The sequence below is a fragment of the Pelomonas caseinilytica genome (genome assembly GCF_021353235.1).
GTDB lineage: Bacteria > Pseudomonadota > Gammaproteobacteria > Burkholderiales > Burkholderiaceae_C > Pelomonas > Pelomonas caseinilytica.
In genome coordinates this window covers 1-57,671 of sequence record NZ_JAJTWT010000002.1, presented here as the reverse complement: position 1 = coordinate 57,671, position 57,671 = coordinate 1, and the positions used below count along the sequence as shown (strand labels likewise).

At 69.5% G+C, this 57,671-nt stretch carries 32 protein-coding genes and 4 pseudogenes (1 of these 36 running past the window's edge); 12 read left to right on the top strand and 24 right to left on the bottom strand.

Annotation, left to right across the window (positions count from 1 at the left end; translation table 11 throughout):
- From LXT12_RS04125 to LXT12_RS04085, 9 genes are all read left to right on the top strand, one after another.
- Window positions 1–2,706, top strand: the 3' portion of a protein-coding gene (locus LXT12_RS04125) for a ligand-binding sensor domain-containing diguanylate cyclase (protein ID WP_233389769.1). 285 nt of this gene lie to the left of the window's left edge; the window shows 2,706 of its 2,991 coding nt (coding positions 286–2,991); its start codon lies off the left edge, out of view; its stop codon occupies window positions 2,704–2,706.
- Between the two features lie 171 nt (window positions 2,707–2,877).
- Window positions 2,878–4,632 carry an ATP-binding cassette domain-containing protein gene (locus LXT12_RS04120; RefSeq protein WP_233389767.1) on the top strand — a complete coding sequence of 585 codons (1,755 nt, stop codon included), beginning with the start codon at window positions 2,878–2,880 and terminating at the stop codon, window positions 4,630–4,632.
- Window positions 4,632–6,077 (top strand): TolC family protein, encoded by a 1,446-nt coding sequence (locus tag LXT12_RS04115; protein WP_233389765.1) that lies wholly within the window; start codon window positions 4,632–4,634, stop codon window positions 6,075–6,077. Before LXT12_RS04120 ends, LXT12_RS04115 begins: the two co-directional genes overlap by 1 nt.
- Before the next feature lie 10 nt (window positions 6,078–6,087).
- Window positions 6,088–6,738 (top strand): OmpA family protein, encoded by a 651-nt coding sequence (locus LXT12_RS04110; protein WP_233389763.1) that lies wholly within the window; start codon window positions 6,088–6,090, stop codon window positions 6,736–6,738.
- A complete protein-coding gene (locus tag LXT12_RS04105) occupies window positions 6,735–8,114 on the top strand; it encodes an HlyD family type I secretion periplasmic adaptor subunit (protein WP_233389762.1) in 1,380 nt (459 codons plus the stop codon). Before LXT12_RS04110 ends, LXT12_RS04105 begins: the two co-directional genes overlap by 4 nt.
- A gap of 16 nt (window positions 8,115–8,130) precedes the next feature.
- Window positions 8,131–9,483, top strand: a complete 1,353-nt coding sequence (locus LXT12_RS04100; protein ID WP_233389760.1) for a hypothetical protein — start codon at window positions 8,131–8,133, stop codon at window positions 9,481–9,483.
- Entirely contained in the window at window positions 9,480–10,319 is an 840-nt protein-coding gene (locus LXT12_RS04095) for an HDOD domain-containing protein (RefSeq protein ID WP_233389759.1), read from the top strand. The genes LXT12_RS04100 and LXT12_RS04095 overlap by 4 nt, the downstream gene beginning before the upstream one ends.
- Complete coding sequence (locus LXT12_RS04090; protein WP_233389757.1) at window positions 10,316–11,917, top strand: diguanylate cyclase domain-containing protein; 1,602 nt, start codon at window positions 10,316–10,318, stop codon at window positions 11,915–11,917. The genes LXT12_RS04095 and LXT12_RS04090 overlap by 4 nt, the downstream gene beginning before the upstream one ends.
- Before the next feature lie 18 nt (window positions 11,918–11,935).
- Entirely contained in the window at window positions 11,936–26,854 is a 14,919-nt protein-coding gene (locus LXT12_RS04085; RefSeq protein ID WP_233389755.1) for a PA14 domain-containing protein, read from the top strand.
- Between the two features lie 131 nt (window positions 26,855–26,985).
- Here the strand turns inward: LXT12_RS04085 and LXT12_RS04080 are convergent.
- Window positions 26,986–27,371: pseudogene (locus tag LXT12_RS04080) on the bottom strand (chemotaxis protein CheB); the annotation flags it as partial.
- 143 nt (window positions 27,372–27,514) lie between these two features.
- Here LXT12_RS04080 and LXT12_RS04075 point away from each other — a divergent pair.
- Together LXT12_RS04075 and LXT12_RS04070 are read left to right on the top strand one after the other, a co-directional pair.
- Window positions 27,515–27,796: pseudogene (locus tag LXT12_RS04075) on the top strand (IS5/IS1182 family transposase); the annotation flags it as partial.
- Window positions 27,797–28,455: 659 nt separating this feature from the next.
- Window positions 28,456–29,802, top strand: coding sequence for a patatin-like phospholipase family protein (locus tag LXT12_RS04070; protein WP_233389752.1), 1,347 nt, complete (start codon window positions 28,456–28,458; stop codon window positions 29,800–29,802).
- Window positions 29,803–30,514: 712 nt separating this feature from the next.
- Here the strand turns inward: LXT12_RS04070 and LXT12_RS04065 are convergent.
- The 9 genes from LXT12_RS04065 to LXT12_RS04025 form a co-directional block, all read right to left on the bottom strand.
- Window positions 30,515–31,867 (bottom strand): aspartate aminotransferase family protein, encoded by a 1,353-nt coding sequence (locus tag LXT12_RS04065; protein ID WP_233389749.1) that lies wholly within the window; start codon window positions 31,865–31,867, stop codon window positions 30,515–30,517.
- Between the two features lie 275 nt (window positions 31,868–32,142).
- Entirely contained in the window at window positions 32,143–32,706 is a 564-nt protein-coding gene (locus tag LXT12_RS04060; RefSeq protein ID WP_255763471.1) for a cytochrome b, read from the bottom strand.
- 31 nt (window positions 32,707–32,737) lie between these two features.
- Window positions 32,738–33,853, bottom strand: a complete 1,116-nt coding sequence (locus LXT12_RS04055; RefSeq protein WP_233389746.1) for an alanine racemase — start codon at window positions 33,851–33,853, stop codon at window positions 32,738–32,740.
- A gap of 12 nt (window positions 33,854–33,865) precedes the next feature.
- A complete protein-coding gene (locus tag LXT12_RS04050) occupies window positions 33,866–34,849 on the bottom strand; it encodes a WD40/YVTN/BNR-like repeat-containing protein (RefSeq protein WP_233389744.1) in 984 nt (327 codons plus the stop codon).
- Window positions 34,850–34,853: 4 nt separating this feature from the next.
- A complete protein-coding gene (locus LXT12_RS04045; RefSeq protein WP_233389742.1) occupies window positions 34,854–37,238 on the bottom strand; it encodes an efflux RND transporter permease subunit in 2,385 nt (794 codons plus the stop codon).
- A gap of 88 nt (window positions 37,239–37,326) precedes the next feature.
- Entirely contained in the window at window positions 37,327–38,976 is a 1,650-nt protein-coding gene (locus LXT12_RS04040; protein WP_233389740.1) for a DUF1302 domain-containing protein, read from the bottom strand.
- A gap of 21 nt (window positions 38,977–38,997) precedes the next feature.
- Window positions 38,998–40,398, bottom strand: coding sequence for a DUF1329 domain-containing protein (locus tag LXT12_RS04035; RefSeq protein WP_233389738.1), 1,401 nt, complete (start codon window positions 40,396–40,398; stop codon window positions 38,998–39,000).
- Between the two features lie 52 nt (window positions 40,399–40,450).
- Complete coding sequence (locus tag LXT12_RS04030; protein ID WP_233389736.1) at window positions 40,451–41,068, bottom strand: nitroreductase family protein; 618 nt, start codon at window positions 41,066–41,068, stop codon at window positions 40,451–40,453.
- 14 nt (window positions 41,069–41,082) lie between these two features.
- A complete protein-coding gene (locus tag LXT12_RS04025; protein WP_233389735.1) occupies window positions 41,083–42,534 on the bottom strand; it encodes an aldehyde dehydrogenase family protein in 1,452 nt (483 codons plus the stop codon).
- A gap of 231 nt (window positions 42,535–42,765) precedes the next feature.
- Here LXT12_RS04025 and LXT12_RS04020 point away from each other — a divergent pair, with 231 nt between their 5' ends.
- Window positions 42,766–43,740, top strand: coding sequence for a helix-turn-helix domain-containing protein (locus LXT12_RS04020; RefSeq protein ID WP_233389733.1), 975 nt, complete (start codon window positions 42,766–42,768; stop codon window positions 43,738–43,740).
- 117 nt (window positions 43,741–43,857) lie between these two features.
- Here LXT12_RS04020 and LXT12_RS04015 read toward each other — a convergent pair whose 3' ends face one another.
- The 14 genes and pseudogenes from LXT12_RS04015 to LXT12_RS03950 form a co-directional block, all read right to left on the bottom strand.
- Window positions 43,858–45,306 (bottom strand): NAD-dependent succinate-semialdehyde dehydrogenase, encoded by a 1,449-nt coding sequence (locus LXT12_RS04015; RefSeq protein WP_349255007.1) that lies wholly within the window; start codon window positions 45,304–45,306, stop codon window positions 43,858–43,860.
- Window positions 45,307–45,315: 9 nt separating this feature from the next.
- Window positions 45,316–46,761, bottom strand: coding sequence for an NAD-dependent succinate-semialdehyde dehydrogenase (locus tag LXT12_RS04010; protein WP_233389732.1), 1,446 nt, complete (start codon window positions 46,759–46,761; stop codon window positions 45,316–45,318).
- Window positions 46,758–47,078: an NIPSNAP family protein gene (locus tag LXT12_RS04005; protein ID WP_233389730.1), complete on the bottom strand. Its 321-nt coding sequence runs from the start codon at window positions 47,076–47,078 to the stop codon at window positions 46,758–46,760. The genes LXT12_RS04010 and LXT12_RS04005 overlap by 4 nt, the downstream gene beginning before the upstream one ends.
- Window positions 47,079–47,085: 7 nt before the next feature.
- On the bottom strand, window positions 47,086–48,708 hold the full coding sequence (locus tag LXT12_RS04000) for a bifunctional 3-(3-hydroxy-phenyl)propionate/3-hydroxycinnamic acid hydroxylase (protein WP_233389728.1): 1,623 nt from the start codon (window positions 48,706–48,708) through the stop codon (window positions 47,086–47,088).
- Window positions 48,705–49,586, bottom strand: coding sequence for an alpha/beta fold hydrolase (locus tag LXT12_RS03995; protein WP_414708812.1), 882 nt, complete (start codon window positions 49,584–49,586; stop codon window positions 48,705–48,707). Before LXT12_RS03995 ends, LXT12_RS04000 begins: the two co-directional genes overlap by 4 nt.
- Before the next feature lie 18 nt (window positions 49,587–49,604).
- A complete protein-coding gene (locus LXT12_RS03990) occupies window positions 49,605–50,210 on the bottom strand; it encodes an amino acid synthesis family protein (RefSeq protein ID WP_233389723.1) in 606 nt (201 codons plus the stop codon).
- 21 nt (window positions 50,211–50,231) lie between these two features.
- Entirely contained in the window at window positions 50,232–50,735 is a 504-nt protein-coding gene (locus tag LXT12_RS03985; RefSeq protein WP_233389721.1) for a VOC family protein, read from the bottom strand.
- 14 nt (window positions 50,736–50,749) lie between these two features.
- Entirely contained in the window at window positions 50,750–51,787 is a 1,038-nt protein-coding gene (locus LXT12_RS03980; RefSeq protein ID WP_233389719.1) for a WD40/YVTN/BNR-like repeat-containing protein, read from the bottom strand.
- 19 nt (window positions 51,788–51,806) lie between these two features.
- Complete coding sequence (locus LXT12_RS03975) at window positions 51,807–52,616, bottom strand: SDR family NAD(P)-dependent oxidoreductase (protein ID WP_233389718.1); 810 nt, start codon at window positions 52,614–52,616, stop codon at window positions 51,807–51,809.
- A gap of 23 nt (window positions 52,617–52,639) precedes the next feature.
- Window positions 52,640–54,211, bottom strand: coding sequence for an acetolactate synthase large subunit (locus LXT12_RS03970; RefSeq protein ID WP_233389716.1), 1,572 nt, complete (start codon window positions 54,209–54,211; stop codon window positions 52,640–52,642).
- A gap of 341 nt (window positions 54,212–54,552) precedes the next feature.
- Complete coding sequence (locus LXT12_RS03965) at window positions 54,553–55,461, bottom strand: IclR family transcriptional regulator (RefSeq protein WP_233389714.1); 909 nt, start codon at window positions 55,459–55,461, stop codon at window positions 54,553–54,555.
- 92 nt (window positions 55,462–55,553) lie between these two features.
- Window positions 55,554–56,993 (bottom strand): APC family permease, encoded by a 1,440-nt coding sequence (locus LXT12_RS03960; protein WP_233389711.1) that lies wholly within the window; start codon window positions 56,991–56,993, stop codon window positions 55,554–55,556.
- 274 nt (window positions 56,994–57,267) lie between these two features.
- Window positions 57,268–57,482, bottom strand: a pseudogene (locus LXT12_RS03955) (transposase); the annotation flags it as partial.
- Window positions 57,483–57,548: 66 nt separating this feature from the next.
- Window positions 57,549–57,671, bottom strand: a pseudogene (locus tag LXT12_RS03950) (IS630 family transposase); the annotation flags it as partial.

The following is a 57,671-nucleotide window of genomic DNA, read 5'->3' as shown; positions in this document are numbered from 1 at the left end:
GGCCGTGGCCAGGGCCTGGTCGAGCCGCGCATCTCCGCACTGCACCTCGACCAGTCGGGCCGGCTGTGGGTAGCCAGCGACACGCGGCTCTTCGTCCGCGAGGAGGACGAATTCGTCGAGGTGCGCGATGGCGGCGAACCCATCAGTGCGCAGCCGGGGCAGGCCCTGTCGTCGACGCGTGGCCGCCTCGTGGTGAACTCGCGGCGCGGCCTGTACTGGGTGCGCCGCGAGGCCGCGGGCTGGCGGGCCGAGCTGCTGTTCGACGCCGAGACGCGCCGGCAGCACCCCGAAGTGAGAGACGTGTCCAGCGTCGTCGCCGACCCCGGCGGCGACGTCTGGTTCGGCTGCGCGCGCAGCCTGTGCCGCTTCGGCACCGCCGGCCTGCACCGCTACGACCCTGCCGGGGAGGCGCTGTCCGAGCCGTTGACGAGCCTGCTGCTCACCTCGGACGGGCGGCTGTGGCTGCGCGCGAGGACGCGGCTGTGGCGGCTCGATCCGGGGGGCGAGGCGCTGCAGCCGATGGCCCTGCCCCCGGCTGCCGACGTTCCGGCGCCGTGGTCGCCGGCCTTGGTTGCCGACCGCCAGCAGCGCATCCTGATGCAATGGGGCAGCGGCCTGGCCCGCTGGGATGGCCGGCACTGGGAGCAGATCGCGGCGAGGCAGGGCCTGCAGACGGGTGGGGGCGTGACCGCGCTGCTGCAGGTGCGCGACGGTGGCGTCTGGCTCGGCACGGCCGGCGCGGGCCTGGCCCACTGGCTGGGCTACGAGCACTTGCGTCATTGGGGCCTGGCCGAAGGCCTGCCCAGCGACGACGTCTGGTCTTTCCTGCGCTCACGGGCCGGCGAGCTCTACATCGGCACGGCCGGCGGCCTGGCGACCGAACACGGCCCGCTGCGAGGCCTGCAGGCTCCGGCGCCGCTGCGCCGGGAGGTCGCCTCCAGCCTGGCCGAAGACGCTCGCGGGCGTCTGTGGGTCGGCTCCTTCAACGGCGCGCTGAGCCGTTACGACCCCATCACCGGCACGCTGACCCAACTGGCCAAGCTGCCGCGCATCACCCGGCTGGTGACCGACAGGCAGGGCCGGCTCTGGATCGTCACGCACGACGGCATCTACCTCATCGACGACCCCGCCCGCGACACGCCGTTGCACCGCATCGACCAGGGCCTGTATCCGCCGAAGACACAGGTGCCGAACGCCCATGACGCCTGCCTCGCGGACGACGGCCGGATCTGGATCAGCACCACGACGGGCTTGCTGCGGGGCGAGGACGGGCGCCTGGAGCGCCTGGAGGTTGTGGACACCACGGGACAGCCGCTGGGCGAGGAATGGCTGCGCGTCATCGCCTGCGGGCAGGGCCGGCTGTGGATGGGCGGAGACCACGGGCTGCTGGAGCTGCGCATCGACGGCGACTCGCGCACCTTGCGCGCGCAAAGCCTGGACGTGCCGCTGCTGCACGACAGGTCGGTCCTGTCGCTGCATCTGGACCGGCGGGGCTGGCTGTGGACAGGCACCGACTACGGCGTGGCGATCTGGAACATGAGCCGCTGGCGCTTCATCCGCCAGGATGCCGGCCTGCCCTGGAACGATTGCAACCAGGGCGCCGTGTACGAGGATCGCGATGGCTCGATGTGGCTGGGGACGAGCCGGGGCGCCGCGCGCTTCGACGATCTGGACACGCTCTTCGCCCCGCCGGAACTCAGCGTCCATGTTGGAGTGCAGGGGCGCAGGCTGGTCAGGCCGGACGTTCGCCGTGGCGGTGCCGACCTGACGCTGCCGTGGCAGATGCGCGCCCTGGTGCTGGACGCCGCCAGTCCGGCCTTCGAGCATCGCTCCGCGCTGCGGTTCGAGTACCGCATGCAGGGGCAGGACGAGGACTGGCGCAGCGGCATGGCCGGCGAGCTGGTCTACCCGTCGCTGCAGCCGGGCAGGTACCGGTTCGAGGTCCGCGTCCGCAACGCCGACCTGCAGGCCGAGTCGCCTCTGCAGTCCCTCGACATCGAGGTGCTGCCGCCCTGGTGGCGCACCGACTGGTTCTATGCCCTGTGCGCCACGGCGGCAGCGGCGCTGGCCTGGGCGGCCTACCGTTGGCGGCTGCACCGCGTCCTCGCGCGCCAGCGCGAACTCAGGCGGCTGGTGGCCGAGCGCACCCGCCAGATCGAGGCCTCGCATGCGCAGATGCGCGAGCTGGCCCTCAAGGACGGCCTGACCGGCGTGCTCAACCGGCGCGCCCTGGGCGACGCGCTGGCCGCCGAAATCGCGCGCGCCGGCCGCAGCGGCAAGCCCCTGGCCCTCGTCATCGTCGACGCCGACCGCTTCAAGCAGGTCAACGACCGCCATGGCCATCTGGCCGGCGACGCCGTCCTCATCGCGATCTCGCAGCGGCTGCAGGCCCCGACGCGGCCCTACGACGTGGTGGGCCGCTACGGCGGCGAGGAGTTCGTACTGCTGCTGCCCGACCTGGACGTGGACCAGCCCGAGGGCCGTGCCCGCATCGACAGCTTCCACCGCTCGATCAGCGCCAGCGCGGTGAAGCTGGACTCGGGCGAGGAACTGCGGGTGACCTGCAGCTTCGGGGTGGCCAGCCTGCAGCCCGACCGGCCCGAGAGTCCCAACGAACTGATTGCGCGTGCCGACGCGGCGCTCTATCGCGCCAAGGAGAACGGCCGCAACCGCGTCGAGTACGCGCCCGCGACGCCTGCCCCATGAACACGAGCCCATGGAAGGCCCAGGCGGCGCGGCCCGCCCGGCCGCGTTGCGGCGAGGGGACAAGACAGTCTTATTACAGGGACACGCTTCTTTCGGTCAGTAACATCGTTCGCAGTGTGCTCCACCGAAGGAGCGGTGCCGGCTGCGACGCGGGCCGGAAACCCGATCGCCATGCGTGAACCCATCCTGCTTTTCCTGCGAGCCAATCGGCGCCACCTGGCCGACCTGGCCTTGGCGAGCCTGGGGGTCAACGCCTTGGCCCTTTCGCTGCCGCTGTTCTCGATGCTGGTCTACGACAAGGCGGTCGGCAACGAGCTCCACGAGACCCTGTGGGCGCTGGCGCTGGGGATGGTGCTGCTGTTCGCGCTGGAGCTGACGCTGCGGCTGTCGCGCGTGCTCCTCATCGAGCATGCGGGCGCCCGCTGGGACATGCACCTGGACGAGCGCCTCATGCGAGGCGTGCTCGCGGCGCCGGCCTCCCAGCCCTTGGCGGTCGGCACGCTGCTGTCCCGCCACCGCGAACTCTCGTCCACGCGCGACGTGCTGTCGGCCCAGTTCCTGGTGCCGCTCGCGGACCTGCCTTTCTCGCTGCTCTTCGCCCTCGCGCTGGCCGTCGTGGCCGGGCCGCTGGTGCTGATTCCCCTCGGCGTGGGCGCCTTGCTGCTGCTGGCGGGCCAGGCCTTGCAAGTGGCGGCGGCGCGGCGCTCGCGGGTCGCCTCCCAGGCCACGGCCCGAAAGCTCGGCTGGCTGGTCGACGTGGTGCTCGCCCGGGAGAGCGTGATGTCCAGCGCCGCCGCGCGGGTGGCCGAACGGGGCATGCGCGAGCCCTCCGCCGTGGCCGCGCGGGCGGCGGCGCGGGCGCGGGTCTGGCAGCAGTTCAGCCAGCAGCTGCTGCCCGTGGGCCTGTCGGCCTGCACCGTGCTCACGCTGGTGGCCGGCGTCTATCGCATCGAGGCCCAGGCGCTTAGCGTCGGAGGGCTCATCTCCACCACCATGCTGGGCGGGCGCCTGGTCGGCTCCATCTGCATGTTCGCGCCGGTCATGCTGCGCTGGCGGGAGTTCCTGAGGGCGCTGCGCGAGATGGGCCAGTCCGTCGCCCTGGACGCGGTGGTGCTGTCGGCCGACGATGCGGCCACCGGCCCGCTCGGCGCCGCGCGCGAGGAGGGCGTTCGCCTGTCCGGCGTCGGCTTCGCCTACCCCGACCGTCCTGCGGTGCTGGACGCGCTGACGCTGCGCCTCGTCCCCGGCGAGCTGGTCGCCGTCGTCGGCAGCTCGGGCGCCGGCAAGTCGACGCTGCTGCGCCTCCTCGCGGGTCATCTCGCGCCCACCGAGGGGCAGCTCGCCGTCGGCGGCCGGATCATCTCGGACGACCTTGCCCGGCGCTGGCTGGCCGGCGCGGTCGCCTACAAGCCGCAGGAACCGGGCTTCCTCGCCGGGCCGCTGCACGAGGTCGTGGCGCCGGGCGAGGCCGGCCAGCGCGAAGCCGAGCTGCTGCGCACCCTGCGGGTGGCGGGCCTGGGCCCGCAGCTCGACCGGGGCGAACTGGGCCTGAACACGGCGCTGGGGCCCAACGGCGCGGGGCTGTCCGGCGGCCAGCGGCAGATGCTGGCCCTGGCCCGGGTGCTGCACCAGCGCAGCGACCTGCTGTTGCTGGACGAGCCCACGCTGGGCCTGGACCGGCAGGCCCAGGAGGGGCTGCTGGCGGCCCTGCCGGCGTGGAAGGAGGGGCGCTGCGCCGTGGTGGCCACGCACAGCGCCGAGCTGATCAACCTGTGCGACCGCGTCCTCGTCCTCGAGCGCGGCCGGCTGGTGGCCGATGCGCCCCCGCAACGCCTGCTCGCGCCGGGCGCCGTGTCGACCCGGCCCGGCGCCGCCCGCCGCCCGGGCCCGGGCGAGCCGGCGCCGAGCCTGAAGGAAGGATCGTGATGGTTTCCATGTCTCCCGCGCGGGGCGGCCTGCGCGCCGCGGCCCTCGGATGGGCGCTGTTGATGCCGGCCTGGGCGCCGGCCCAGGCGGGGCCCGGCCCGGCGGCCGAGGTGCCGGGCACGCCCGCATCCGCCGCGTCGGCCCCGGCGGCCCCTGCCACCGATCCGGCGAAGCCGCGGCTGGCCGCGCTGCATGGCCTGCTGGGCATCCCGCCCGTGCTGCCGCTCAACGGCAACGGGCCGCCGCTGTCGCTGGGCGAGGCGCTCCAGGCGGCCTGGCAGAACAGCCCCGACGTCGCCGCGGCGCAGTACCGCACCTTGAGCTTCGACTACACCCGCAAGGCCGCCCGCGGTGCGCTGCTGCCGCGGCTGGACGGCCGGCTGTCGGTGGGCCGGGGTCATCTCGTGACGCCCGACCGCGTGGCCAACCTCGGCCGCGGCGACCACTCCGCGGTGCTCAGCCAGGCCCTGGTCGACGAGGCGGCGCGCCATGAATGGACGCGCCAGGAGCTGCTGACCGCCTCGGCGGACGCCCAGCAGGCGGGCGTCGAGTCCCAGACCCTGCTGGACACCGGCAGCGCCTGGTTCGGCGTCATGCAGCAGCGCGTCTCGGTCGAGCTGGGGCTGGAGTACGAGAAGGCGCTCAACGAGCTACTGCGCTACATCGGCGACCGCGTCGCCGCCGGCGGGGCCAGCCCCGCGGAGCGCGAACGCATCGGTGCGCGGGTGGCTAACGTGCGCTCCAGCCTGGCCGACTCGCGCGCCGCGCTGGCGGCGGCGCTGCGCAATTTCCAGCGGCTCTCGGCGGTGATGCCTTTCGGCCTGGCCCTGGATGCGCCGCTGGACCTGGACATCCCCGACGACGCCGAGCGTGCCTGGACCGTGGCCCTGCTCGGCAATGCCGACATGCTGTCGGCGCAACTGGAGTCCGAGGCGGCCGAGGCCGAGCGCCGCAGCCACCGCGCCGCCTTCCTGCCGCGGCTGGCGATGGAGGTGACCTATTCGCAGACGCGCAACATCGCCGGCACCGAGGCCTCGCAGCGCGACAACAAGGCCATGCTGGTGATGACCGTGCCGCTGGTCAACGGCGGTTCGGACTACGCCAGGATGCGGGCCTCGGAGGCCCGCCGCAGCGAGCTGGACGCGCGCGCCGAGGGCGTGCGCCGGCGCGTGCAGCAGGACCTGGAGACCGCCTACGCCAACCTGGCCGCGGCGACCGAGCGCTTCGCCGCCGTGCGCGACGAGCTGGAAGCCAACCGCAAGGTCGTGGAGGCCTTCCGCGCCCAGCTGCAGGGGGGCAACCGGCCGCTGCTGGACGTCCTGGACGCCTACCAGCGGTTGCACCAGAGCCGGCTCGACCTCGTGCAGGTCGTCGTGGGCGCGGCGCAGAACGAATGGCGCATCGCCCACCTCACCGGCGCGCTGCGCGCCGTGGTGGCGCGCTGAAGGGGGCGGCATGGCAGGCGGAGGCGGCAAGAACGGCGACTATTGGCCCGGGTTCGTGGACGCGTTGACCAACGTGGTCATCGCGATGGTGTTCGTCATCGTGGTGCTGGCCATCGCGCTGAGCTTCTCGGCGCAGATGCTGGCCAAGCGGATGGCGGCGCGCATCGCCGAGCAGCAGGCGGAGCTCGGGCGCGCCCGGGCGGCGGCCAAGGGGCCGCCGGCCGAGGTCGAGAAGATGCCCTCAGGGCCCCTGGTGGAGGCCCGGGCGCCGGTGCGCACGCGCATCCCCGTGGCCGGCAACGAAGCCACCCTGGCCGCCAGCGCCGTGGCCAAGGTCAAGCCGGCGGAGCGCTTCCTGCAGCTGGACTTCGCGGCCGGTGCGCTCACGGTCGACGCGGCTGCGGCCAAGGCGCTGGCCGCGGCCCTGGCGCCGCTCAAGCAGCAGCTGGCCGAGTCGCCCGCGCTGCGCCTGGAGGTCGTGGCCGTCGGGCCGGAGATCCACCTCAGCGAGAACCAGCGGGCCGCCTACATCCGCGCGATGGCGGTGCGCAACGAGCTGCTGGGCCAGGGTATCCCGGGGGAGCGCATCGTCACCCGCATCGACATGAAGGCGCAGCCGCCCGGGCCCGCCGTGGGCGTGCGCATCGGGGAGGGGCGATGAACCCTGCCGCGGAGCCAGGCGTGGACGCGTCGCCGCAGGCCCAGCCCGCCGTGGCGGCCACCGCCGCGATGCCGGTGGACCTGCTGCTCGCCCATTTCGACAACACGCTGGGCCAGGGCCGCCGGCTGCGCCGGCCGCGGGCCCTGGTCTACACCGTCTGCGGACTGCTGCTGGCCCTGCTGCTGTGGGCCGCCGTGGCGCCGGTGGACCTGGTGGTCCACACGCAGGGCCGCATCGTGCCCTCGGGCAAGCAGCAGCTCGTGCAGCACCTGGAGGGCGGCATCCTGTCGAAGCTGTTCGTCCGCGAGGGCGATGCCGTGGCGGCCGGCCAGCCGCTGGTGGCGGTGTCCGACCTGCAGGCCAACTCCTCGCGCGGCGAGAAGGCGGCCCGGCTCACCGGCCTGGCGGCGCGCGTCGCGCGGCTGGATGCCGAGGCCAGCGGCGCGGCGCGCTTCACGCCGCCGCCCGGGCTGGACCCGAACGACGCCGCCGTGCGGGCCGAGTCCGAGGCGTTCGCCGCGCGGGCCGCCAAGCTGACGCAGACCACGCGCGTGCTCGAAGAGCAGGCCGCGCAGCGCCGCCAGGAGGCCGCCGAGGCCAGCGCCCGCGCCAAGGGCCTGAAGGCCGAACTGGAGGTGGCCCGCGCCCAGCTCGCGCTGGTGCAGAACATGGTGGCCCGCAATGCCGGCTCGCAAAGCGAGCTGCTCGACGCGCGCGGCCGGGTCGAGCGCCTGGGCACGCAGATCGCCGAGACCGAGGCCTCGCTGCCGCGGCTGGCCGCCGCCGCCGCGGAGCTGGCCGCGCGGCTGGCCGAGGCGACGGCACAGTTCCGCAGCGATGCCCGCACCGCGCTGTCCGACGCCCGCGTGGAACTGCGCCGTCTCGAGGAGGAGCTCAAGACCGAGGACGACCGTGTCCGCCGCACCGTGCTGACCGCGCCGGTGGCCGGCGTCGTCAACAAGCTCTCCAGCAACACCCTCGGCGGCGTCGTCAAGCCGGGCGAGACGCTGGTGGAAATCACCCCGCGCGACGAGGCCATCGTCGTCGAGACGCGCGCCTCGCCCGCCGAGCGCGGCACCTTGCGCGTCGGGCTGCCGACGCGGGTCAAGGTGGCGGCCTTCGACTACACCGTCTACGGCACGCTGCAGGCCCGCGTCACCGAGATCAGCGCCGACAGCCTGGCCGACGAGCGCGGGGAGCGCTACTTCCGCGTCGTCGCGGCGGTGGACCCCGACAGCGTGCGCCGCTTCGGCGAGCCCCTGGGCCCGGGCATGACCGTCAATGCCGACGTGGTGACCGGGCGCCGCACCGTCCTGCAATACCTGATGTCGCCGATCCGCGGCCTGGCCGACGCCGCCCTGCGCGATCGCAAATGAACCCGAGGACCCTTCCATGACCGAAATCGCCTCCACCGCAGCCTCGCCCGAGGTCCCGGCGCGCCGTGCCCCGCCGGCGCACGAGCACGGCGTGGGCCCACGGCACGTGTTCTTCGTCGCCCTGCCGCTGCTGGCCATGCTGGCGGGAGCGGCGTCGATGTGGCACTTCGTGTCCTTCGCCATCCTGTCCAACCCCATCCTGAACGGCATCATCATCACGGTACTGTGCTGGGGCATGTGGACCATGGCGGGCCACCTGGTCGCCCTGTTCGCCGAGGAGCGCGTCTTCCGGGCCGGCATGCACTGGCTGCGGGACGGCGACGCCAGCGGCGAGCAGAACCCGCGCCTGGGCCCGCCGGCCTTCGTGACCGGCATGCTCGAGCGGCTGCAGAAGCTCGGCCTGGGACACCAGGTCTACATCCACAGCTCCGCGATGGAGCCCGAGATCGAGGCGCTGGAGCAGTACCTGAACAAGCGCCAGGAGCTCAGCCAGTTCCTCGTCGGGCTGATGGTGGGCCTCGGCCTGCTCGGCACCTTCGTCGGCCTGCTGGAGACCCTGGTCGAGACCTCGGGGCTCATCGCCACCATCGCCAAGAGCGTCGGCGGCGGGGCCGACATGGAGGGCGAGTTCGCCAAGATCGTCGGCGGCCTGCAGAAGCCGCTGTCGGCCATGGGCACGGCGTTCTCGGCGTCGATGTTCGGCCTGGTCGGGTCCATCGTGCTGGGCTTCCAGATGGTGGCGGTGCGCAAGGCGGCGACCGATTTCGTCGAGGTGGTGCGCAGCCAGGTGCTGTCGCTGGCGGAAAAGAGCAGCGTCAACGAGAACGTCGAGATCAGCGAGCGCTTCCTGGCGACGCTGCTGGCCGACATCCTGGAACAGCACCGCGCCTCGACAACCGGCCTGGCCGACGTCGTGGCTCGGCTGGACAGCCTGGTGCCCCAGGTCGCCGAGATGGCGGCGGCCTCGGCCCGCCTGTCCGAGCGGCTGCAGACGCAGGAGCAGGTGCTGGAACGCACCACGGCCACCGTCGGCGGCGTCGGCGACGTGGTGCCGGCCATGGGGCGGCTCGCGTCGGCGGCCGAGGGCATGCTGCAGCAGACCGAGGCCGCCAACGAGCGCGTCGGGCGGATGCTGGGCTTCCTGCCCGCGCAGGAGGCGCTCGTGGGGCATGTGCGCGAGGCGCTGGCGCGGGTCGACACGCTCGAGCGCGAGATCGCCTCGCTCACCGCATCCAACGAAGGCCTCAGGGGCGAAGTGCTGCAGCAGGCCGCCCTGGTCAAGCGCATGGACTCCACGCTCTGGAACCTCGAGAAGGACCAGCTGCGCGACGTGCTCTCCGGCACCGACGCCAAGGGAGGGCGGCCATGATGCTGGAGGTCCGGATGGACATGGTGCGCGCCGCGGCCCAGGGGCGCTTGTCGCTGCCGTCGGTGCCGCGCGTCGTGCGCCGGCTGATCGGCCAGCTCCGCGATCCCGGGGCGTCGGTGCTCGACGTCGTGGACGAACTGGAGCAGGAGCCCCAGCTCGCAGCCCGCACGCTGCGCATCGCCAACTCGCCCTACTACTGCGGCCGGCGCAGCGTGGCCAGCCTGCGCGATGCCGTCATGGTGGTCGGCACGAACACCCTGCGCACGCTGGTGATCAGCGGCGGGCTGGAGGCCGTCTTCGTGGCGGTGCCGGGCGTGAACCTGCGCCAGTTCTGGCTGGACGCCACCATCACCGCCAAGGCGGCGCGCAGTCTCGCCCGGCTGGCCGGCGCCGATGCCGAGGCCGCCTTCCTGGCGGGCCTGCTGCACAACGTGGGGCATCTCATCCTCTGCCAGGGCTTTGCCGACCGCCTGCCTCCCGCCCTGGCCGGCGCGCGCTCGGCGCGGGGCCGCGAGCTGGCACGCATCGAGCAGGACATCTGCGGCATGGACCATGCGCAGGTGAGCGCGGCATGGCTGGACGAACTCGGCTTCCCGGAGTCGGTCGTCGACGCCGTGGCCCACCACCTGGACCCCGGCGGCGCGGGCGGCCCACTGGCCCCGCTGCTGGGCCTGGCGACGCAGCTGGCCGCCTCCATCGAGGCCGGTGACAGCGCTCGCATCGCGGTGCACAAGCTCGACGCCGGCTGGGTGGCCGCGGCCTCGCTGCTGGCCGATCGGCTGGACGAGGAACTGGCCGTGCAATACGAGCAGATCGCCGCCGGAGGTGAAGCGTGAGCATCGGCCATGCCACGCGGCGCGCCGTCGGCGTGGTGCTGGGCGGCTTCGCCCTGTCGGCGGCGGCCAGTGCCTGGTGGCTGCACGGGGCGCTGGCGCCGGCCCAGCTCGGCGGGCTGCTGGCCGTTCATGCCTTCGCGGCGCTGGCCACGCTGGCCGCGCTGGCCTGGGTGTCCCGATGGTGGAAGGCCGGCGCCGAGCCGCTGCTCGCCCAGCTGGAGGCGGCCGGCCACGGCCGCTTCGGCGAGCGGGTGCAGGACGGGCCGGTCGAGTGGGCGCCGCTGGGTCGCGCCATCAACGTCGCGCTGACCCGCATCAAGTCGCAGCTCGACGACCGCGACCGCCGCCTCGGACAGCTGCATACCGAAATCTCGGTCGACCCGGTCACCGGCCTGGCAGCGCGCGCCCAGTTCATGGACGGCCTGTCGGACTGCCTGCACGAGCTCGGCGAGGAGGCCACCGGCGGCCTGGTGCTGCTGCGCGTGGACGACCTGGCCGGCTTGAACCAGCGCGCCGGCCGCGAGCGCGCCGACGAGCTGCTCAGGCAGATCGCGACCCTGCTGCGCACCCGCGTGCAGCGCCTGTCGCGCCAGGGCGGCATCATCGCCCGGCTCAACGGCGCGGATTTCGGCGTGCTGGTGGCGGGCGTCGAGGCGCAGGCGCTCGACGCCTGGACACGCGAGCTGTCCGACGCCCTGCATGGCCTCAGGCAGCGCGAGCTGAGCGATCGCCCGCGGGTGGGCTGGCTGGCGGCGAGCGTCTTCCATGCCGGCGAGACCGTCGGCGCGGTGATGTCGCGCGTGGACCGCGCGCTGCAGTCCGGCGAGGCCGGCGACGCGGCCTGGCTGATGGTGAGGGCCGGCCGTTCCGGCCCGGCCTTGTCGCTGGTGCAGTGGCGCGGCCTGATCGACGAGGCCCTGGCCACGGGCCGGGCCTCGCTGACCCTGACGCCGGTCACGGGCACCGGCGCGGCAGCCGCCCATCAGATGGGCGAGGTGTGCCTCGAGGGGCCGGACGGCCGGCGTTTCGGGGCCGACGAGGTGCTGCCCGCCGCGCTGCGCACCGCGCGCATCGCCGACATCGACCTGCGCGTGGCCGAGCTGGCGCTGGCGCACGCGCAGGCGCACGGGCAGGCGGTGGCCATCCGCGTGTCGCCGCGCTCGGCGGAGCGGCCGTCCTTCGTGAGCCGCCTGGACGAGGCGCTGGCCGCCATGGACGCGGCGGCCCGCCAGCTGTGGGTGGAGTTCCGCATCGACGGCGAGCGCAACCTGCCCGCCGTGCTCGGGCCGCTGGCCGCCATGCTGCACCGCCATGGCGTGCGCATCGGCCTGCAGCGCATCGTGGCGCCGCCGGAGGACCTGGGCCTGCTGCGGCAACTGCACGTCGGCTACCTGCGCCTGGCGCCGTCCATGGCCGTGGGCCTGGCCGGCGAGGGCAGCTCGGGCAAGCGGCGGCTGCTGCAGCTGATGGCCGAACTCGGCGGCTCCGAGGGCCTGCGCGTGCTGGCCCCCGAGGCGGGCTGCGCCGAGGACGCGGCGCTGCTGCGAGACATTGGCATTCCCTGCGCCGACCCGCCCATCGCGGGCGCCGCGCACTGAGATCGAACGGAGCGGTCCATGGACACCGTCACGGGCAAAGTCGTCATCCATTCGCCGACCGGCGAATCCGTCATCAAGCTCGCGCTGTCGCGCGCCGCGCTGACCAAGATCCTCGTGGCCGGCGTCGACCTGGTGCTGGTGCTGCCCGACGGCACCCAGCACGTGCTGCAGGGCGCCGCGCTGCGCTCGCTGACCGACCCGGCCTTCGCCGTCCAGTTCCAGGACGGCAGCGCCGAGGTGGCTTCGCTGGTCGCCCAGGCGGGGCCTGTCAACATCACGGACACGCTGCTGCGCACCGTCGAGAAGAACACCAGCCAGGATGCCGCGCCCCCGGCGCAGGCGCACGAGGCGGCCAGCGACATGCCGCCGCCGCCCAAGCCGGCGCTGGACGGCGGCATGGTCTCGGGGCCGGCCGCCGGCGAGGCCGGAGGCAAGGCCGAGTTCCACGAGCAGGCCCCGCCGATCACGCTGGTCATCACGCCCGCGCCGGCCGCCAACAGCGGCGTGCCGGGCGGGCCGCCCCCGCCGCCGCCCGCGGTCGCCACGCTGACCATCGCCGGCCTGCTGCACAACGTCACCGGTCAGGACGTGGCGACCACGCCGGGCGGCACCACGGTCACCGGCTCGGGTGGCTCGGCGGCCTCGGCCACCGACTTCTCCCCCGCCGCGCAGGCGGCGGCCGAGGTCATCACGGGCACCTCGGGCGACGACGTCCTCACCGGCGACGGCGGCCAGGGCATGGGCAGCGGCTGGGCGCGCTGGTTCGACATCTCCATCTCGGCCAAGCAGGCGCCGCTGGTCAAGAGCGTCGTCATCGGCGGCCTGCCCGAGGGCTTCGAGGTGATCGGCGCGACCAAGGGCGCCGACGGCTGGGAGGTGACGCTGCCCGCCGACCCGACCGCGGCCACGCACCTGAGCGTCATGATCCGCTATGCGGTCGTCTCCGACACCGCCTCCTCCGCGCCGACCACCTTCGACCTGGTGGTCACCGCGACCGCCGACGTCGGCGGCTCCATGCTCGACGGCAAGCTCACGCTGCCGGCCATCGTGCGCGATGTGACGAGCGCCGCCGACATGGCCTACACCGACGCCTCCGGCAAGGCGGGCATCGTCTTCCCGGCCTACGGCCTCGGCGACGTGATCGATGCCGGCGCCGGCAACGACAAGGTCTTCGGACTCGTCGGCGCCGACCGGCTCAACGGCGGCGCCGGCAACGACACCCTCGACGGCGGGGCGGGCAACGACACGCTCGTGGGCGGGGGCGGCGCCGACGTGCTGATCGGCGGCACCGGCCGCGACACGGCCAGCTGGGACGGCTCGCCGGCCGGCGTGGACATCGACCTGGCGGCCAACACGGCCCACGGCGGCGACGCCGAGGGCGACAGCTTCGACAGCATCGAGAACCTCGCCGGCAGCAGCCACGACGACATGCTGCGTGGCGACGAGGCCGCCAACCGCATCGACGGTGGTGCGGGCAACGACGTGCTGGAGGGCCGCGGCGGTGCCGACCAGCTGATCGGCGGCGCCGGCAGCGATACCGCGTTCTACGGCAACTCCAGCTCGGCCGTCACGGTCGACCTGCAGTCCGGCACCGGCAAGGGCGGCGAGGCCGAGGGCGACACCCTGGCCTCGATCGAGAACGTGACCGGTTCGACCCACGACGACGTGCTGCGCGGCAGCGCCGACGCCAACCTGCTCGACGGCGGCGCGGGCGACGACCTGCTGGAGGGCCGCGGCGGTGCCGACCAGCTGCGTGGCGGCGCCGGCACCGACACCGCCACCTACGAGAGCTCGTCGGGCGGCGTCGAGGTGAGCCTGGGCACGGGCCAGGGCAAGGGAGGCGACGCCGAGGGCGACCGGCTGCAGGACATCGAGAACCTCGTCGGCTCGGCCCACGACGACCTGCTGGTCGGCGACGCCGGGGTCAACAAGCTCGAAGGCGGCATCGGCGACGACGCGCTCGAGGGCGGGGAGGGCGCCGACGTGCTGGACGGCGGCGATGGCAGCGACACCGCCAGCTACGTCGATGCGCAGGAGGGCCTGACCGCCAACCTGGCCGACCCCGGCAAGAACACCGGCGAGGCCGCGGGCGACCGCTACCTCAGCATCGAGAACCTCGAGGGCTCGGAGCTGGACGACGTCCTGGTCGGCGATGCCGGCGCGAACGTGCTGATCGGCAACCCCGGCAACGACCAACTCGTCGGCGGGGCCGGCGACGACACGCTCGAAGGGGGCGCGGGGGCGGACGCCATCGACGGCGGCGCCGGCAGCGACACGGCCACCTACGTGCATTCGAGCGAAGGCGTGCGCGTCTGGCTCGACGGCACGCCGGGCAGCGGCGGCGAGGCCCTGGGCGACGTGCTGGCCAACGTGGAGAACCTCGTCGGCTCGCGCTTCTCGGACCGCCTGGTGGGCGATGCCGGGGCCAACGTGCTGGACGGCGGGCGCGGCAACGACGTGCTGGTGGGCGGTGGCGGCGCGGACACGCTGCAGGGCGGCGACGGCAGCGACACGGCCGACTACACCGACTCGGGCGCCGCCGTCACCATCGACCTGGGCAAGGGAACGGCCAGCGGAGGCGATGCCGAGGGCGACAAGCTGCAGTCCATCGAGAACCTGGCCGGCACCGCCTTCACCGACGTGCTCACCGGCGACGCCAGCGCCAACAAGCTCTACGGCAATGCCGGCAACGACACGCTGGCGGGGGCCGCGGGCAACGACATGCTCGACGGCGGCGGCGGCGACGACCTGCTGGACGGCGGCAGCGGTGCCGACGCCCTCGTCGGCGGCGACGGCACCGACACGGCCACCTATGCGGGCTCGGGCGGCGGCGTGCAGGTCAACCTGGGCACCGGCACCGGGCGCGGCGGCGACGCCGAAGGCGACAGGCTCTCCGGCATCGAAAACCTCATCGGCTCCGACTTCGCCGACGTGCTGACCGGCGACGCCGGCCGCAACGTGCTGACCGGCGGGCGGGGCGACGACGTGCTGGACGGCGGCGACGGGGCCGACACCCTGGACGGCGGCGACGGCAGCGACACGGCCAGTTATGCCAGCGCGGCGGCGGGCGTCCGCGCCAGCCTGGCCGCCCCGGCCACGAACACCGGGGCGGCGGCGGGCGACAGCTACCTGTCCATCGAGAACCTGGCGGGCAGCAACTACGACGACCGCCTGGAAGGCGACGACCAGGCCAACGTCATCACCGCCGCCGATGGCGACGACGTGCTCGTCGGCGGCGCGGGCGCCGACACGCTGCAGGGCGGCGCGGGCAACGACACCGCCGATTACGGCGCCTCGGCGCAGGCGGTTCAGGTCAGCCTGGCCGCCGGCAGCGGCAGCGGCGGAGACGCCCAGGGCGATACCCTGGCCGGCATCGAGAACCTGATCGGCTCGGCCTTCAACGACGTGCTGACCGGCGACGCGGGTGACAACCGCCTCGTCGGCGGTGCGGGCAACGACCTGCTGGACGGCGGCGCGGGTGCCGACGTGCTGGATGGCGGCAGCGGTACCGACACCGTCACCTACGCCAGCGCCGGCGCCGGCGTGAGGGCCAGCCTGACCCACCCGTCCGACAACGCGGGCGATGCCGCCGGGGACACCTACGTCTCGGTCGAGAACCTGGTGGGCAGCGCCTCGGCCGACACGCTGGAAGGCGATGCCGGCGTGAACCGCCTGGAAGGCGGGGCCGGCGACGACCTGCTGATCGGCGGCGCCGGGGCGGACGTGCTGGTCGGCGGCGCCGGCAGCGACACCGCCGGCTATGCCGGTGCGGCCGCGGGCGTCACGGCCAGCCTGGCCGACCCCTCGGCCAACACCGGCGACGCAGCCGGCGACAGCTACGACAGCATCGAGAACCTCGCGGGCTCGTCCTGGGCCGACACCCTCATCGGCAACGCCACCGCCAACCGCCTGGACGGCGGTGCCGGCGACGATCTGCTGGTGGGCGGCGCGGGTGCCGACACGCTGATCGGTGGCGCCGGGGTGGACACGGCCAGCTACGCCGCCTCGGCCGAGGCGGTGACGGTGAACCTCTCCACAGGCCGCGGCAGCGGCGGGGATGCGCAGGGCGACGTGCTCTCGCAGGTCGAGAACCTCATCGGCTCCGCCTACGGCGACGTGCTGACGGGCAGCGCGGGCACGAACCGGCTGGAGGGCGGCGCGGGCGACGACACCTACGTCGTCGACGACAGCAGCGACGTGGTCGTCGAGCGCCCGGGCGAGGGCACGGACCTCGTCCAGGCGTCGGCGAGTTATGTGCTGTCGGACGACGTCGAGAACCTGACGCTCACCGGCACGGCCAGCATCGACGGCACCGGCAATGCGCTGGACAACGCCATCACCGGCAACGCCGGCAACAACGTGCTCGATGGCGGCGCCGGGGCGGACACCCTGGTCGGCGGCGCCGGCGACGACACCTATGTCGTCGACAACGTGGGCGACGTGGTCACCGAGGCGGTGGGCGAGGGCACGGACACGGTGCGTGCGTCGATCAGCTGGACACTGGGCGCCAACCTCGAGAACCTGGTGCTCACCGGCAGCGGCGACACCACCGGCGTCGGCAACGCCCTGGACAACCGGATCACCGGCAACAGCGGCAGCAACCTGATCGACGGCGGCCTGGGCGCCGACCAGATGGCCGGCGGCGCGGGCAACGACACCTACATCGTCGACAACACCGGCGACACCGTCACCGAGGCGGCGGGCGAGGGCACCGACTTGGTCAGGAGCAGCGTGAGCTTCGTCCTCGGCGCGAACGTCGAGAACCTCACCCTCACCGGCAGCGCCAACGTCGACGGCACCGGCAACGAGCTGGCCAACGTGCTGCTGGGCAACGCCGGCAACAACGTGCTCGACGGCAAGGCCGGCGCCGACACCATGACCGGCGGCGCGGGCGACGACACCTACGTCGTCGACAACGCCGGCGACACCATCGCCGAGAACGCCGGCGAGGGCACCGACACCGTCCGCTCCTCGATCAGCTGGACGCTGGGCGACAACTTCGAGAACCTCACCCTCACCGGCAGCGGCAACATCGACGCCACCGGCAACGCGCTGGCCAACGTCATCATCGGCAACGCGGGCGACAACCTGATCGACGGCAAGGCCGGCGCCGACAGCATGTCCGGCGGCGCGGGCGATGACACCTACGTCGTCGACAACGTCGGCGACACCGTCACGGAGGACGCCAACGCAGGCTGGGACACGGTGCGCTCCAGCGTGACTTACGCGCTGTCGTCCAACGTCGAGGAGCTGGACCTGACCGGCGGCGCCAACATCGACGCCACCGGCAACGAGCTGGACAACGTGCTGGTGGGCAACGCCGGCAACAACGTGCTCGACGGCGGCGCGGGCGCCGACACCATGCGCGGCGGCGCGGGCGACGACACCTACATCGTCGACAACGCCGGCGACACCGTGACCGAGTCCGCCGGAGGCGGCACCGACCTGGTGAAGAGCAGCGTGAGCTTCACGCTGGGCGCCAACGTCGAGAACCTCACCCTCACCGGCACCGCGAGCATCGGCGGCACCGGCAACGACCTCGACAACGCCATCGTCGGCAACGTCGGCAACAACGTCATCGACGGCGGCGCCGGCAACGACACCATGGCCGGCGGCCTGGGCAACGACACCTACGTCGTCGACAGCGCGGGCGACTTGATCGTCGAGAACGCGAACGAGGGCATCGACACCGTCAAGGCCGGCTTCAGCTACGTGCTGGGTGCCAACCTGGAGAACCTGGTGCTCACCGGCAGCGGCGACTGGAGCGGCACCGGCAACGCGCTGGACAACCAGATCACCGGCAATTCGGGCAACAACCTCATCGACGGCGGCGCGGGCGCCGACCAGATGGCCGGCGGCGCGGGCAACGACACCTACCTCGTCGACAACACCGGCGACACGGTGACCGAAGCCGCCGGCGAAGGCGTGGACGCCGTCTTCGCCGGCGTGAGCTTCCGGCTGGGCGACAACGTCGAGAACCTCACGCTCACCGGCAGCGCCGACATCGACGGCAGCGGCAACGCGCTGGCCAACGTGATCACCGGCAACGCCGGCAACAACGTGCTGGACGGCGGCGCGGGTGCCGACACCCTGGCCGGCGGGGCCGGCAACGACACCTACGTCGTCGACAACGCCGGCGACACCGTGACGGAGAACGCGGGCGAGGGCACGGACCTCGTCAAGTCGTCGGTGAGCTGGACGCTGGGCGCCAACCTGGAGAACCTCACGCTCACCGGAGGCGCCGACGTCAACGCCACCGGCAACTCGCTGGCCAACGTCATCACCGGCAACGGCGGCAACAACCTCATCGACGGCAAGGCGGGCGCCGACGGCATGGCCGGCGGCATGGGCGACGACACCTACGTCGTCGACAACCTGGGGGACACCGTCACCGAAAACGCCGGCGAAGGCAACGACAGCGTCATCGCGTCGCTGAGCTGGACGCTCTCGGCCAACGTCGAGAACCTGGCCCTGACCGGCAGCGGCGACACCGATGCCACGGGCAACGAGCTGGACAACGTGCTCACCGGCAACGCGGGCAACAACGTGCTCGACGGCAAGGTCGGCGCCGACCACATGGCCGGCGGGGCGGGGGACGACACCTACTACGTGGACAACGCCGGCGACACCGCGACCGAGAACGTCGGCGAAGGCCACGACGTGGTCCTGGCCAGCACGAGCTTCCGCCTGGCCGAGAACGTCGAGGACCTGACGCTCACCGGCACGGCCGACATCAACGGCACCGGCAACAGCGCGGGCAACCGCATCGTCGGCAATGCCGGCAACAACGTGCTCGACGGCGGCGGCGGCGCCGACACGCTGATCGGCGGCGCGGGCGACGACACCTACGTCGTCGACAACACCGGCGACGTGGTCACCGAGAACGCCGGCGAGGGCACGGACACCATCCGCTCGTCGGTGACCTTGGCGCTGCCTGCCAACGTGGAGAACCTGGTGCTTACCGGCAGCGCCAACATCGACGCCACGGGCAACGCGCTGGACAACCAGATCACCGGCAATGCCGGCAACAACGTGCTCGACGGCGGGGCGGGCGCGGACCGCATGGCCGGCGGCGCGGGCGACGACACCTACCTCGTCGACAACGTCGGCGACACCGTGGCCGAGGCAGCCGGCGAGGGCAGCGACACGGTCCGCAGCAGCGTGAGCTTCACGCTGGGCGCCAACGTCGAGGACCTGGTGCTGACCGGCAACGGCAACCTCAACGGCACCGGCAACGAACTGGACAACGCCATCACCGGCAACGCCGGCAGCAACCGGCTGGACGGCGGCGCCGGGGCGGACACGCTGGCCGGCGGCGCGGGCGACGACACCTACGTGGTGGACGACCTGGGCGACGTGGTGGTGGAGAACGCCGGAGAGGGCACGGACACCGTGCTGGCCTCGGCCAGCCATGTGCTCGAGGCCAACGTCGAGAACCTCACGCTGACCGGCAACGGCAACATCAACGGCACCGGCAACGAGCTGGCCAACGTCGTCACCGGCAACAACGGCAACAACGTGCTGGACGGCGGCGCGGGCGCCGACACCCTCGTCGGCGGCCTGGGCAACGACACCTATGTCGTCGACGATGCCGGCGACGCCATCGTCGAGAACGCGGGCGAGGGCACGGACACGGTGCGCAGCAGCCTGGGCTGGACGCTGGGCGCCAACCTCGAGAACCTGGTGCTGGCGGGCAGCGCCAACATCGACGGCACCGGCAACGCGCTGGCCAACGCGCTGACGGGCAACGCCGGCAACAACGTGCTCGACGGCGGTGCCGGCGCCGACACCATGGCCGGCGGCGCCGGCAACGACACCTACCGGGTCGACAACGCGGGCGACGTGGTGGTCGAGAACGGCGGCGAAGGCACCGACACCGTCATCGCGACCGTCAGCTACACACTCTCGGCCAACGTCGAGCGGCTGGTGCTCGACGAAAGCGGCGGCGCCATCGACGGCGCCGGCAATGCGCTGGCCAACAACATCACCGGCAACACGAGCGACAACGTGCTCGACGGCGGCGCCGGGGCCGACACCCTGGCGGGCGGCGCGGGCAACGACACCTACGTCGTCGACAACATCGGCGACACGCTGGTGGAGGCCAGCGGCCAGGGCGTCGACACGGTGCGCGCCTCGATCAGCTGGACGCTGGCGACCAACTTCGAGAACCTGACGCTGACCGGCACCGCCGCGATCGACGGCACGGGCAATGCGGTGGCCAACGTCATCACGGGCAACGTGGCGGCCAACGTCCTCGATGGCGGGGCGGGCGCCGACACCCTGGCGGGCGGCGCGGGCGACGACACCTACGTCGTCGACAACGCGGGCGACCTGGTGCTGGAGAACGCCGACGAAGGCACCGACACCGTGCGCTCGTCGATCAGCTACACGCTCACGCCCAACGTCGAGAGCCTGGTGCTGACGGGCAGCGCCGACCTGGGCGGCACCGGCAACACGCTCGACAACCAGATCACGGGCAATGCCGGCAACAACACGCTCGACGGCGGGGCCGGCGCCGACACGCTGGCCGGCGGCGCCGGCGACGACACCTACGTCGTCGACAACCCGGGCGACATCGTCGTCGAGAACGTCGGCGAAGGCGCCGACACCGTGCTGGCCTCGGCCAGCCACGTGCTCGAGGCCAACGTCGAGAACCTGACCCTTACCGGCAACGCCAACATCGACGGCACGGGCAACGACCTGGCCAACGTCATCACCGGCAATGGCGGCAGCAACGTGCTCGACGGCGGCGCGGGCGCCGACACCCTCGTCGGCGGAACGGGCAACGACACCTATATCGTCGACAACGCGGGCGACACCGTCGTCGAGGCGGTGGGCGCGGGCACCGACACCGTGCGCGCCTCGCTGAACTGGACGCTGGGCGCCAATGTCGAGAACCTCGTGCTGACCGGCAGCGCCAACCTGAGCGGCACCGGCAACGAGCTGGACAACCAGATCACCGGCAACGCCGGCGACAACGTGCTGGACGGCGGCGCGGGCGCCGACACCCTGGCCGGCGGCACCGGCAACGACACCTACGTCGTCGACAACGCGGGCGACGTGGTGAACGAGCGTGCCAGCGAGGGCACGGACACCGTGCGCGCCTCGGTCACCTACACGCTGGCGGCCAATGTCGAGAACCTCGTGCTGACCGGCGGGGCGACCATCGACGGCACCGGCAACTCGCTGGACAACGTCATCACCGGCAACGCCGCGGCCAACGTGCTGAGCGGCGGCGGCGGCAACGACACGCTGGACGGCGGCGCGGGCGCCGACACGCTGGCCGGCGGCACGGGCGACGACACCTACGTCGTCGACAACGCGGGCGACGTGGTCGTCGAGAACGCCAGCGAGGGCATCGACACCGTCCAGGCCTCCGTGACGCACACGCTCGCCGCCAATGTGGAGAACCTGGTGCTGACCGGCTCGGCGGCCATCGACGGCACCGGCAATGCGCTGGCCAACACCATCACCGGCAACGCGGCCGACAACGTGCTCGACGGCGGAAGTGGCGCCGACGCCCTGGCCGGCGGCGCCGGCAACGACACCTACCTCGTCGACGACGCGGGCGACGTGGTCACCGAGAACGCCGGCGAGGGCATGGACACCGTGCGCTCGACCGTCACGTACGCGCTGTCGGCCAACGTCGAGAACCTCGTGCTGCTGGGCAGCCTGGCGATCGACGGCACCGGCAACGCGCTGGACAACCTGATCACCGGCAACTCGGCCGCCAACGTGCTCGCCGGCGGCACCGGCAACGACACGCTGGACGGCGGCGCCGGAGCCGACACGCTGGTGGGCGGCACGGGCAACGACATCTACGTCGTCGACAACGCGGCCGACGTGGTCACCGAGAACGCCGGGGAAGGCACCGACCTCGTGCAGGCCTCGGTGAGCTATGCCCTGGCGGCCAACGTCGAGAACCTCACGCTCACCGGCAGCGCCAGCATCTCCGGGACGGGCAACGGCGACAACAACGCGATCACCGGCAACAGCGGCGACAACGTGCTGGACGGCGGCGCGGGCAACGACACGCTGGCCGGCGGCGCCGGCAACGACACCTACGTCGTCGACAGCACAGGCGACGTGGTCACGGAGAACGCCAACGAGGGCACGGACACCGTCAAGTCCTCGATCAGCTGGACGCTGGGCGCCAACCTCGAGAACCTGGTGCTGACCGGCAGTGCCAACATCAACGGCACGGGCAACGCGCTGGCCAACAGCATCACCGGCAACACCGGCGTCAACGTCATCGACGGCGGCGCCGGCGCCGACACGATGGCCGGCGACGGCAACAGCGACGTCTACATCGTCGACAACGCCGCCGACGTGGTCGTCGAGGCGGCCAACGCCGGCTGGGACACGATCCGCTCTTCGGTCACCTACACGCTGCCGGCCAACGTCGAGACCCTCATCCTGACGGGCACTTCGGCCATCAACGGCACCGGCAACGGCGGGGACAACACCCTCATCGGCAACAGTGCCGCCAACACCCTCGACGGCGGTGCCGGCAACGACGTGCTGGACGGCGGCAGCGGCGCCGACACGATGATCGGAGGCACGGGCAACGACGTCTTCGCGGTCGACAACGCCAGCGACGTCGTCACCGAGAACGCGGGCGAAGGCACCGACACGGTGGTCTCGTCGATCACCTACACGCTGGGCGCCAACGTCGAGAACCTCGTCCTCTCGGGCACCAGCGCCATCAGCGGCACGGGCAACGCCGGCGACAACCTCATCATCGGCAACACGGCCGCCAACACGCTCAACGGCGCGGCGGGCAACGACACGCTGAACGGCCTCAACGGCGCCGACACCATGGTCGGCGGCACCGGCAACGACACCTACTGGGTCGACAACAGCGGAGATGTGGTCACGGAGAACAGCGGCGAAGGCACCGATACCATCATCGGCCTGGCGAACGTCACGCTGGCGGCCAACGTCGAGAACGGCATGCTGCGGGACGGCGTGAAGCTCGACGGCACGGTCGGGCAGTACCTCGCACTGCCCACGGTGACGGTGGGTGGCGACATGACGCTGCAGGCCTGGGTGGATATCCCCGCCAGCCAGACCACGTGGTCACGCATCTTCGACATCGGTGTTCAGGGCTACGACAACGTCATCGTCTCGATGAGCGGCACCCAGATCGTCGCCCAGACCTACACCGGCTCTGCCTGGGGCGGCACGCTGACCACGCCCTCCCTGGGCACCGGTTGGCACCAGATCACCTTCACCATCGATGCCCAGGGCTCGGCCACGGTCTATGCGGACGGCGTGTCGCGCGCCTCGGGCACGATGAGCTTGCCCAACGACGTGTCGCGGCAGTTCCTGGTCGGCAAGTCCGGCTGGGGCGTGGACCCCTATCCCAACATCGTGGTCAGCGACGTGCGCATCTGGGACCGCGCGCTCACGCAGGCCGAGGTGCTGGCCAACATCAACATGGGCTCGCTCACCGGCACCGAGAGCGGCCTGCTCGTCTACCAGCCGCTCAACGGCACCCTGGCCAGCGGCATCAGCGGCGGGGGCTCGGCCACCCTGGGCGGATTCACGAACGGCAACGTGCTGCACTATGGCGGCACGCTGGACCTGACGGGCGGTTATGCGGACTACAACCTGTCCGGCAACGGCGCCGCCAACACCCTGACCGGCAACGGCGGCAACAACGTGCTGAACGGCGGCGCCGGCGCCGACACCCTGGCCGGCGGTGCCGGCGACGACACCTACGTCGTCGACAACGCGGGCGACGTCGTCACCGAGGCCGCCTCCTCCGGCACCGACACCGTCTACTCGTCGGTCAGCTACACCGTGCCGGCCAATGTGGAGGCGCTGGTCCTCACCGGTACCGGTGCCATCGACGCCACCGGCGGGACGACGGCCGTGCGCCTGGAGGGCAATACCGCGGCCAACACGCTCACCGCGGCCAGCACCGGCTCCTGGCTGTTCGGGGGCGGGGGGGCCGACGTGCTCGCCGGCGGCGCCGGCAACGACGTGCTGGTGTCCCAGGCCTCTCCCCAACTGGGGCTCAAGGGCGAGTACTACAACAACGGTGCCTGGTCCGGCAGCCCGGTGCTCACCCGCTACGAGGTGGTGGATTTCAGGACCGACGGCAGCTTTGCGCCGGGCGTCGCCGCCTCCGACAACTTCTCGGTGCGGTGGAGCGGCAACCTGCTCGCGCCGGCCTACGGCACCTACAAGTTCCAGTTCTTTGCTGACGACACCGCGACGCTGACCCTGAACGGCACGACGCTGCTGACCCAGTCCGCCTACAACGGCCAGAATTCGGCCGTCGCCTCCATCACCCTGCAGGCCGGCTACAACAGCATCGTGATGACGATGACCGAAGGCGTCGGCACGGCTGCGGCTAAGCTCTACTGGCAGACGCCCAACGACACGTCGCTGGGCCTGATCCCCCTCAACGCCCTGTCCTCCGGCACGGGCGCGGCGGACGCGACCGGCGACACCCTCACCGGCGGCGCGGGCAACGACCTGCTGATGGGCGGCAGCGGCGCCGACACCCTGGCCGGCGGGACGGGGGACGACACCTACATCGTCGACAACGCCGGCGACTCGGTGACCGAGAACAGCGGCGAGGGGACCGACACGGTGCAGTCGTCGATCACCTACACCCTCGGCGCCAACGTCGAGAACCTGGTGCTCGCCGGCAGCGCCGCCATCAACGGTACCGGCAACGCGCTGACCAACGCCATCGTCGGCAACGCCGCCGCCAACGTGCTCGACGGCGGCGCCGGCGCCGACACCATGAGCGGCGGGGCCGGCGACGACATCTACGTCGTCGACAACGCGGGCGACGTAGTGGCCGAGAACGCCAACGAGGGGACCGACACCGTGCAGTCGTCGGTGACGTATTCGCTGACGGCCAATGTCGAGAACCTGGTGCTGACCGGCGGCGCCGCGATCGACGGCACCGGCAACGCGCTGGACAACGTGATCACCGGCAACGCCGCGGCCAACGTGCTGACCGGCGGGGCCGGCAACGACACGCTCGACGGTGGCGCCGGAGCGGACACGCTGATCGGCGGCACGGGCAACGACACCTATGTCGTCGACGACGCTGCCGACACCGTCACCGAGAACGCTGGCGAGGGTACGGACACCGTGCAGTCCTCGATCAGCTGGGCGCTGGGCGCCAACGTCGAGAACCTGGTGCTGACCGGCAGCGCCGCCATCAACGGCACCGGTAATGCGCTGGACAACGGCATCACCGGCAACGCCGCGGCCAATGTGCTGGATGGCGGCGCCGGCGCCGACACGATGGCTGGCGGGGCGGGCAATGACACCTACGTGGTCGACAACACCGGCGACGTGGTCATGGAGAACGCCAACGAGGGCACGGACACCGTGCAGGCCTCGGTCAGCTGGACCCTCGGCGCCAACCTCGAGAACCTGGTGCTGACCGGCAGCGCCGCCATCAACGCCACGGGCAACTCGCTGGCCAACACCCTCATCGGCAATGCCGGCGACAACGTGCTGGACGGCGGCGCCGGCGCCGACAGCCTGGCCGGCGGCGCTGGCAACGACACCTACGTGGTCGACAACCTGGGTGACGTGGTCACGGAGAGCGCCAACGAGGGCACGGACACCGTGCAGGCCTCGGTCAGCTGGACCCTCGGCGCCAACCTCGAGAACCTGGTGCTGACCGGCAGCGCCGCCATCAACGCCACGGGCAACTCGCTGGCCAACACCCTCACCGGCAATGCCGGCGACAACGTGCTGGACGGCGGCACGGGCGCCGACGCGATGGCCGGCGGGGCGGGCAACGACACCTATGTCATCGACAATCTGGGCGACACGGTGACGGAGAATGCCGGCGAAGGCAGCGACACCGTGCAGGCGTCCGTGAGCTGGACGCTCGGAGCCAACGTCGAAAACCTGGTGCTGACCGGCAGCGCCGCCGTCGACGGCACCGGCAACGCGCTTGCCAACGTGCTCACCGGCAACGCCGGCAACAACCTGCTCGACGGCGGGGCCGGCGCGGACACGATGACCGGCGGGGCGGGCAACGACACCTATGTCGTCGACAACGCCGGCGACGTGGTCATCGAGAGCAGCGGGGGAGGCACGGACAGCGTGCATGCCTCGGTCTCGTACACGCTCACGGCCAACGTCGAGAACCTGCAGCTGACTGGCAGCGCCAATCTCAGTGGCACCGGCAATGCGCTAGACAACCAGATCACCGGCAACGGCGGGGACAACCTCCTCGACGGCGGGGCCGGCGCGGACACGATGACCGGCGGGGCGGGCAACGACACCTACATCGTCGACAACGTCGGCGACGTGGTGGTGGAGGACGCCGGCGCCGGCACGGACAGCGTGCACGCCTCGGTGTCGTACACGCTGGCGGCCAACGTCGAGAACCTGACCCTGACCGGCGCCTCGGCCATCGACGGCACGGGCAATTCGTCGGACAACCAGATCACCGGCAATTCGGCGGCGAACACGCTCAGCGGCGGCGATGGCAACGACACGCTCACGGGGGGCGGCGGCGCCGACGTGCTGCTGGGCGGCGCAGGCGACGACATGCTGGTGGCGGCCTCGCCGGCGGACCTCGCTTCGGCCGACGGCGGTGCGGGCATCGACGTGCTGAAGTTCGCCACGCTGGGCAGCAGCTTCGACGTTGCCACACTGATCAATGCGGTGACCAACGTGGAGACGCTGGACCTGCGCAACGGCGGCGCAGGCCTGATCGACCTGTCCAGCCTCGCGATCACCAGCATCACCGACGCCAGCCACGACCTCACGCTCAAGCTCGACAGTGGCGACGTCATCAACCTGTCCGGCGGCGGCATGCTGCAGGAACTCTCGAGCGGCGTCGATGCGTCCGGCCACTCGCTGGTCGACTACGCCGTGCTGGAGTTGCAAGGAGGGGACTGGGTGACGACCTCGACACTGCACGTCGTGGCCGGTGCCGGTGGGTGAGCCAGAACGCGCGGTGGCGACCTTGGTCGCAAGCGTCCGCTGGGGACGTACCTGGACGCCCCCCGGTTTGCCAGGCTTTCAGCCATCGCCCGGCTGACGCGGGTCTCAGCTCTCACGGCTGCCCTTTGGCGCTATCGCCCCCGCCGCCCCGCCGGCGTCAGCGGAATGCTCCTCTCCGCAGCGCCCAGTTTGACCGCCTCCACGGGCATGCCGTAGACGACGCAGCTGGCTTCGTCCTGGGCCAGCGTCAAGGCGCCGGCCTCGCGCATCGCCAGCAGGCCGCGCGCGCGTCGTCGCCCATGCCCGTCATCAACACGCCCAGCGCGTTGAAGCTGGCGCAGCGGGCCACGGAGCGCAGCAGCACGTCGACCGAAGGCCGGTGGCGGTTCACCGGCAGGCCATCGGAGACGTTCACCTGGTATTACGCACCGCTGCGCGAGAGCTGCATGTGGCGCCCGCCGGGGGCGATCAGCACCCGGCCGGGCAGCACGCGGTCGCCCTGGCGCGCTTCGCGCACCTCAGCTGGAGCAGGTTGAGATCCTCACTGGCAAGATGCCCGAGATCGTTCTGGCCGACCGCGGCTATCGCGGCGTCGAGCCCGCATGTGGGGCGCGGCTGCTGATCAGCCAAACGTGGCGACTGCCCACGCGGCTGCAGAAGCTGCTCAAGCGGCGCCAGGTGGTGGAGCCCATGATCGGACACATGAAGGCCGACGGGCTGCTGGGCAGGAACTGGCTCAAGGGCCCGGAAGGCGACGCCTTGCATGCGCTGCTGTGCGGCGCCGGGCACAACCTGCGGATGATCCTGCGGCACCTGCGGGTGCATTATTGCGTCGTCCTCGGCGCCGTCGGTATGGCGGCCTCGCTGCTCTGGCAACTGCTCACCCCATCATTGCCTCTCGGCATCTGCGCGGGACGGCAGAGCACCGCGACGCGCCGCTGAAAACGAGTTGTTCAGGGCCGACTACTTAGACGAAACCATAGTGACCAGCGGCGCGCATCCGCTCTTTTCATCTACGGAAAACGAAACGGTTGTAGTGCCATGATATTCGAGAGTCTTGCTTAAACTGGTAACGTCCGTGGCGTCGGTTGTTCCGTCCGGCGTGCCAAAAATTGACCGGATCTGTTCCTGATGAATGCAGACATTTGGCGATATCTCGATCTGCACTATTGCTTACGCATCGCGAACACGTCTACGCGAAGCTGCAGATCCAGAGCGTTGCGGAGCTTACGCGCTTTGCGCTGCGTGAGGGCCTAACAACCTTGGATGCCCGCCCACCCCGTTAGTTGGTTCGCGGTCACAGCGGGCCGGGCTTCACCGCCGAGCAGCCGCCGCAAGAAGGCGGCGGTTGCCATCTTCAAGCTGGACGCAGGTTGAACGATCGGCTGCCCGCCGTGATCTCACAGTCCTGTTCTTCCCCACGCCGCAGGTTGGCTGGCCGAGACGGGCGGCCCATCGTTCAAGCGGTAACACTATGCTGTGTCGGGGCTTGGTGCTGCGATGGCGGATGGGAACGGAGTCGGAATTTGATGCGATGCAATGAAGTGGTCGTGCGGTCAGTGAGCCATGCCTGTCGTCTGGGCCTGTTGGTTGCCGCGGCCATGCTGACCGGCTGCTCCACCTATCGCCCCTGGATCAACGAAGGACTGCCCGAGGCGGGAGGGGCGCTCGCGGTGGCCCCGTCGCCGCCGCGCCGCGCCTTTCCGCCCGTGGCGGCCGCCGTCACGTTGTCGGGTGGTGGCGCCCGTGCCGCAGCATTCGGCTTGGGGGTGCTGCGGGAAATGAAGGCCACGGAATTCAACCTCGATGGCCGGCCCACCACGCTGCTGGACCAGGTCGTGCTGGTCAGCGGCGTCTCGGGCGGCAGCATCCTGGCCGCGCACTACGCGGCCTTCGGCGACGAGACGCTGACGCGCTTCGAACCGGACTTCCTGCTCGTTCCTTTCGAGGCCGGCCTCATCAGGCAGGCCTTCGCGCCCCTGCGGCTGTACCACCTCACGTCGCCGTGGTACGGGCGCAGCCACATCCTGGTCCAGCGGCTCGACGAGCTCTATCGCGGCCGCAGCTTCGGCGACCTCAAGGCGCGCCCCGGCGCGCCCGAGTTGCTGGTGACCGCCACGGACCTCACCACCGGGGCGCCTTTCGACTTCACACCTGAGCAGTTCGGCCTCATCTGCTCGGACCTGGACCGCACTCCGCTGTCGTTCGCCATCGCCGCCTCTTCGGCCGTTCCGATCCTGCTTTCGCCGCTGACGCTGGAGAACCACGCCGGAGAGTGCACGTCCGCGCCGCTGCCCTTCCACAAGGCGGCTGGCACCGCCGACTACCGCACTCGGATGCTGGCCCTGAGCGCCGACAGCTACCGCGACGCCAAGGAGCGCCCCTTCATCCATCTGGTGGATGGCGGCGTATCGGACAACACGGGGGCTCGGCTGATGCTGGACCGGCTGCTGGCCGGAGGCTCGATCGCCTCATCCTTCCCCGACGCGGCACCCGGCTCCATCCGCCGCTTGATCCTGATCACGGTCAACTCGGAACGGGGCCTGGCGGAGCGCATCGACGCGAGCGATCGCGTGCCCTCAACGGGGCAGGTCGTCGAGACTCTGGTCTTCGGTGCCGGAGCGCGCGAGACACAGGTCACGCTCGGGATGCTCCACGATGACAACCGACGCTGGCAGGAGGAACTTTTGAGCACCCGCGGCAAGCCTGGCAGCCCGTTCGCTGCGGATGCCGAGCTTCACATCGTCAGCGTGAGCCTGCACGATGTGCCGGACGACAGGATCCGGCACAGCCTTTTGCGCGTGCCGACTGCTTTCACGATCGAGGCGAGCGACGTGCAGGCGCTGCAGAAAGCGGGCGCTGCGGCCCTGCGCGAATCGCCGGCTTTCAATCGGCTGAAGGTCGGTTTGACCGGACTGGATCGACCCGCTTCATCAGACCGTCCATGAATGTTTCGCTCACTGCCTTGAAGACCTCACTGACCTGTGGGAGAGGCCGAACCAGAAGGCGGATAGAGAGTGAAGGCTTCATTGCGTTGCGCCGCCCGACTTGACGGCAAACCCGCCACCCGCTGCGCCTGGAGCCGAGCCGCTGAACTTCCAACCGCCGCGCGGAGTTGCTTGGAACTGGTATCTGATAGGACGTCAGCCACGTGCGGAAGGCGCTGATCGTTGAGGCGGTCTCCGATGCCGGCGAATTCGAGGCAGGTGCGGCGCTCGGGAAGCTCAATAAGCCGTTGCGGTCCGCAGGGCAGAAGCGCTGCTGGGGGGTAAGCGTTTGCTGCCGGAGCTTCTTAGGCCCAGGGGGCTGACTTCCATCGTGGCGTGGGCGTAAGTCCCTGCGCCTGCAGGTGAACATGCGAGGCGCCGCCTGTGCTTTGCGTGGGCGGCGCGCGGTCGCAACGACGCGCGGATGATAGTGCCTGATGACGGGGGCGTTGTTGTAGGCGCCCAGGTAGCGCCGCCCCTGTGCCTCGTGGAGCCACACCTCACTGCCTTGGACGATGTGCATTGAGCAGGGTGTCATTCACGGGCCATCATTCCTCGCGGCAAGGCGCCGAGATATCGCAGGTGCAGTTGGTCTTGACCTGCGCAATGGAGCGAGCATCCTGCGAGAAAGTCGCTGAAGCGTCACCGCGAAAGCCAGCCCCGCCGATCCCCGTCAACCGCGCAGGGACGCCAGGCCCTCGCCGAAGATGTCAAGCGCCTTGAACAGTAGCGAGCGTGGGATGGTCAGCGAGGGCATGACGCGCATGACGTTTGTGTATCGGCCACAGGGGATCATCAGCACGCCGTGGCTCGTGACGTGGTTCATCAGCCGGCCCAGGCGCTCACCCTTCAGTGGCTCCTTGGTAGCCCGGTCCTCCACGAGCTCGATTCCGATCATCAGGCCTCGACCGCGGACTTCGCCGACCCAGGGACTGTTGAAGCCGCGGATGTAGTCCTGCGCTTCCTGTCCCAGTGCGTGCGCGCGGTTCAGCAAGTCGAGCGAGGGATCTTGCAGGATGGCGATGTTGGTCAGGGCCACGGCGGCCGAGACGGAATTCGCTGCGAAGGTATTGGGTGCGCTGCCGTCGGGAATCTTGGCGGCCAGGTCTTTGCGCATGACCAACCCAGCCATCGGCACGTCGCCGCCGACGCCCTTGCCGAAGGTCATCATGTCCGGCTTCACGCCGGAATGCTCGACCGCCCACATCTTGCCGGTGCGCCCAGCACCGGCTTGCACCTCATCCACGATCAGCAGTGCGCCGCTCTTGTCGCAGGCCTTGCGGACCAACTGCAGGAACTCGGGTGCCGGCGGCACGTAACCGCCTTCTCCCTGGACAGGTTCCACGATGACCGCAGCAACGTCATCAGCCGCGGTATAGGGCGTGTTCAGCAGGTAGTCGACGTACTCTCCCGCAATTCGTTCGGCGCTCTTGTGTGTCGTGTCGAACGGGAAGCGATAGGCATAAGGGTAGGGCGCGTGAATCACGCCCGGCATGAACGGCCCGAAGCCCTTGCGGTAGTTGGTGCCTGTGGTCAGTGAGCCCGAGGCGTGCCAGACGCCGTGGTAGGCGCCGTGGAAGGCGATGATCTGGTGCCGGCCGGTGACGCGCCGTGCGAACTTCACGGCAGCCTCGAGCGCGTCGCTGCCGCTCTGCGCGAAGTAGGTGATGCAGTTGCCGCGTAGACCCTCGGGTGCGATTTCGGAAATCTTGGTCGCCAACTCGGTGCGCCTGGTGCTGTTGACCTCCATCGAGTGCATCAGCGACTCGGACTGCGCCCGCATCGCTGCCACCACCCGCGGGTGGCAGCGACCGACGCTGCTTACGCCCACACCGGCCGACAGGTCGATGAAGGTGTTGCCGTCCGGGTCCTTGAAGGTCACGCCGAAGGCGCGATCCATGACCATGGGCATGCGCCCGCCACCGCGGGCCATCGATTCCGTTTGCGCGGACTGCTCCAGTGCCGCGGTCGACTTGGGACCAGGGAAGGTGGCCGACACCATCTTCGGTGCGTCGGGAAAGTTCAAGGATTCCAGTTCAGTTTCGATCACGACGGACCTCGCTCACGTTGTTGGTTAGTGCACTGCCATGGTGTCGTGCACCGCGACTGCGCAGGTAGCCCGAATCGGCAGGCCCTCGGTCCGCGCACTGCCAAAGGCGGCTAACGTTTCGGCAGGTTGAATGTCCAGAGTCCGCAGCCGAGGCTTGAGTGGCGTGCTTCCCCGACGAGCGATCCGCCGCCCAGCACGCGAACGCGAAGTGCTGCCCCGACCTTGGTCAGCTCCGCCCGGCAGCGCCGCCCTCAGAGCATGCGGCCGAGCACGTCGGTCTGTCTGCCCTTGTCGAAGAAGCGGTGCTTCAGCGCGCCGGCCACGTGCAGCACCACCAGCGCCAGCAGTGTGTAGGCCAGCACGCGATGCAACAGCTTGAAGACCTCGAACCACTTGTCGTTCTTGGGCAGCAACTCGGGCAGGTGACCGAGGAAGAAGAAGGGCACGCCGTCGCTCTGGGCGAAGGTGCTGGACATCGAGTAGCCCATCAGCGGTACGACGATCATCAGCACGTACAGCGCACGATGTGCGAATTTCGACAGCGTACGTTCCCAGGCTGCCAGGCCGGCTGGAGGCTCCGGCATGCGATGCCGAATGCGCAGCAGGCCCTGCGCCAGGGCCAGCATCAGCGCCAGCAGGCCGAATTGCTTGTGATTGGGATAGAACGACTCGAATTTGACTGGCAGCTCGTCGGGCAGGTTCACCATCACGATGCCCGCCGTCAGCGTGCCGAGCACCGCGGCGGCCCGCAGCCAATGGAGCCATCGCATGCTGGCGGGATATCTGTCGGTTGCGGTGGTCGTGTGATCGTTCATATCGGCGGGGCGAAGTGGCGTGTGAGCTGAATCAGAGGGGGACACTGCCGCGGTACTGCCGACGATAGCGGCCGCAGAGGCTGGTCAGTACTTCGAAGGCATTCGTCCGTGCCAGTTGGGCGAGGGCGTTGATGTCCTGGACCTCGTCGAGGACCTCCAGCAGCCTTCCGGGTGTGAGCCGCTCGTCATCGACATCGGTGATGTCCACGGTGACGGTATCGGTCGACGGGCGCCCGACCCAGGTCATGCGGCGGCCTTGCAAGCGCAGCCTGCCGTGGGATGCGGGGCCGCACAGGTAGTCGCCGACTGGCCCCAGCGCCACGGTCGCCAACCGGGTCGGACGCTGTGCGCGCGAGGTGTTTCGATCGCCCATGGGCTCGCCGGTGGAGATGTGCTGGCAGTGCAGCAGGCGCGCCTGCACCTGCACGACCTGCCGCATCGGGGTGCGCTGGCCAACGGTCGGCGTCGCCCCGTACATCGCGGCCCCGGTGCGCACGAGGTCCAGATGAAAATCCGCCCCGAGGAAGATGCCGGCCGAGCAGGCCAGGCTGGCGCGCGCTGCGGGGAAGCGCTGGCGCCAGCGGTGGACCAGTTCGAGCTGCCGCCGGTTGGCGGGATGTTGGGGGTTCCGCGCGTGCACGAGGTCGCTGATCACCAGCTCGGTGGCGAGGCCCGCCAGGCCGTCGTCCGCATCGATCAACCGCGCAAGGATCAACGGCGAGAGCCCCTGCCGGGACATGGCAGTGTCCACCTGCAGCGCCGTCGGCAGCGCGCGCCCCAGCCTGCGGGCCAGCGCGCGCCAATGGTCGACCTGCTGCCGGCTGCCGAGCACGGGCACGAGGCCATAGGTCAGGCAGTCCTGCTCGGCCTCCCGGGGGGCACCATGCAGCACATACAGGCGGGCTTCGCGAGGCCAGACGTCGGCCAGTGAGTCGCGCAGGCGAATGCCCTCGTCGACCCGGGCGACGAAGAACTCCCGGCACCCTGCCTGCAGCAGGCGTCGTACCACCGGTGTGGCGCCGAGACCGTAGGCATCGGCTTTCACCACCGCCGCGCATCGGGCTGGCGCGGTGAGCCGGGCCAGCGCCTGCCAGTTGCTGGCCAGGGCGTCGAGGTCGACGGTCAGTACGGCAGGCCGCCCATTCATCACGTGGCGGCCTCAGTTCCGCCCGGACGCCGGATCGGCAACGACACCCTGACGCGAGAAATAGACCTGTCGCTGGTCGGCAAGCATCGCCACGCCTGTCAGCGCCGCGTGATCGGCGCGCATGTCGGCGCGGAAGGTGGCACCCGCATCGGTGCTGGTCAACACCAGGCCGTCGAGCCCGACGGCAACGACGCGCTGGCCGCGCGCTGCGAGGGCGGTGATGGAGGACTTGCTGCCCGTCTCCACGCGCACCCAGCTGCGCCCGTCGTCGACGCTGCGATAAAGCGAGCCCCGCAGTCCGCCGGTCAGCAGCACGCCGCCTGGCAGGGCCAGCCCGGTCCAGAACGAGCCCTTGTAGCCAGTGGTGGCATAGGTCCAGCTGGCGCCCCGGTCGTCGGAGCGGAGCACCATGCCGCGCTCGGCAGCGGCGTAGAGGGTGCCGTGTTCGTCGGCGAACAGGCCGAGCAGGTTCAGGTCGGCCTTCTTCGCGCCCTCGGGCGGTCCCGGCGGCACCTCCCGCCAGCTGACGCCGCCGTCAGCGGTGACCAGCACCAACGACCAGAGACCCACGGCAACGCCATGCTGGCCATCGAAGAAGTGCACGGCGAACAGCGGTCGGTCGTGCCGCACGTCCTGGCGCTGCACGCTCCAGCTCTCGCCGCCGTCCTGCGTCGCCAGCACGACGCCCCAGTGTCCTACCGCCCAGCCGTGGCGTTCGTCCGCGAAGCTCACGGAGGTCAGGGTCACGTCCATCGGCACACGGCCTGCCTGGCGGAAGTGCCGGCCTTCGTCGTCGGACAGCATGACGACGCCCCGCTCGCCCACCGCAACGATCCGGCGACCGGCGTTTGCGCTGGCGAGCAAGCCCGCCTGGGCGGCCTGTGGCAGGTGGGCGGCCGGCTGGACGATGGGCTCGGCGGCGGGTTCCGCGGCGAGGGCGCCGGCCTGGACCAGGACGGCGCCGGCCACGCAGAGAAGTCTTGCAGACAGCTTCATGGCGTCAGTGGTGCTGCAGGCCGGTGATGCGCACCGGCTGCCGGCGCGGGAACATGCGTTCGAGCAGGACGGCTATGGCGGGCAGGGTGGTCATGGCCATGACCATGTTGACCATGAACATGAAGGCGAGCAGCTTGCCCATGTCGGCCTGGAACTTGAGCGACGAGAACGACCAGGTCGCCACGCCCACGGCCAGCGTGACGGCGGTGAAGATCGTGGCCATGCCGACCTCCAGGATGGCGTGCTCGACAGCCTGCACGATGGTCTGCCCGCCGGCAAGATGCATCAGCAGGCGGTTGTAGATGTAGAAGGCGTAGTCCACGCCGATGCCTACCGCGAGCACCATCACCGGGAGGGTGGCCACGGTCAGCCCGATCTGCAGCTCCTTCATGAACCAGTAGCCGATGAAGGTGCCGACGGTCAGCGGCAGGCAGCAGGCCACCACGGCACGCCAGTCGCGGTAGACGAGGAACACGAGGACCACGATGGCCGCGTAGACGTACAGAATCATCGGCAGCTCGCTCCTCTCGACCTCGTCATCAATGGCCGCGAGGATGCCGGCGTTGCCCGAGGCCAGGCGGATGGTGACGCCCGGGAGAGTGTGGACGTTGCGGAAGGCCTTCACCGCGTCGATCACGCGCTGAATGGTGGTGGCCTTGTGGTCCGTCAGGAAAAGGTGCACGGCGGTCATGCTGCAGTCCTTGCGCATGAGGCCGCGGATGCGCGCGATCTCCGTGGACAACGCGGCGTAGTTGCCGGCGTCGATGGGCACTGCATTCATCTTCGGATTGCCTTCGTTGTAGCCCTCGTTGAACAGCCGCAGCTGACCCGCATACGAGTTGATCGACAGCACGCCGGGTACGGGCTGCATGGCCCAGTTGAAGCGGTCCTGATAGAGGCCGACGTTGACGTTTTCGCAGCTGTCCGGGGGCGCCTCGAAGATGACGGTCAACCAGTCGAGCCCGATGTCGTAGCTGCTGGAAATCGACACGGCGTCGCGGTTGAAGCGCGAGTCGGCGCGGAGCTCCGGCGCGCCGGGCTGCAGGGTGCCCACCACACGGTCGCGACTCTGCCACGCGGCGGTCACGAACAGGCCGGCGGTGACGGCCACGACGACGACGGCCCGGCGCGGCTCCGCGAGCCCGGCCAGCGCGCGCAGCCAACCCGCGCGGCGTTCACGCTTGATCACGGCCTTGTCCGCATAGGCCTTGTCGACGGTGAAGTAGGACGCGGCCACCGGCAGCATGACAAGGTTGGTCACGATCTTGTAGGCCACGCCCAGTGACGCCGTGATGGCCAGTTCCCGCACCATCGGGATCGGGATCAGCAGCAGCGTGATGAAGGAGACGAAGGCCGTCACCAGCGCGAGCGTGCCGGGAATCAACAGGCCGGAGAAGCTGTCGCGGCAGGCGTCGAAACTGCTGCGGCCGTTGGCGATCTCGCGCACGATGTAGTTGATCTGCTGCACGCCATGCGAGACGCCGATGGCGAAGACGAGGAAGGGCACCAGCACGCCCAGCGGGTCGAGGCCGAATCCCAGCAGGCGCAGCGTGCCGAACTGCCACACCAGCGAGGTCAGCGAGCAGGCGATGGGCAGCAGCGTGAACCGAATCGAATGGCAGTACCAGTAGACCGCCAGCGCCGTCAGCAGCAGCGCGATGCCGCAGAACTTGAGGACGGAGCGGGCGCCGTCCGCGATGTCGCCTATCTGCTTGGCGAAGCCGATGATCTGGATCTCGAAGTCGGCGTCCTCGAACTTGTCGCGCAGCTGCGTTTCCAGCTGCCGGTTGTAGGCGATGTAGTCCAGCTTCTCGCCTTTGGCGTCGTACTCCAGCAGCTCGGCGCTGACCATGGCGCTCGTCTCGTCGCGTGAAACCAGCGTGCCGACGAAGCCGCCTTGCATGGTGGCCTGACGAATCGCGGCGATGGTCTCCGGCCGCAACGCCTCGGGAGTGATGGTGCCGTCGATCAACGGGTCGGCTCGAAAGCCTTCCTCCGTGATCTCGTTGACGAAGCTGTTGGGCGTCCACAGCGACTGCACGCCGAGGCGCTCGACGTTGGGCAGGTAGCCGACGGCCTGCGTCACGTCATACAGGCGCTTCAGCGCCGCTGCATTCCAGATGTCGCTCCGGCGCGCCTTGACGACGACGGTCAGGCGGTTGGCGCCCAGGACGTCGTCCCGGTACTTCTGGAACGTCGCGATGTACTCGTGCCCGATGGGCATCTGCTTCTCGAAGCCGGCGTCCATGCGCAGTTGTGCGGCGAACCATCCCAGCGCCACAGTGAACAGGGCCAGCGAAAGCAGGATCGCTCGCCGCTTGTCGAAGACGAGCGTCTCGACCCATGCGACGGAGCGGGTCAGAAGAGTGTCGGGAGGGCGGGAATGCATGGGTCAGCAGTGCGGGGAGAAGGCCACATCCCGGGGCCGGTCGGCGACCCGGGCCGTCCGGGATGAGGCATCAGCGGCCACGGAGGTCTCAGAAGTTGCGCGAGACCGTCAGGCCGACGAAGTCGCGATCGCGAAGCGGCTGGTCGAAGACGCGGCTGCCTCCGAAGAAGTGGGCCAGGTTCACCGACGCCTGCCAGTTGGCCGGGTTCTGCACGAAGTTCAGGGTGAAGTTCACCGACTTGGCGCCTTCCATGAACAAGCCCACGGCGTTGGGCGTCCGTCCCTTGACCGCCTGGAAGTAGAAGATCTCCGGCGTCACCTGCCAGCCGGCGATCAGGGTGCCGTCATAGGTCCAGCTGAAGTCGAAGTTGTAGCCCCAGGAGTTCTTGGTGCCCGTGGCTTGCGGCGCGGCGGTAGGGTCGTACTCCTGGCCCCAGCCCCAGGCGCCGGCCGAGACAGGATCGCCGCCGTAGGCCGCCTTCAGGTGCGGGTATCGAATCACCACGGCCTCGGCCATCAGCGTAGCCGTATCCGCGCCCAGCGCCTTCAGCACATATCCCGCGGTGTTGGGCGTGATGCTCAGCAGGCCGGTCAGGTGCCACTGATAGCGTTTCTCGTCGACCCAGCAATTGCCGTTCTGCGAGGCGCAGCCGCTGACCGCTGAGTTGAGCGACACGGCGTCTTTGGGGCGGTAGGAGAGCTCGGTGCCGATCGCCCAGTCGCCCAGCGGCAGGTTGGCGCTCAGGCCGTATAGCCGACGATCCTTCGCGAAGGCCCAGCCGATCACGCCCGGCCCGCCTGCGTTCATGCTGAAGTTGGGGGCTTTGTCGTGGTAGGCCATCGCGTAGGCACCAAAGTTCAGCTGGGTGCCTTCCGGCTGCCAGCGCAGCGAAGCGCCCCACTGGCCGCCGTTGCCGGGCTTGGCCTGCGTCAGGCCGTAGGCGTCGTGGCCGGTGCCCATGCCGTTGGCAACCGACCAGTAGCTGCCGGTGGGCGGGAGGTAGTTGGCGTTCCAGCGCGCCTGCACATAGGCCTCGGCATTCAGGCCGTGGCCCAGGCCGGAGCTGACGCTCACGATGGGGGCTGGCAGGAACGCCTCCTTGAGCTGCGTGCCCGGCTGGGACAGGCGCATCACGTCCACAGCATTCGTGCTGTTGATGCCACCCGGCATGAACAGGCTTTCACCCCAGCTGATGACCTGGTTGCCCACGCGCACGCGGCCCTGCTGGTCGCCGATCTGGAAGCTCTTGCTGACCCAGAAGTCCAGCAGTCGAGCCTTGAAGCGCAAGTCCTTGCGGGCGTCGTCGGCCAGGCCATCGGTCAGCGCTGGCGGCGTGGTCGCACTGACGATGCCGGTGGTAGAAGTGGATGAGAAGTCCCTCACCCAGTTCACGCGGCCCAGGAAGGTGAGGTCCTCCGGCATCTTCAGCAGCAGCTCGTGGCTGCCCTTGAGATAGGTCGTGAAGGGGTCCCCCTTGCCGTAGTTGAGGTTGCCCTGGTCGCCCAGCGCGGAGGTCGGTGCCAGGCAGCCCGTGGGCGCGCCGCTGCCGCTTGCCCCCGCCACGATGAGCGTGCAGTCGGGGTTCTTCAGGCGGATGCCGGTACCCACCGTGATCGTCGAGTCGAAGTTGCCCCGCACGCCGCCCAGCTCGAACGTGAATGCCTGAGCGACACCGCCCAGGAGTGCGCCGACGGCCAGGACCGTCGCCCTCAGGCGCAGTGAATAGTTCTTGTCCATGATCGTTCTCCTCACGGTAGTTCAGCGCTCGCTGATCGCACGCAGGTTGTCGTTGGTGTAGAAGCCCGCCTTGAACCGGGGGCCGTTGGGTTCCGTGACCCAGCGCACATCCGCTCCGGTTCCCACCGTGTGCGTGTCGAAGACGTAGCGCCCCTCGGCCACGTTGTACTGGACCATCGCCATGACGTCGCAAGTGCCGGTCTCGTAGACCGGGATGGCGAAACCTTCGCGCAGCTTGGCCAGCTTTCCCTGCCCGTCGAAGTCGTCCATCATCAGCGGCGCCCAGCTGTCCTCGTCGAGGTAGATCGTGCGCTTGGGCGCCGAGTGCCGCATGCCGGCCTTGACGGTCGCCTCGATGACCCACACCCGGTGCATTTCGTAGCGCCGGTGGCTGGGTGCGATGAAGTCGTTGCCCGCCACATCCTCGAACTTGGCCTTGAAGTCATGGCCGCCGAAGTTGTTGTACGGGACGATCATTTCCTTCTTGCCCACCAGCTTCCAGTCGAAGCGGTCGAGCGCGCCGTTGAAGACGTTGGGCTCATCCAGCGTGTACTGGTTCTCCATGCCGATCTGCGGCGAGTCGTGCGAGTAGGTGGGCATGCGCCGCACGCGGCGCTGCCCGGGGAAGTAGTAGAAGGTTTCGTTCTCGGCCTGGTTGAGGTACTGCGTGATCGCCAAGGCCTGGCCGGCCAGGGCGGCCGGGGCGCTGTAGCCGAAGTAGACGTAGAACTCCACCGGCGGATAGGACGACAGCGCATGCGAGCCCTTCGCGCCAGTCGGGATGAACAGCGTCTGTTCGGAGTCGGCGCGGATCCATTCGGTGCTGCCGCGGCGAGGCGATACGGCGGTGATCGTCTTCTTGTAGTCGATGCCCACGCCGCGGTAGCGCATCTTGGCGTTCCACATCGCCTCCACGCCGTTGGCCGGCAGTGGGAAGGGGTAGCCGGGCACGGTGGCTTCCTTGAGGCTCCAGCCATCGGCGGCCACCTTGGCGGTACCGACATTCTTGCGCGTGTTCGCGGCGACGAAGTCCGGCACGCCGCAGGTGCGGCGCGACGGATAGACGTCCATGCGGTAGCCCTTGATCTGCTTGAGCACCGCCAGCTGACCCGCCGAGAGCTTGTCGGCATGCTTGTCAGCTGACGCTGCATCGATGCTGTACAGCGGTTTGTCGTCCTTGTACTTCCAGTGGTCGCGGCGCAGCTTGCCCCACTCGTACCCGGGCAGCGGCGCGACTGCTCCTTCCCAGACCGGGATGGCGCCATCGCCGCTGGCCTCCTTCGTGGCGCCGGATGGCGTGAGCTTGTCCAGCGGCGACAGATCGGCCGCGGCGGCCAGGTGGCCGCCCCACAGGAGGGCCGTGAGGATGGCCAGTCGGGTGAGGCCACGTCCGGCCGGGCACAGGGATGTGTGCAGAGGCATGAGATCTCCGATGTTGGAAGCGAGAGGCGTAAAGGGCGTCGAGGGCGGATGCCTAGACGATGGCGAGAACGTCGGTGGCCGGACGGCGTGGCTTGCGCGGCCAGTTGCCGGGCGCCGGGCGCCCGACGGTCACGAGCAGGACGGGCAGTTCGTCGTCGGCGAGGTCGAATCCGGCGCGCACCTGGTCAGGATCGAAACCGATCATGGGTCCGCTGGCCAGGCCCATGGCCTGGGCGGCGATCATCAGCGTCATGGCGGCAAGCGAGGCCGAGCGGATGGCCTCGTCGCGCTGCATCTGGGCATCGTCGGCATAGGTCTGGATCGCGCTGTCGACCATGGCCGCCACCGTCTCGGCATCGACGTGGCCGGTGTCCTGAAAGCGCTTCAGCGCGTCGCGCAGGCCGAGATGAGGACGCAGCCGCCCGCAGACGATGAAGGTGGCCGAGGATTCGAGCACCTTGCGCTGGCCGTAGGCCATCTCGCACAGCTGCGCCTTCCGTGCGGTCGAGTGCACGGCGATGAAGTGCCAGTTCTGGAAGTTGTAGGCGCTGGGCGCTTCGCTGGCGTAGCGCACCAATTCAGCCAACGTTGCCTCGTCGACAGAGAACGAGGGGTCGAAGTGGTTGACCGAGGTGCGCTGCAGGATCAGGTCGAGGGCTGGGTGGGGCATGGCGATGGTCTGGGTCACGACAGCAGGACGGTGATGACCTTCTCTTCGGTGTAGGCCAGCGCGCCGGAGATGCCGCCCTCGCGGCCGATGCCGCTAGTCTTGAGGCCGCCCCAGGGCAGGTTGGCGTCCAGCGGGCTCCAGCAGTTCACGCCGACGGCGCCCACTTCGAGCTGCTGCGCCACCTTGTGGGCGCGTGCGAGGTCGGAGGTCCACACCGTGGCCGCCAGGCCGTAGCGCGAGTCGTTGGCCAGTTCGATAGCCTGCGCCTCGGTCTCGAATTCGATGATCGTGCCGACCGGGCCGAAGATTTCTTCGCGCGCTATCGTCATCGTGTTGCTGGCTCCGGCAAAGATCGTGGGCTGGACGAAGAACCCCTTGGACGGCGTACTCACGCCGCCGGCCAGCAGCCTCGCGCCTTCGCGAATGCCTGACTCGATGTAGCGATTGACGCGCTCCTGCTGCGCCTTCTTGGCCAATGGGCCCATCCGGACGCCGGGCTGGCGTGGGTCGCCCACCGGGGTTGACTTCGCTGCCTCGGCCAGCGCGGCCGCAAAGCGCGCCGCGATGCCCTTCTGCACGAGGATGCGCGAGCCTGCGGCGCACACCTGGCCCTGGTTGACGAAGATGCCGGCGGCGCAGCCGCGCACGGCGTCATCGAAGGATGCGTCATCGAAGACGATCTGCGGGCTCTTGCCGCCCAGCTCGAGCGCGACCCGCTTGAACAGGGGGCCAGCGACGCGCTGGATTTCGCGGCCGGCTTCGGGACTGCCGGTGAAGCTGATCTTGTCGACCAGCGGGTGTTCGCACAGGGCCTGGCCCACCACCTCGCCGAATCCCGTCACCACGTTGACGACGCCGTCCGGGAAGCCCGCTTCCTTGCACAGCGCAGCCAGATGCAACGCCGACTGTGGGGTCTCTTCAGCCGGCTTGATCACCACGGTACAGCCCGCGGCGAGCAGGGCTGCCACCTTCCAGGTCGTGATCATCAACGGCGAGTTCCACGGCACGATGGCGCCGACGACGCCCACGGGTTCGCGCAAGGTGTAGGACAGCGTGGGCGTGCCCATGTAGCCGCCGTTGGGAATGGTGCGCCCCTCCAGCGAATTGGCCCATCCGGCGGCCGCACGCAGGTTGGCGACGGCATTGGGCACGTCCATCATGCGCGGCTCCATCGGCGAACGGCCGATGGCTTGTGCGTCCATGTCGGCCAGGGCCTCGGTGTCGCGAAGCACGAGGTCGGCGAGCTTGTGCAGCAACTGGCCGCGCTGCATGCCGGTCAGCTGGCTCCAGGCGCCATGCTTGAGTTCGCGATGCGCTGCCCGGACGGCACAGTCCACGTCTGCCGCCGTGCCGCGCGCCGCACTGGCGTACTGCTGCTCGTCGACGGGGTTGACCAGTGCCATGCGGGCCCCGTCCGACGCTGCGGCCGCAGCGCCGTCAATGAAGTGTTGAAGAGAGTTGTTCATGCTTGCCCGGCGAGAGAAGAGATGAGCGGGCTGGCGTCAAGCTTGCAAAAGGCTGTAGCGCCGATCGGCCCGGACGCCATTTCAGGTCGGGCAGTCGTCCAATCGTTAGCCCAAATCAGCAGTTCCGGACCGCTGGTGTGGTAAGGCCGGGTTTCCTCGCGTTCGCGAAGCCGGCCTGCAGCGCACACTTCTTGCAATCCCTATTGGCGGGATTTGCGGAGATCTATCGCCATGGACTTGACCGTCGAACATTTCGAGGACGTGCACCTGCATGCGGCATCGGTGCACGCTTGGGAGCAGACCTACAGCCAGCTCTCGCCCGGTTTGGTGCGCAGCTCGCTGTGCCAGATCGAAGGAAGCCGTTTCCAGTTCTTCCGGGAGCGCGTCAACCAGCGCCTGGTCCAGCACGGGCAGGCGCCGCGGGACCGCGTGTGTTTCGCACTCCCGCTGTCCTGGCCCGGATCGGCCTGCTTGCAGGGCCGCGAGGCCGACGACTCCAGCATCTTCATCCTGGGTGGCGGCGACGAGTTTCTGTTCCACATGCCGCAAGGCCTGGATCTGCTGTCCATCACCTTCGACCGGGAGACCTTCATGCAGACGCTGGACGAGTCGCCTTGGAGCGGAGACAGCCGGCAATGGCTGCGCCAGCCCGTGCTGCGCCTGCCCGAGCGCCGTCTGGCACAAGCCCGGCAGCGCCTGCTGCAGTTGCTGGGGCGCTCCATCGAGGACGTGCAGGGGGCGGTGCAAGGGCTGGCCGAAGAAGAGCTGGAGCGGGACCTGCTCGAAGAGTTGATCTGCCTGGTTGCCGATCCAGAATTCGACCGTGACCAACGGCATGCCAGCTCACCTGGCAGCTATATCGTCGAGAAGTGCCACCAGATGACGCTCAATGCACCTCAGGTGGCCCCGTCGGTTATCGACCTGTGCGAACGCCTGAGGATCAGCCGGCGCACGGTCCAGAACAGCTTTCGTGCGGTGACGCAGACGACGCCGGTGAACTACATCCGCTGCATCCGCCTGAATGGCGTGCGTCGTGAGTTGCTTGGCTCGCAGCCGGGGGAGTTGTCCATCGGCGACGCCGCGGGCCGCTGGGGCTTCTACCACCTCAGCCATTTCGCGGCCGACTACCAGGCGCTGTTCGGCGAACTGCCCTCGCAGACCCGCCGTGCCGGAGGGACCTCGGGTTCACGCAGGGCCGCGGCCTGAGCACCGCGGTTCATCGCCCACGCGATCGCGGGAAGGATGAGGACGCCGCCGCGCCACCGTCATCAACGTTGGCGCTCGGTGCAATGAGCTGGGTAGGCGGCGGGCCTGCGGGGGGAATCAAGCCACGCCCATGCACAGGTACTTGAGGTGCAGATATTCGTCGATGCCGTGGCGTGAGCCCTCGCGGCCATAGCCGCTTTGCTTGATGCCGCCGAACGGCGCCACCGCCGTGCTGATGATGCCGCTGTTGATGCCGACCATGCCGTACTCCAGCCGACGGGAGACCCGCCAGACACGGGCCAGGTCGCGGCTATAGAAGTAGGCAGCCAGGCCGAACTCGGTGTCGTTGGCCATGTGCAGCGCGTCCTCTTCGGTGTCGAAGCGGAATAGCGGCGCCACCGGGCCGAAAATCTCTTCGGTCGCCAGCTTGGCCCGTGGGTTCACGTCGGCGAGCAGCGTCGGCTCGTAGAAGCTCCGGCCCAGCGGGTGGCGTCGTCCGCCGGCAAGCAGGCGCGCGCCCTGGGCCAGCGCGTCGGCGACGAGTTCCTCGACGTTCTCCAGTGCGGCGTCGTCGATCAGCGGACCCTGGGTCACGCCAGGCTCCGTCCCGTCTCCGACCTTCAGGGCCTTCACCGCCTGGACGAGCTTGTCTGCGAAGGCCTCGGCCACGGCTTCCTGCACGAGAATGCGGTTGGTGCACACGCAGGTCTGCCCGGTGTTGCGGTACTTGGAGGCAATGACGCCTTGCACCGCGGCATCGAGGTCCGCATCGTCGAAGACGATGAAGGGCGCATTGCCACCGAGTTCGAGCGATAACTTCTTGAGGGTCGGCGCGCACTGCGCTGCGAGTGCACGGCCCACTTCCGTCGACCCGGTGAACGACAACTTGCGGACCACGGGGCTGCGGGTGAGTTCGCCGCCGATGGCCGCCGCGCTGCCGGTGAGCACCTGCAGGACGCCGCCGGGAATGCCGGCCTCCTCGGCCAGCCGCGCCAGCGCCAGGGCCGACAGTGGCGTCTGCGACGCTGGCTTGACGATCATCGTGCAGCCTGCGGCCAGGGCCGGCGCCACCTTGCGGGTGATCATCGCGGCCGGGAAGTTCCATGGCGTGATGGCTGCACATACCCCCACCGGTTCCTTGACGGCCAGGAGCTGGCGGTCCCCCCAGGGCGAGGGAATGATGTCGCCATACACCCGCCGGGCTTCCTCGGCGAACCAGTCGATGTAGGACGCCGCATAGGCGATCTCCCCACGCGCCTCGGGCATAGGCTTGCCCTGTTCCCGCGTCATGATCAGGGCCAGTTCGTCCTGGTGGGCCATCACCAGCTCGGACCACCGTCGCAGCAGCAGGGCGCGTTCTTCGGCGGTGCGTTCCCGCCAGGGCCCGAGTGCCCGCTCTGCCGCAGCGACGGCCCGGCGTGTTTCGTCCAAGCCCATCCTGGGGACCTGACCCAGGCACTCGCCGGTGGCGGGGTTGATGACGGCCAGCGTCGTGCCATCGGCGGCGTCGACCCAGCGCCCCTCCAGCCAGCATTGCGACCTCAACAGGGCCAAAGGCTCATTCACGGCGTCTCCTCAATTCATCTGCGTCACGAACTTCGTGACCAGATAGCTGTCGAAAGTCTCGGTACCGCCTTCGCTGCCGAAGCCACTGTCCTTGATGCCGCCGAACGGAATCTCCGCCGGCGCCATGCCGAAGTGGTTGATGTTGACCATGCCCGCCTCCAGCCTCGTGGCCAGGCGGTGGGCGTTGTGGGTCGAGCGGGTGAAGGCGTAGGACGCCAGGCCGAAAGGCAGGCTGTTGGCGAGCGCGATGGCCTCGTCGAGGTCGTCGAAGGGCAGGATGGCGGCCATCGGGCCGAAGGGTTCGTCACGCATCAGCCGGCTTTGCGCCTGCGGGTTCAAGACCACGGTGGGTTCGAAGAAGTTGCCCTGCTCGCCGATTCGCCGCCCTCCGGTGAGCACCTCGGCGCCGGTGGCGCGTGCGTCGTCGGCAAAGGCCTGCATTTCGGCCAGGCGGCGTTCGCTGGCCACGGGTCCCATGATGACGCCGGGCTCCAGGCCGGGGCCCACGCGCACCGCGCGCACGCGCTCCAGGAATCGCTCGGTGAAGCGCTCCAGCACCGGCCGTTCCACCATGAATCGGGTGGGCGAGACGCACACCTGCCCGGCGTTGCGGAACTTGTAGGGTGCCAGCAGGTCCGCGGCGCGGTCCACGTCGGCGTCGGCGCAGACGATCACGGGAGCGTGGCCGCCCAGTTCCATGGTCGTGCGCTTCATGTGCTGGCCTGACAGCGCGGCCAGGTGCTTGCCCACCGGCACCGAGCCGGTGAACGACACCATGCGCACCACAGGAGACTCGATGAGCTGCCGCGAGATCTCAGGGGCCGGTCCCCACACCACGTTGAGGCAGCCCGGCGGCAGGCCGGCGTCGTGAAACACGCGCGCCAGCGCGCATATCGCGCTGGGCGCTTCGGCCGGCCCCTTGAGCACGACGGTGCATCCGGCGGCCAGCGCCGCCGCGACCTTGCGAAGGGCCTGGTTGAAGGGGAAGTTCCAGGGTGAGATGGCCACGCACACGCCGATCGGTTCACGCAGCACCAGCTGACGCACCTCGGGCAGGCGCGGCGGGATCACGCGGCCATAGATGCGGCGGCCTTCCTCTGCGTGCCACTCGGCGTGCTCAGCGCTGCCGTTGACCTCGCCGATGGCCTCGGCCAGCGGCTTGCCCTGGTCCAGCGTGATGTTGCGGCCGATCTCCGCAGCCCGTTCCCGCATCAGCGCCGCAGCACGGCGCAGGATCTCGGAGCGCTTCAGCGGTGATTCATGGCGCCAGCTGCCAAAGGCACGTTCGGCGGCGGCGATCGCGCCGTCCACGTCATCACGATTGCCGCTGGGCAGGCGCCCCAGCAGACTGCCGTCGGCGGGGTTGAATACGGGCTGCGACGGGCCGTTGCCGACGCCGATGGACTCGCCGTCGATGTACTGGCAAAGGGATTCGTAGGGCTGGGCGTGCGTCATGGGCCTTCCTTTTTCGGTGCCACGGCAGGCACCAGGAGGGTGTTCTCCTGCCTGATCACAAGGTGGCGGATCTTGCTGCGGAACACCTTGAACTCGGCGTCGGCCATCAGTTCGCTGCGGCGGCGCGTGCGCTCGTCCAACGACGCGAAGCTCCAGAAATAGACGAGCTGGTTGAGTTCGCCGATGTCGCGCGTGTAGTAGCCCAGCATGGGGCCCAGGATGCGCTCCTGGACTGCGCGGCCGCAGGCTTCATAGACCTGGATGTATTCGGCGGTGCCGCCCGGCACAAGGGAGTAGATGCGTTGTTCGACGAACACGGTGGGTTCAGGCCGCCACGCGCTCGTCGCGCTGGAGCTCACAGGTGAAGTCATGGAATTGGCGGGTAACGGCCGGCAGCTCGGCCGCGGTGCATTGGGCCGCGATGTAGCGGTCCGGGCGCAGAACAAGCATCTCGCCGGGATGCGCGGCCATCCAGTCGGAGAACTGGTTGTCCACGTCTTCGACGCAGGTGCTGCCTTGCGCCGAGCGAATGCGGGCCTCTGGCGCGTTGCCGCTTCGGGCCCGGTCGATGCGGAGGAACCGCGCCCCCAGTGCGCGCCAGAAGGCGCGCTCGTCCTCGGACAAGGCGTCCTGGGGGTCGGTCTGCCAGCCGATCACGGCGAACCAGGGGCCCAGCACGTCGTCCAGCTTGCAGCGCTGGCCCCGTGCGTCCTCGACATCCGGCTGGATCAGCATGCGCCCCACCATCGGCGCGCCCGGCTGATGGACCACCACGCCCTGCTCGTACCGCGGCATGGGCTTGAAGCGCATCTGTAGCACGTAGTCCTTCACGCCGGGTAGCAGCCGCGCGGCCGAGAAGAAGCGGTCGCGGCACCAGGCCTTGAGGCGGTTGGTGGGCATCAGCATCGCGCCGAACACGTCGGCCAAGTCGATCATGGCCTGGGCATGCCGGTGGCGCTCCTGCTGGTAGGTCTGCAGTACGGCGGGTCGGAGCTGCCCCTTGATGATGCCGGCGAGCTTCCAGGCCAGGTTGCCGACGTCGCGCAGGCCGGCGTTCAGCCCCTGGCCGATCCATGGTGGGGACAGGTGGGCGGCATCGCCGATCAGCGCCACCCGGCCGACGACGAAACGGTCGGCCACGCGGGAGTGGTGCGTGTACGTGCGGGCACGCACGATCTCGACGGCCTCGGGGTCGGCGACGTAGGGGGTCAGGAGCTGGCGCACCGAGTCCGGTGTGGCGATGGCCTGCTCGTCCTCGTCCGCGAACACCATGAACTCCCAGCGCCGGTAGCCGTAGGGCAGGTAGATGCAGACGTTGGGACGGCGCGGATCGCAGTTCAGCGCGGTGTAGGGCGCGTCCAGCGGCGCGTTGCGGACGTCGACCACGAGCCACTTGATCGAATGCGTGCGGCCCAGCAGCTTGACGCCCAGCATCTCACGCATCGCGCTGCGTCCACCATCTGCCGCCACCGCGTAGTCGCAGCGCAGGGCGTAGCCCTGGCCACGCGCATCGCGCACCTGCAGCGTGACGCCGTTCCCGTCCTGCACGCAGCCCGTGACTTCCTCGCCGAGCCGAAGCTCGACGTGCGGATAGCGCCGCAGGCCCTGGCGCAGCGTTCTTTCGGCGAGTTGCTGCATGAAGATGTTGCGCCGCCACCAGCCGAACTCGCGCGTGGAGGCGCGGATGTCGGCAAAGCACCGGCCGTCTGCGCGGAACATGCGCAGCGGCACGTTCGAGATCATGTCCTGAAGCAGCGGTTCGGCCAGTTGCACGGTCTGCAGAAGACGCAGCGCCTCGTCGTCCATGCCCACGGCGCGCGGATATTCGAGGATCTCTCGCTCGCGCTCGATCACGACGGTGCGCACGCCGTAGGCACCCAGCAGGTTGGCCAGCGCGATGCCGTTGGGGCCGCCGCCGACGATGGCCACGCTCACGGTCGCGCTCATCGTTCACCACCCCGGGCCCAGGCCTCTAGGGCTGGATCAGACAGGTAGGCCTGAAGTGCGGCCTCGAAGGCGGGCAGGTTGTCGTCGTGCACGTAGTGGCTGGCGTCGGGCACTTCCACCAGGCGGATGGCGGGGTTGCGTTGCACCATGGTGTTGGCGGTCTCAGCAGTGAGAAAGTCCGAGCGCGCACCGCGCAGCAGCAGCGTGGGCAGGCGCAGCGACAGCACGTGGGGCCACAGGTCCACCAGTTGCTGGGGCGTGGCAGCCAGTCGCGACGCGGCGATGCCTTCGGCGTCGTGGCGCCACACCACGCTGCCGTCGCTGACCTGCCTCATGGAATGACTGACCCGCGCGGCAATGGCTGTATCGGGCACGTTGGGCCGCTGGCTGCGCCAGAAGGCGGTAGCTTCGTCCCAGCCGGCGAAGCGGCCGGGGGTGGCGCGCAGCTCACGGCGGATTCGTTCAGCGCCCGCGCCGCCCGCCGATGCGCCGGGGCCCATGTCCTCGATCACCAGGCCGGCCAAGCGGTCGGCGTGTGAGCCTGCGTAGACGAAGGCGTTCGAGCCCCCCATCGAGTGCCCAAGCAGCACGAACCGGGGCAGTCGCAGATGGTCCACCAGCGCCTCGAGGTCGCGCACGTAGTCCGCCGTGTAGTAGCGGTGTCGCGGATCCCAGTCGCTTTCGCCGCGGCCGCGCTGGTCCAATGCGACGATGCGGAAGCGGTCCGCCAGGGGCCGGGCAACCGGCTCCCAGGTGTAGGCAAAGCTGCGCAGTCCGTGCAGCGCGACGAGGACCGGCGCATCGGCTTGGCCCCATTCCACGTAGCGCAGGCGCAGCCCTTCGCTGTGGATCCACCCCTCGCGAGCGTGCGTGGCCATATGCATGCCTTCCGCAGGTCAGACGAGGCCGTCCTGACCCCTGATGTCGCTGGCCTGGAGGCCGCCCAGCCGTGCATTGAGGCGGCCGCGCGTGGCGAAGGCCCAGATGATCAGCAGTTCGTCGCGGTTGGGCGCGTCGTTGAACATCGCGGTCACCGTGTCGTAGTGCGAACGCACGTACAGCGCGTCCTTGTGGGCCAGCGGGACGTCGATCACCGTGCCCGGGCCGCCGCGCTTGCCCGTCGACGGTACCCAGGACTTGCCGCCGCCCAAGGCGTCGCGAATGGGGTTGGCTGCCGGGTTGGTGAGCAGGGCGTTGCCGTGTTCGTACTCGCCATCGATGCCCACCAGGCAGGCCTTGCCATAGCTCTCGATGGTCTGGTCTGCTGCGGCCTCGCGGATGCGGCGGCCGAACTCGAGGCCGAGTTGGGGCGAGGGCTCGATGAACCGCGACAGGTCCTGCTCGAAGCGGCCAGCGTAGGGGTTGTGGATGGCCGCGGCGATGACGATCTTGCGCAGCGGTGCACCGTCGGCGGGCTGGCCGGTTTCGCCGGCCAGCGTGTCCTCGATCTGCAAGTACCACTTGCGGATGTGATAGCCGTGGAAGTTGGGGACCTTGGTCATGGTGGGTTTCGGATGGAGGAGTCAGTCGAACAGCGGATCGAGGTGGATCGGGTCGCTGGCGGCGTTGTATTGAGTCATCAGCTGCTTGGCCCTGGAGTCGTCCTTTTCCGTCTCGCAGAAGAACTCCAGCCGGTTGCCGTCGGGGTCGGTGAAGTACACGCCGATGCCGGCCTTGTGGTCGGTGATCTTGACGATGGGCACGCCGCGTCGCAGCAGCATCCCGTACAGGCGGCGCAGCTCGTCGAGGTCACCGACGATCTCCAGGCCGTAGTGCTGCAGCCCGATGGTGCCCAGCTCGGCGGGCGTCTGCGCCTTGATGAGCGCGACGTCGTGGTGCTTCTGGCCAAAGGACATGAAGGTCCAGCGCGGCTCGCTGGCCACCTGTTCCATGCCGAGCACCTCGCCATACCAGCGGCCCGATTCAATCGGATCGCGCACGTAGAGGGCGACGTGAGTGCGCTGGATGCGCGGCGTGGGCAGCCGCTGGCCGGGGGCCAGCGGCGGGATCTCGATCGGGTTTGTCATGACGCTTCCTGCAGTCAGTGCGTGGACTGGGCGTGAGCCACCAACGGCGCATGCACCGGGGTCCAGGCGATGGCGGTGATCTCCGGGAACTCCCGCCACTCCTTCTGCCAGGTCAGACCGCCGTCGCGGGAGCGGAACAGGTCACCGTACTTGGTGCCCGCGTAGACGAGCGACGGATCGGCCGCGTGGCAGCCCAGCGCCCAGAAGGTGGAGTTGGGCGCGGTCTCGAGCAGCGTCTCGGTCCAGTGATAGCCTCGGTCGGTGGAGCGGTACATCCGCGTCTTCGTGCCGGGCGTGCCGTCGCCGATGGCCATCAGCAGTGAGTCGTCGACATCCGGCAGCGGCATGACGGTGCGCGTGTAGTACAGGCCATCGAAGCGCTGCTTGGAGAGCTGCCAGTCCCAGGTCTGGCCGTCGTCCTGGCTGACGTGCACCGCATTGACGGTCAGCACGATGAAGGTGCGCGGTGCGCGCGCCGTGGCCGGCAGGATGCTGATGGCGTGGATGTCTGAGCTGCGGATGGCCTGGCGCGGGTCGTCCAGGCGGACGAAGTTTTGGCCGCCGTCACGGCTGCGCCAGCAGCCGCCTTCCTCGACACCGAACCACACGTCCTGCCCGTCCTCCGGGTTCACGCAGATGGTCAGCAGCCGCGGGCGGTTGACGCCCTGGCAGAACTCCGGGAACTCCGGCGGCAGGCGCTGCCAGGTCTCGCCAGCGTCCACCGACTTGAACAGTGCCGCGCGTGACGGAGCTCCAGTGCCGGCGTAGAGCACCTGCGGCTGGCTCGGGTCGATGGCGATGGACCAGACCGTCATGCCGGCGACCGCGCCGTCGGCGCGGCGCCAGTGCGCACCGCCGTCGTCGCTGATGCAAAGGCCGCAGTCGGCTCCGGCGTAGACGCGCTCAGGCCGCTGTGGGTCAACGGCCAGCGCGCGCACGACGCCATCGAACTCGATGGCCTCCTTCAGGCCCAGGCGGTGCCAGGTTGTGCCGGCATCGTTGCTGCGCAGGATGCCCTGGCCCGCGGTGGCAACCATGATGGTGTAGTCCATGTCGATTCCTTGGCCCTGCTCAGAGAAAGATGCCGCGTGTCAGGCCGCCATCGCAGCCCAGTGATTCGCCGGTGATGCAGCCGGACCTGGGCGACGCGAGGAAGGCGATGAGCCAGCCCATCTCCTCGGGCTGCAGCACACGTCGGATCGGCGTGGCCTTGACGTAGTTCGCCTCGATGTCGGCAGGGCTCAGTCCCTGCTTCCTGGCCTCGATCGCGTAGAGCTCGTGGATGTGCGGCGTCTCCACGACGCCGGGGTGCATGGTGTTGACCGTGATGCCGTCCGGGCCGAGTTGGTCCGACAGTGTCTTGGTCATGTGCACGATGGCGAGGTTGCGCATACCGGAAAGCTGCTTGCTGCCGCGCCCCGTCAAGCCACCGATGTTGATGATGCGGCCGTAGCGGTTGCGGCGCATATACGGCGCGACAGCCTTGGCGCAGCGGAAGTAACCGACGACCTTGATGTCGATGTCCTGCAGCAGCCCTTGCGGATCGGCCTCGTCGAGCTCGCTGCGTACCAGCCCGCCCGGGTGGGCCGCGCCGTTGACCAGGATGTCGATGCGGCCGAAGGCCTCGGCCGTGGTGGCCATGGCGGCGCTGACGGCGGCCATGTCGGTGGTGTCCACCACCACCGGCAGGATGCGCCCCGCGCCCGTCACGCCGGACAGTTCCCGCTGCAGGTCCGCGGCGGCCTCTTCCAGGAAGGTCATGCGGCGCGCGGCGATGACCACGTTCACGCCTTCGCGTGCGAGCTCCAGCGCCGCCGCCTTGCCAATGCCCATGCTGCCGCCGGTGATGATGGCGGACTTGCCCTTGAGTTGGAGATCCATGTGTCCTCGTTCTGGAACGGTTGTCAGGCCAGGCGCATCTCGATCAGGAGCGGCCCTTGTGTGTGTTCGATGGCATGGGCCAGTGCTTGGCGCAGCTCCTCGGTGGTGCTGGCGGCCAGCGCCGGTACGCCGTAACCCTGGGCCAGCGCGGGCCAGTCGAAGGGCGGGTCATCCAGCAGCGTCAGGCGACGGGCATGGGGGCCAGGCTCGATGCCGTTGCGGCCGAGCTCAGTCTGCAAGATGCCGTAGCGACGGTTGGAGGTGATGAGCATCACGACTGGCAAGCGCTCGCGTGCCATGGTCCACAGCGACTGGATGGTGTATTGCGCGCTCCCATCGGACTGCAATGCGAAGACGCGCCGTTCGGGGCAGGCCACGGCCGCGCCGAGTGCGACCGGCAGGCCCTGGCCGATGGCGCCGCCTGTGTTGGTCAGGATGGTGTGGTGGGCGGCCCGGGCCGACGCCGTGACGAAGGGGTAGCCGCACGTGCCGCCTTCGACGGACACGATGGCGTGAGGCGGCAGTGCGTTCGACAGCAGGCGGCCGACGGTCTGTGGAGTGAGAGGGCCGTCCGGCACGCTGTAAGGCGGGCTCGCGGGCGGTGTGGGCAACGAGGGTGCTTGGAGTCGCTCGGCCAGGCGCTCGAGCGCGAGGTCGGCCGCTTCGCCTGGCTGCGCCAGCGTGACCAGCGAATCGGCCGGGGCAAGTTCGCTGGGAAGGCCCTCGTAGCCGAAGTAGGCGACCGGCGGGAGCGCACCCGCGAGGATGACGACAGCATCCTTCAACGCGGCGATGGCCGCCTCGGGGAAATAGGGCAGGCGGTCGATGTCAGGCAGGCCGCCGCCGCGTTCGGTGCGGGCGGGGAAGGTCTCGCTGAACAGGCGCGCGCCGGTTGCCGCCGCGATGCGCCCGGCCGCGATGTGCCCACGCTCGCTGAGGGCCCGGTCGCCCAGCAGGAGCACCACGTCACGGCCATCCTTCACCACTGCCTGCACCTCACCCACGCGCGCTTCGTCGAAGGCTGGTGCTGTTGCTGGTGTCGCCTCGGGTCGTGCCTGGTCGGGTGCCGCCTGTTGCTGGAAGTCCACCGGCACCACCAGGGTGGCCCCGCCGCCCGGCGACGCCATGGCGGCCTGAATACCATCCACGGTGTCTTGCCACAGGTGTTCGGGCGTCTTCACCGAGCGGTACCACGCGGAAACGGGGCGCGCCAGGGACTCGATGTCCGACGTCAGCGGGGCGTCGTATCTCAGATGCCAGCTGGCGTGGTCGCCGACGATGTTCAGGATGGGCGTGCGTGCGCGGCGCGCGTTGTGCAGGTTGGCCAACCCGTTAGCCAGCCCCGGTCCGAGATGCAGCAGCGTCGAGGCAGGCTGGCCGCGCATGCGACCGTAGCCGTCCGCCGCGCCGGTGCACACGCCTTCGAACAGGCCGAGGATGGCGCGTATTCCGGGAACCTGATCGAGCGCACCCACCAGCGGCATCTCGGTGGTGCCCGGATTGGCGAAGCACACCGACACGCCTGCCGCCGCCGCTGCCTGGAGGACGACCACGGCGCCGGAGGAGGGGGGCGGGAGGAGGGAGTTGGTTCGCATGGATCAGCCTGTCATTGATTAAGTTGATGGTAGTCCCGCAAAGTGGGACTGGTAAACAGCGTCAATAGCCCATATCGGCAGGTCCTTCTATTGCGAAGATCGCGTTTCCTGCCCAGCAGATTGAACGCATGGCGCCGCTCGGCACAGGGATGGCCGTGCCGGTGGCCTTGTGTTTTTCCCGCCGAGCGGGAATTCAGGCGTACCGGTACTTTCGGGGCGGAGCTGCTACCGGCCGCCGGATGTGATGGAGCAGTAGCTTTCAGCCCCGATGGAGGGGGCTGTCGAGGCAAGCTCTCGCCCATGCAGGCGCAGCGCCGTGACCGGCCTCCCGCACCTTGGCGTCAGAGCGCCTTGGTCACTGCGGCCGTCCGCTTGGGAGGCTTCCTGGCTGGTGCCGTCTTGGCCGTCTTGCCTCGCGCCCCGGGTTGTGCACCTGCCGCCGCCGGCTTCGTGGCGACGGTGCGCCGGCCCCGCGCTCTCGAGGGCGCGGCGGGCGCGGCCGGGGACTTCAGTCCCGCGAGCAGTTTTGACACGTCCGCAGCGGCCGCGCAGAGCCGCGTTCCCAGCAACTGGAGGTCAAAGCGATCGAAGTACTCGCGCAGGAAGACCAGCGATATGCAGCCGGCGACTCCCCCATCATTGAAGCTGACGGGGGCCGATATGCCTGCCAGCTCGGGTGTGAGCTCGCCGAACGATGCGGCGTAGCCGCGCTGGCGGATCTCTTGCAAGGTCCGCCAGAAGGCCTTCCAATCGGCGCCGATCGTCCGGCAGTCCGGGGTGTGCTGGTGCCGCTCCCATAGGCGCATCAAGCGGCCCCGGCTCATCATGCTCAGCAGCACCTTTGAGGTGGACGACTTGAACATCGGCATGGTGGTCCCACGCCCGAAAGACAGCGGCAACGGTCGCGGTGATCCGCTGTGCGCGAACACGTTGACGATGTGATCGTCGTAGATGGCCGTGAGAAGGCCGGTCGCACCCATCGCGTCTGCCAGCTCGCTGACGATGGGACCGCCGGCATTGATCAGCGGGTCGGAGTCGAGCATGCGGTAGTCCAGCTCGATGATGCGCGGCCCGAGCATGAACTGGCCACCATGACTCACGAGCAGTCCTGCCTGGGTCAGCTCCCTGGTGTAGCGGTAGCAGGTCGTTCGGCTCAGTGCCAGCGCGTCGGCGATCTGCTCTGCGGTCATGGTCGTGTGATCGCGCGAGAACAGGTCGAGCACAGAGAGCATGCGGGTCAGGCTGGACACGTCATCAATGCTGCGTGATGGGGGGGCAATGTTATGGGATCAGGGACTCAGACCCACTGGGTGCAAGCGGTGCACCGGTGCCGGGTGGCCCGTCAGACCCGGTTCGCGCCCATGGTCGCGAAGATGGCCGGGCGTCCCGCCCTCAGCCGTGCGGCGACGATCCAGCCCGTCAACCCCGCCAGCGGGATCAATGAAGGCAATGCCATTCCTAGCAAGCCGCCCTGGGTACCGGTCAGGTCGCCAAAGTGCAGGAAGACGTAGACCGCCAACGAGGCCATCACCACACCCGATACGACCGGCAGCACGAGGGTCGTCATCGTCGGGCCACCTCCACGCCTGAGGAAGAACGTGACGACAGCGGCCGAGGTGATCGTCATCATCACGAGCACGCCGAGGACGCCGACTTGTGAAATCCACGTGAACATGTTGAGGACCGGATCCAGCCCCAGGCCTGCGAAGAGGGCAATCGCGCCGACGGCCCCCACGGTCTGGATGACCGAGCCTACGTGCGGGCTCTCGAAGCGGCCGTGTGTGCGGCCGCAGGCGCGAGGAAGCAGGCCCTCCCGACCGGCCACATAGCTGTAGCGGGCGATGTAGTTGTGGAAGGCCGACAAGGCGGCGAAGAGACTGGAGAACAGCAGCACACCGGCGATGGTCGGCACCGGGCCTCCGACGTAACGGCGGGCCAGTTCGAAGAAGAACGTCGTCGGATCGCCCAGCGCCTTCAGAGAGGGGATCAACTGCGTGACACCCACCCCGCAGATCATCAGCCACGTGGTGAAGACGAAGAAGGTGCCGATCAGCAGAACCGACAGAAAGGTGGCGCGAGGCACGGTCCGTTCCGGGTCGCGGGCTTCTTCCGCGTAGATCGTCGTGGCCTCGATCCCCATGAACGAGCCCAGGCAGAACAGCACCGCCGCGGCAAGCGAGCCGGAGAAGACCGCCGACGGGTCGAACAAGTTCAGCGCGAGGCCTCCGGCACCGCCCTTGTGCAGGATCGCGAAGTCCACCACGAAGACGATGAGGTATTCCAGCGCGACGAGGACGACCAGCACCTTGGCTGACAGATCGACCTGACGATAGCCGAGCACCCCGACGAGCAATACGGCGCCGAGGCTCCACACCCACCAGGGCTGCTGGATGCCGAGACCGGCAAACACGCCCGTGGCGACACCGCCGAGCAGTCCGATGAGGCCGAACTGCAAAGCGTTGTAGGCCACGAGGGCGATGAATGCCGACGCTCCGCCCCACAGTCCTCCGAGCCCGCGTGCGGCGTACGCATAGAAGGCCCCCGCATTGCGGACATGGCGCGACATGGCAACATAGCCCGCGGAAAACGCCAGCATCACCAGGGTCATGAAGACGAAGGTGGCTGGAACGCCAGCGCCGTTGCCCAGCAGGAAGGCGATCGGCACGGCGCCAGCGACGCCGGTGAGCGGCGCTGCCGCCGAGATCACCATGAACGTCACCGAAATCAGGCCGAGGGAGTTCCTGCGAAGCTGATGACCGTCGGGAGGTACGGGGATCGTCATGAGGTCTCGGCTCGGGGATCTTGTAGGGACCAAACATGGGCGCGCTTGGGTGTCTTGGGCAGCGCGCTAAATGGGGTGTCCCGGACTTGACGGCCGGAAAAGCGTGTATCAGGGCCAAGCAAGTGTAGGCAGACGACGGCGGCGCGTTGATCCGAAATCGGCAACATGTCTTGCGAGGTGGTGGATCAACCAGCCCGTCCGGAATCCGGTTCTATCGCTGAGTCTTCCATATCGCTTCCATGTGCGCTGTGTTGCGGCCGACGGAGCGTGTACGCAGCGTGTAGCACTGCTGCAGGAAGCACATGCGAGCATCTTCGACAGCCCGACGGGCGGGCGGCCGACCTTGCCGCTCTTCGGGTAATGCGGTTCGATGAGCGCCTCCAGTCGCGCCCACGGCACGACCGTCTCCATGTCGGCGAGGAACTTCTCGCGTCGCGTCTGACGCTTCTTGCCTGCGAACTCGGCGCTGGCAAAGCTGGTTTTCTTCATGGGCGGATCTTGGTCGTACCGGGTGCCATCGACCATCGAGTTCTGCCCGGATTAATCAGCGCTTCCCTAGTGTCCTGTCCCGCTGATACGTGAGCAAAGTCGATGCAGCTTCTCGAGGATCGAGTCGGCGGTAGCGGTCCACTTGAACGGCTGGCAGTTCGCGTTGTATCCAGCGACGAAGTGGTCGAT

Coding starts and splice junctions, on each gene's coding strand:
- LXT12_RS04120 (WP_233389767.1), top strand. CDS start 2,878: ATGCGTGAACCCATCCTGCTTTTCCTGCGAGCCAATCGGCGCCACCTG.
- LXT12_RS04115 (WP_233389765.1), top strand. CDS start 4,632: ATGGTTTCCATGTCTCCCGCGCGGGGCGGCCTGCGCGCCGCGGCCCTC.
- LXT12_RS04110 (WP_233389763.1), top strand. CDS start 6,088: ATGGCAGGCGGAGGCGGCAAGAACGGCGACTATTGGCCCGGGTTCGTG.
- LXT12_RS04105 (WP_233389762.1), top strand. CDS start 6,735: ATGAACCCTGCCGCGGAGCCAGGCGTGGACGCGTCGCCGCAGGCCCAG.
- LXT12_RS04100 (WP_233389760.1), top strand. CDS start 8,131: ATGACCGAAATCGCCTCCACCGCAGCCTCGCCCGAGGTCCCGGCGCGC.
- LXT12_RS04095 (WP_233389759.1), top strand. CDS start 9,480: ATGATGCTGGAGGTCCGGATGGACATGGTGCGCGCCGCGGCCCAGGGG.
- LXT12_RS04085 (WP_233389755.1), top strand. CDS start 11,936: ATGGACACCGTCACGGGCAAAGTCGTCATCCATTCGCCGACCGGCGAA.
- LXT12_RS04070 (WP_233389752.1), top strand. CDS start 28,456: ATGCTGACCGGCTGCTCCACCTATCGCCCCTGGATCAACGAAGGACTG.
- LXT12_RS04060 (WP_255763471.1), bottom strand. CDS start 32,706: ATGAACGATCACACGACCACCGCAACCGACAGATATCCCGCCAGCATG.
- LXT12_RS04055 (WP_233389746.1), bottom strand. CDS start 33,853: ATGAATGGGCGGCCTGCCGTACTGACCGTCGACCTCGACGCCCTGGCC.
- LXT12_RS04050 (WP_233389744.1), bottom strand. CDS start 34,849: ATGAAGCTGTCTGCAAGACTTCTCTGCGTGGCCGGCGCCGTCCTGGTC.
- LXT12_RS04045 (WP_233389742.1), bottom strand. CDS start 37,238: ATGCATTCCCGCCCTCCCGACACTCTTCTGACCCGCTCCGTCGCATGG.
- LXT12_RS04040 (WP_233389740.1), bottom strand. CDS start 38,976: ATGGACAAGAACTATTCACTGCGCCTGAGGGCGACGGTCCTGGCCGTC.
- LXT12_RS04035 (WP_233389738.1), bottom strand. CDS start 40,398: ATGCCTCTGCACACATCCCTGTGCCCGGCCGGACGTGGCCTCACCCGA.
- LXT12_RS04030 (WP_233389736.1), bottom strand. CDS start 41,068: ATGCCCCACCCAGCCCTCGACCTGATCCTGCAGCGCACCTCGGTCAAC.
- LXT12_RS04025 (WP_233389735.1), bottom strand. CDS start 42,534: ATGAACAACTCTCTTCAACACTTCATTGACGGCGCTGCGGCCGCAGCG.
- LXT12_RS04020 (WP_233389733.1), top strand. CDS start 42,766: ATGGACTTGACCGTCGAACATTTCGAGGACGTGCACCTGCATGCGGCA.
- LXT12_RS04010 (WP_233389732.1), bottom strand. CDS start 46,761: ATGACGCACGCCCAGCCCTACGAATCCCTTTGCCAGTACATCGACGGC.
- LXT12_RS04000 (WP_233389728.1), bottom strand. CDS start 48,708: ATGAGCGCGACCGTGAGCGTGGCCATCGTCGGCGGCGGCCCCAACGGC.
- LXT12_RS03995 (WP_414708812.1), bottom strand. CDS start 49,586: ATGGCCACGCACGCTCGCGAGGGGTGGATCCACAGCGAAGGGCTGCGC.
- LXT12_RS03990 (WP_233389723.1), bottom strand. CDS start 50,210: ATGACCAAGGTCCCCAACTTCCACGGCTATCACATCCGCAAGTGGTAC.
- LXT12_RS03985 (WP_233389721.1), bottom strand. CDS start 50,735: ATGACAAACCCGATCGAGATCCCGCCGCTGGCCCCCGGCCAGCGGCTG.
- LXT12_RS03980 (WP_233389719.1), bottom strand. CDS start 51,787: ATGGACTACACCATCATGGTTGCCACCGCGGGCCAGGGCATCCTGCGC.
- LXT12_RS03975 (WP_233389718.1), bottom strand. CDS start 52,616: ATGGATCTCCAACTCAAGGGCAAGTCCGCCATCATCACCGGCGGCAGC.
- LXT12_RS03970 (WP_233389716.1), bottom strand. CDS start 54,211: ATGCGAACCAACTCCCTCCTCCCGCCCCCCTCCTCCGGCGCCGTGGTC.
- LXT12_RS03960 (WP_233389711.1), bottom strand. CDS start 56,993: ATGACGATCCCCGTACCTCCCGACGGTCATCAGCTTCGCAGGAACTCC.